The organism is Chryseobacterium subflavum (assembly GCF_055762745.1).
This window is the reverse complement of record NZ_JBVTMR010000002.1, coordinates 634,388-692,058: the sequence shown is the minus strand read 5'-3', so window position 1 is coordinate 692,058 and position 57,671 is coordinate 634,388. Positions and strand designations below refer to the sequence as shown.

At 36.7% G+C, this 57,671-nt stretch carries 52 protein-coding genes (2 of these 52 running past the window's edge); 36 read left to right on the top strand and 16 right to left on the bottom strand.

The genetic code is table 11. The annotated features are described in order from the left end of the window. The 20 genes from AC0INN_RS12470 to AC0INN_RS12375 form a co-directional block, all read left to right on the top strand. Positions 1–272: the 3' portion of a hypothetical protein gene (locus tag AC0INN_RS12470; protein WP_306613424.1), read on the top strand. Its footprint begins 91 nt before the window's first position; the window shows 272 of its 363 coding nt (coding positions 92–363); the start codon falls outside the window, past its left edge; it ends in the stop codon at positions 270–272. Positions 273–449: 177 nt separating this feature from the next. Beyond that, on the top strand, positions 450–731 hold the full coding sequence (locus AC0INN_RS12465; protein ID WP_273650457.1) for a hypothetical protein: 282 nt from the start codon (positions 450–452) through the stop codon (positions 729–731). A gap of 126 nt (positions 732–857) precedes the next feature. Further along, positions 858–2,357: a GH3 auxin-responsive promoter family protein gene (locus AC0INN_RS12460; protein WP_306613422.1), complete on the top strand. Its 1,500-nt coding sequence runs from the start codon at positions 858–860 to the stop codon at positions 2,355–2,357. 69 nt (positions 2,358–2,426) lie between these two features. Beyond that, positions 2,427–2,789: a hypothetical protein gene (locus AC0INN_RS12455; RefSeq protein WP_172282280.1), complete on the top strand. Its 363-nt coding sequence runs from the start codon at positions 2,427–2,429 to the stop codon at positions 2,787–2,789. 92 nt (positions 2,790–2,881) lie between these two features. Further along, a complete protein-coding gene (locus AC0INN_RS12450) occupies positions 2,882–4,117 on the top strand; it encodes an MFS transporter (protein WP_273650456.1) in 1,236 nt (411 codons plus the stop codon). A gap of 89 nt (positions 4,118–4,206) precedes the next feature. Then, the gene (locus AC0INN_RS12445; protein WP_273650455.1) at positions 4,207–4,824 is read left to right on the top strand and encodes a tetratricopeptide repeat protein; all 618 of its coding nucleotides are present in this window, start codon (positions 4,207–4,209) and stop codon (positions 4,822–4,824) included. Between the two features lie 25 nt (positions 4,825–4,849). Then, positions 4,850–6,925, top strand: a complete 2,076-nt coding sequence (locus tag AC0INN_RS12440; protein WP_172282275.1) for a T9SS type B sorting domain-containing protein — start codon at positions 4,850–4,852, stop codon at positions 6,923–6,925. A gap of 113 nt (positions 6,926–7,038) precedes the next feature. Beyond that, complete coding sequence (locus AC0INN_RS12435) at positions 7,039–9,099, top strand: T9SS type B sorting domain-containing protein (RefSeq protein ID WP_273650454.1); 2,061 nt, start codon at positions 7,039–7,041, stop codon at positions 9,097–9,099. 157 nt (positions 9,100–9,256) lie between these two features. After that, positions 9,257–10,843, top strand: a complete 1,587-nt coding sequence (dnaB, locus tag AC0INN_RS12430; protein WP_273650453.1) for a replicative DNA helicase — start codon at positions 9,257–9,259, stop codon at positions 10,841–10,843. A gap of 38 nt (positions 10,844–10,881) precedes the next feature. Beyond that, entirely contained in the window at positions 10,882–11,358 is a 477-nt protein-coding gene (gene rnhA, locus AC0INN_RS12425) for a ribonuclease HI (protein WP_273650452.1), read from the top strand. A 187-nt stretch (positions 11,359–11,545) separates the two neighbouring features. Then, positions 11,546–13,807 (top strand): T9SS type B sorting domain-containing protein, encoded by a 2,262-nt coding sequence (locus AC0INN_RS12420; protein WP_273650451.1) that lies wholly within the window; start codon positions 11,546–11,548, stop codon positions 13,805–13,807. Positions 13,808–13,925: 118 nt separating this feature from the next. Next, a complete protein-coding gene (locus AC0INN_RS12415) occupies positions 13,926–16,187 on the top strand; it encodes a T9SS type B sorting domain-containing protein (protein WP_273650450.1) in 2,262 nt (753 codons plus the stop codon). A gap of 115 nt (positions 16,188–16,302) precedes the next feature. After that, positions 16,303–18,297, top strand: coding sequence for a T9SS type B sorting domain-containing protein (locus AC0INN_RS12410; RefSeq protein WP_273650449.1), 1,995 nt, complete (start codon positions 16,303–16,305; stop codon positions 18,295–18,297). Positions 18,298–18,420: 123 nt separating this feature from the next. After that, positions 18,421–19,047 carry an NAD(P)H-dependent oxidoreductase gene (locus AC0INN_RS12405; RefSeq protein ID WP_273650448.1) on the top strand — a complete coding sequence of 209 codons (627 nt, stop codon included), beginning with the start codon at positions 18,421–18,423 and terminating at the stop codon, positions 19,045–19,047. A 29-nt stretch (positions 19,048–19,076) separates the two neighbouring features. Then, complete coding sequence (gene nadB, locus AC0INN_RS12400) at positions 19,077–20,648, top strand: L-aspartate oxidase (protein WP_306613416.1); 1,572 nt, start codon at positions 19,077–19,079, stop codon at positions 20,646–20,648. A gap of 15 nt (positions 20,649–20,663) precedes the next feature. Continuing rightward, entirely contained in the window at positions 20,664–21,524 is an 861-nt protein-coding gene (gene nadC, locus AC0INN_RS12395) for a carboxylating nicotinate-nucleotide diphosphorylase (RefSeq protein WP_273650446.1), read from the top strand. A 209-nt stretch (positions 21,525–21,733) separates the two neighbouring features. Next, complete coding sequence (locus tag AC0INN_RS12390; protein WP_273650445.1) at positions 21,734–24,349, top strand: TonB-dependent receptor; 2,616 nt, start codon at positions 21,734–21,736, stop codon at positions 24,347–24,349. A gap of 93 nt (positions 24,350–24,442) precedes the next feature. Further along, positions 24,443–24,874: a hypothetical protein gene (locus tag AC0INN_RS12385; protein WP_172282253.1), complete on the top strand. Its 432-nt coding sequence runs from the start codon at positions 24,443–24,445 to the stop codon at positions 24,872–24,874. Positions 24,875–24,904: 30 nt separating this feature from the next. Then, positions 24,905–25,897 carry an aspartate-semialdehyde dehydrogenase gene (locus AC0INN_RS12380; RefSeq protein WP_273650444.1) on the top strand — a complete coding sequence of 331 codons (993 nt, stop codon included), beginning with the start codon at positions 24,905–24,907 and terminating at the stop codon, positions 25,895–25,897. A gap of 69 nt (positions 25,898–25,966) precedes the next feature. Then, positions 25,967–26,947: a cation diffusion facilitator family transporter gene (locus AC0INN_RS12375; RefSeq protein WP_273650443.1), complete on the top strand. Its 981-nt coding sequence runs from the start codon at positions 25,967–25,969 to the stop codon at positions 26,945–26,947. Between the two features lie 10 nt (positions 26,948–26,957). Here AC0INN_RS12375 and AC0INN_RS12370 read toward each other — a convergent pair whose 3' ends face one another. Together AC0INN_RS12370 and xrtF are read right to left on the bottom strand one after the other, a co-directional pair. Next, on the bottom strand, positions 26,958–27,392 hold the full coding sequence (locus tag AC0INN_RS12370; protein WP_273650442.1) for an exosortase F system-associated membrane protein: 435 nt from the start codon (positions 27,390–27,392) through the stop codon (positions 26,958–26,960). Then, positions 27,379–27,909, bottom strand: coding sequence for an exosortase family protein XrtF (xrtF, locus tag AC0INN_RS12365; protein WP_273650441.1), 531 nt, complete (start codon positions 27,907–27,909; stop codon positions 27,379–27,381). Before xrtF ends, AC0INN_RS12370 begins: the two co-directional genes overlap by 14 nt. A gap of 50 nt (positions 27,910–27,959) precedes the next feature. Here xrtF and AC0INN_RS12360 point away from each other — a divergent pair, with 50 nt between their 5' ends. From AC0INN_RS12360 to AC0INN_RS12340, 5 genes are all read left to right on the top strand, one after another. After that, a complete protein-coding gene (locus AC0INN_RS12360) occupies positions 27,960–28,979 on the top strand; it encodes an aminoglycoside phosphotransferase family protein (protein WP_172282236.1) in 1,020 nt (339 codons plus the stop codon). Between the two features lie 53 nt (positions 28,980–29,032). Further along, positions 29,033–29,440, top strand: a complete 408-nt coding sequence (locus tag AC0INN_RS12355) for a RapZ C-terminal domain-containing protein (RefSeq protein WP_172282234.1) — start codon at positions 29,033–29,035, stop codon at positions 29,438–29,440. Between the two features lie 75 nt (positions 29,441–29,515). Then, positions 29,516–30,229: a nucleotidyltransferase family protein gene (locus tag AC0INN_RS12350; protein WP_172282233.1), complete on the top strand. Its 714-nt coding sequence runs from the start codon at positions 29,516–29,518 to the stop codon at positions 30,227–30,229. A 7-nt stretch (positions 30,230–30,236) separates the two neighbouring features. Next, complete coding sequence (locus tag AC0INN_RS12345; RefSeq protein ID WP_373428014.1) at positions 30,237–30,989, top strand: LOG family protein; 753 nt, start codon at positions 30,237–30,239, stop codon at positions 30,987–30,989. 58 nt (positions 30,990–31,047) lie between these two features. Beyond that, positions 31,048–31,518 carry a DUF6702 family protein gene (locus tag AC0INN_RS12340; protein WP_228457017.1) on the top strand — a complete coding sequence of 157 codons (471 nt, stop codon included), beginning with the start codon at positions 31,048–31,050 and terminating at the stop codon, positions 31,516–31,518. A gap of 65 nt (positions 31,519–31,583) precedes the next feature. On the opposite strand, the gene AC0INN_RS12335 is transcribed toward AC0INN_RS12340, so the two are convergent. Beyond that, positions 31,584–32,891: a M949_1556 family lipoprotein gene (locus AC0INN_RS12335; protein ID WP_273650440.1), complete on the bottom strand. Its 1,308-nt coding sequence runs from the start codon at positions 32,889–32,891 to the stop codon at positions 31,584–31,586. Positions 32,892–32,922: 31 nt separating this feature from the next. After that, positions 32,923–35,793, bottom strand: a complete 2,871-nt coding sequence (locus AC0INN_RS12330) for a carboxypeptidase-like regulatory domain-containing protein (RefSeq protein ID WP_273650439.1) — start codon at positions 35,791–35,793, stop codon at positions 32,923–32,925. A 233-nt stretch (positions 35,794–36,026) separates the two neighbouring features. Here AC0INN_RS12330 and AC0INN_RS12325 point away from each other — a divergent pair, with 233 nt between their 5' ends. Continuing rightward, positions 36,027–37,214: an endonuclease/exonuclease/phosphatase family protein gene (locus tag AC0INN_RS12325; RefSeq protein ID WP_273650438.1), complete on the top strand. Its 1,188-nt coding sequence runs from the start codon at positions 36,027–36,029 to the stop codon at positions 37,212–37,214. 30 nt (positions 37,215–37,244) lie between these two features. Beyond that, positions 37,245–37,667, top strand: a complete 423-nt coding sequence (locus AC0INN_RS12320) for a DUF6146 family protein (RefSeq protein WP_273650437.1) — start codon at positions 37,245–37,247, stop codon at positions 37,665–37,667. Positions 37,668–37,724: 57 nt separating this feature from the next. Here the strand turns inward: AC0INN_RS12320 and AC0INN_RS12315 are convergent, their stop codons facing one another. Continuing rightward, the gene (locus AC0INN_RS12315) at positions 37,725–38,321 is read right to left on the bottom strand and encodes a superoxide dismutase (RefSeq protein ID WP_194304258.1); all 597 of its coding nucleotides are present in this window, start codon (positions 38,319–38,321) and stop codon (positions 37,725–37,727) included. 176 nt (positions 38,322–38,497) lie between these two features. After that, positions 38,498–40,309, bottom strand: coding sequence for a transcription termination factor Rho (gene rho, locus AC0INN_RS12310; RefSeq protein ID WP_273650436.1), 1,812 nt, complete (start codon positions 40,307–40,309; stop codon positions 38,498–38,500). A 143-nt stretch (positions 40,310–40,452) separates the two neighbouring features. Here rho and AC0INN_RS12305 point away from each other — a divergent pair, with 143 nt between their 5' ends. The 4 genes from AC0INN_RS12305 to AC0INN_RS12290 all read left to right on the top strand — a co-directional run bounded on the left by AC0INN_RS12305 (position 40,453) and on the right by AC0INN_RS12290 (position 44,201). Then, positions 40,453–40,842, top strand: coding sequence for a DUF4293 family protein (locus AC0INN_RS12305; protein ID WP_273650435.1), 390 nt, complete (start codon positions 40,453–40,455; stop codon positions 40,840–40,842). A gap of 171 nt (positions 40,843–41,013) precedes the next feature. Next, positions 41,014–41,937, top strand: coding sequence for a M28 family peptidase (locus AC0INN_RS12300; RefSeq protein ID WP_273650434.1), 924 nt, complete (start codon positions 41,014–41,016; stop codon positions 41,935–41,937). Positions 41,938–41,989: 52 nt separating this feature from the next. Further along, a complete protein-coding gene (locus AC0INN_RS12295) occupies positions 41,990–43,828 on the top strand; it encodes an ABC transporter ATP-binding protein (RefSeq protein WP_172282215.1) in 1,839 nt (612 codons plus the stop codon). Between the two features lie 22 nt (positions 43,829–43,850). Next, positions 43,851–44,201 (top strand): DUF1801 domain-containing protein, encoded by a 351-nt coding sequence (locus AC0INN_RS12290; RefSeq protein WP_172282213.1) that lies wholly within the window; start codon positions 43,851–43,853, stop codon positions 44,199–44,201. 57 nt (positions 44,202–44,258) lie between these two features. Here AC0INN_RS12290 and AC0INN_RS12285 read toward each other — a convergent pair whose 3' ends face one another. From AC0INN_RS12285 to rsfS, 5 genes are all read right to left on the bottom strand, one after another. Next, positions 44,259–44,912 (bottom strand): phosphatidylserine decarboxylase family protein, encoded by a 654-nt coding sequence (locus AC0INN_RS12285; RefSeq protein ID WP_172282211.1) that lies wholly within the window; start codon positions 44,910–44,912, stop codon positions 44,259–44,261. A gap of 4 nt (positions 44,913–44,916) precedes the next feature. Then, a complete protein-coding gene (locus AC0INN_RS12280) occupies positions 44,917–45,789 on the bottom strand; it encodes a phosphatidate cytidylyltransferase (RefSeq protein WP_273650433.1) in 873 nt (290 codons plus the stop codon). A 24-nt stretch (positions 45,790–45,813) separates the two neighbouring features. Further along, positions 45,814–46,395 (bottom strand): LUD domain-containing protein, encoded by a 582-nt coding sequence (locus AC0INN_RS12275; protein ID WP_306613407.1) that lies wholly within the window; start codon positions 46,393–46,395, stop codon positions 45,814–45,816. A 135-nt stretch (positions 46,396–46,530) separates the two neighbouring features. Next, the gene (ftsH, locus tag AC0INN_RS12270; RefSeq protein ID WP_172282205.1) at positions 46,531–48,519 is read right to left on the bottom strand and encodes an ATP-dependent zinc metalloprotease FtsH; all 1,989 of its coding nucleotides are present in this window, start codon (positions 48,517–48,519) and stop codon (positions 46,531–46,533) included. 15 nt (positions 48,520–48,534) lie between these two features. After that, a complete protein-coding gene (gene rsfS, locus AC0INN_RS12265) occupies positions 48,535–48,903 on the bottom strand; it encodes a ribosome silencing factor (protein WP_172282203.1) in 369 nt (122 codons plus the stop codon). Between the two features lie 87 nt (positions 48,904–48,990). Here rsfS and AC0INN_RS12260 point away from each other — a divergent pair, with 87 nt between their 5' ends. Beyond that, positions 48,991–49,704 (top strand): biotin--[acetyl-CoA-carboxylase] ligase, encoded by a 714-nt coding sequence (locus tag AC0INN_RS12260; protein ID WP_306613405.1) that lies wholly within the window; start codon positions 48,991–48,993, stop codon positions 49,702–49,704. Here the strand turns inward: AC0INN_RS12260 and AC0INN_RS12255 are convergent. Genes AC0INN_RS12255 through AC0INN_RS12240 form a run of 4 tightly spaced genes read right to left on the bottom strand, consistent with a single transcriptional unit; the run spans position 49,698 to position 53,088 of the window. After that, entirely contained in the window at positions 49,698–50,810 is a 1,113-nt protein-coding gene (locus AC0INN_RS12255; RefSeq protein WP_172282189.1) for an LptF/LptG family permease, read from the bottom strand. The genes AC0INN_RS12260 and AC0INN_RS12255 overlap by 7 nt on opposite strands. A gap of 9 nt (positions 50,811–50,819) precedes the next feature. Beyond that, positions 50,820–51,950 (bottom strand): tRNA guanosine(34) transglycosylase Tgt, encoded by a 1,131-nt coding sequence (gene tgt / locus AC0INN_RS12250; protein WP_273650430.1) that lies wholly within the window; start codon positions 51,948–51,950, stop codon positions 50,820–50,822. A 56-nt stretch (positions 51,951–52,006) separates the two neighbouring features. Further along, positions 52,007–52,375: a DUF4296 domain-containing protein gene (locus tag AC0INN_RS12245; RefSeq protein WP_172282185.1), complete on the bottom strand. Its 369-nt coding sequence runs from the start codon at positions 52,373–52,375 to the stop codon at positions 52,007–52,009. Then, a complete protein-coding gene (locus AC0INN_RS12240; protein WP_172282183.1) occupies positions 52,372–53,088 on the bottom strand; it encodes a polyprenol monophosphomannose synthase in 717 nt (238 codons plus the stop codon). Before AC0INN_RS12240 ends, AC0INN_RS12245 begins: the two co-directional genes overlap by 4 nt. On the opposite strand from AC0INN_RS12240, the gene AC0INN_RS12235 reads away from it, so the two are divergent. The 4 genes from AC0INN_RS12235 (at position 53,072) to AC0INN_RS12220 (ending at position 57,156) form a co-directional block, all read left to right on the top strand. Beyond that, positions 53,072–53,833 carry a DUF4271 domain-containing protein gene (locus tag AC0INN_RS12235; protein ID WP_273650429.1) on the top strand — a complete coding sequence of 254 codons (762 nt, stop codon included), beginning with the start codon at positions 53,072–53,074 and terminating at the stop codon, positions 53,831–53,833. The two genes, AC0INN_RS12240 and AC0INN_RS12235, sit on opposite strands and share 17 nt — an antisense overlap. Positions 53,834–53,845: 12 nt before the next feature. Then, positions 53,846–54,586, top strand: coding sequence for a uroporphyrinogen-III synthase (locus tag AC0INN_RS12230; RefSeq protein WP_172282435.1), 741 nt, complete (start codon positions 53,846–53,848; stop codon positions 54,584–54,586). Between the two features lie 175 nt (positions 54,587–54,761). Then, a complete protein-coding gene (locus tag AC0INN_RS12225; protein ID WP_273650428.1) occupies positions 54,762–56,804 on the top strand; it encodes a S9 family peptidase in 2,043 nt (680 codons plus the stop codon). A 10-nt stretch (positions 56,805–56,814) separates the two neighbouring features. Further along, entirely contained in the window at positions 56,815–57,156 is a 342-nt protein-coding gene (locus AC0INN_RS12220; RefSeq protein WP_172282177.1) for a hypothetical protein, read from the top strand. A gap of 88 nt (positions 57,157–57,244) precedes the next feature. On the opposite strand, the gene AC0INN_RS12215 is transcribed toward AC0INN_RS12220, so the two are convergent. Further along, a protein-coding gene (locus AC0INN_RS12215; protein ID WP_172282175.1) for an SRPBCC family protein crosses the window boundary here: on the bottom strand, positions 57,245–57,671 show its 3' portion. It continues 65 nt past the right edge of the window; the window shows 427 of its 492 coding nt (coding positions 66–492); the start codon falls outside the window, past its right edge; it ends in the stop codon at positions 57,245–57,247.

Below are 57,671 nucleotides of genomic sequence, written 5' to 3'. Positions count from 1 at the left end.
GAAGCGTATCTTATAACGACGGTGGTTCAACAAATACAAGCACCAATGACGGTAGTGTATTTGTAACCAAAATCGCCAGCGGTACAAAGTATAATTTTCGATTTTCAAACGGCATTCCCGACCTTAATGGAATAGAGTTTGAGCAAAAAGGTGATAATAGTTTAGTTATGATTGGTTCCAGCGCAACCTCTTATATAAGGATTGATAATAATGAATTAAAGATCCTTTATCTTAAAGACGGCAAAACGTGGACAGCCAATTGTACACGATAATAATTATTTTTTTTAACAGGCCTGTTTCTTTTTAGAAACAGGTTTTTTCTTTTAATATCTGCGATCATTTAATCTTTTTTTAATCTGTAATAAACTTTAGTTAAGTTTCTATATACTAGATCTATCTGTACGATTTTTGCATACCTTTACTCAACAAAACCAAAATAATGTAATTCTATGAAAAAATTATTAACCGCAATGTCATTAATCTTAGGATTAGGTCTTGCAACTGCTCAACAAACAACTCCGGCAACTGCAACTAAAACTGTTCAGCAGGCTCCGAAAACTTTGAAAGCTCAGGAAGCGCCAAAAACATTGAAAGCAACTGAAACTAAATCTGCTGCTACTTCAAATGGAATGAAAATGAAAAAGGACGGAACTCCTGATAAAAGATACAAAGCAAACAAACATTTAAAAAAAGACGGCACACCAGATAAAAGGTATAAAGCCAACAAATAAACTCAACATATAGTTGTTATTTTCATAATCAAATTTCGAAGAACCGATGGGGCTATCATCGGTTTTTTTTATTTCATATTCCATAAAAGTATTCTCAGATTATTTAGTTATTTATAAATTTGAACCATGTTAAGCTTCCTAAAGAAAAATATAGCACTGGCCTGGGCAAAAAAACATGTCCAAAAAGCCGAAGAATTCAAAAAGAATGCAGAAAAGGATCAGGAAAAATTGCTTTTATCACTGATTGATACTGCAAAAAAGACTCTTTTTGGAAGAGAACATCAATTCGAAAATATTCAGTCTGTACAAGACTTCCAGAAAAAAGTACCTGTATCCGATTATGAAGATTTAAAGCCTTACGTCGAACGGGTAAAAAAAGGACAAGCAAATATCCTTTGGCCTGAAACGCCCCAATATTTTGCCAAAACCTCGGGAACAACTTCTGGATCTAAATACATTCCCATTTCAAAAGAAGGGATGCCCTTTCAGGTAGCAGCAGCTCAAAGTGCATTATTCCATTATATTTCCCAGAAAAAAAACGCTGATTTCGTCAATGGAAAAATGATTTTCCTGCAGGGAAGCCCTGTTCTTGAAGAAGTGTACGGAATAAAGACAGGACGTCTCTCAGGCATTGTAGCCCACCACATTCCTAACTATCTGCAAAAAAATCGTCTCCCAAGCTGGGAAACGAATATCATTGAAGATTGGGAAACCAAGGTTGATAAAATTGTAGAAGAAACAGAGAAAGAAAATATGACCCTGATATCGGGAATTCCGCCATGGCTCATCATGTATTTTGAAAAGCTTACTGAAAAGCATGGTAAAAAGATCAAACAACTTTTTCCAAATCTTCAGCTTATTGTTACCGGAGGAGTAAACTATGAGCCGTATCGTGATAAAATGGAGGATCTTCTGGGCGGACCGGTTGATATCATCCAAACCTTTCCTGCTTCAGAAGGCTTTTTTGCGTTTCAGGATAGCTATACCAAAGAAGGACTACTCCTTCTTACCCATCATGGTATTTTTTATGAATTCATTCCGTTAGAGGAATACGGGAAACCGGATGCCCGAAGATTAACACTAAAGGATATTGAACTAAATAAGGATTATGCTTTGATATTAACAACCAATTCCGGACTTTGGGCTTACTCTATCGGGGATGTTGTGCGATTTATCAGCAAAAATCCTCACCGGATCTTAGTAAGTGGGCGAACAAAACATTTTACATCCGCTTTTGGAGAACATGTCATAGCTTACGAAGTAGAGGAAGCCATCAAAGCCACTTTAGAAAAGTTTCCCGCTCAGATTACAGAGTTCCATCTGGCTCCGCAGGTAACTCCCATTGACGGACTCCCATATCATGAATGGTTGATCGAATTCGAAAAAGAACCTGTAAACCTTCAACTTTTCAAGGATGAACTGGATAATCAGCTACGCAAACGTAACACCTACTATGATGATCTTATTTCAGGAAACATCTTGCAAAAGCTGCACATTACGCTTCTGAAAAAAAATGCATTTCAGGAATATGCAAAATCTCAGGGCAAACTGGGAGGACAAAATAAAATACCAAGATTGGCAAATGACAGAAAAATTGCTGATTTATTGGAAATTTACAAATTATAATTACATTTTTTCAATTCCAAAAACAAATATTCAAAAAAAATTATAAATTTGAAAAACTAAATAAAAATAATGAAAGCATCTGTACTTTTAAAATCATCTTTACTTACCTCTTTATTTTTAATCTCTTCATGTGCTACTACAAAGTACAGTGAAGATATTTCAAAAAATAATTATTCTAATCTGGAAGCGGGAAGAATATACATTGTCACTATGAAAGACGGTTCTAAAAAACAAAAAATGTTATTCCGTAATATCCAGGGTGATAATATCGTAGGAACAGCAGGTAAAAAAGACAGTACAGAAGTAATTATTCCAAAATCCAATGTTGCTGCCGTAAAAGACAGATCAAGAGCAAGGGTAACAGGAGGAGCAGTGCTTATCGGTGCAGCCGCGGCTGCGGCCATCGTAGTGAGTGCTTCAAGGGCAGACTAAATAGATTTTATCTTTCAAAATACATTTGATTTATCATTTGAAAAATCAACTTCTCAGTAGCTCTAAATAAATATTTAGAGCTACTTTTGCGTATGATTTCCTTTACTCCCTTAAAAACCTTAGAAAATATTGAATTCAGAAATCTACTTACCGGAAGATTTTTCATTGTTTTAGCCTTCAGAATGCTTGCCACTTTATTGGGGTGGTGGGTGTACCAGTTAACAAAAGATCCTTTCTCAATAGGATTAATTGGTCTTTCGGAAGTAATTCCGGCTGTCAGTTGCGCACTATATGCAGGACACGTAATTGATATGAATGAAAAAAAGCGACTCTTGCTCATTTGCAACTATGCTTATATTTTTCTCATCGGGCTCCTGCTTATTCCAGCTTTTTTCAATGTTGAAATGCATTTTAGCGGGCATCAGATCACCTATTTTATTTATAGTGTGATTTTTTTTACGGGAATTGCAAGAGCGTTTATTGGTCCCATCGTTCCCTCGATGATTCCTAAGATTGTAAAAAAGGAGAATCTTCCTCATGCTGTCACCCTTAATCAAGCTACATTTCTAATATCTTCTGTTTGTGGTCACGCCATAGGAGGTTTCCTTATTGGTTTTTTTGGCGTAAAATGGACTCTTGTGGTTATCATCCTGCTCATTTTTATCGCCTCGTTATTTTTCTGGCAATTGAAAAAACAATTTTCTGAATATAAAAAAGGGAATATTAATGTTGTGGAAAGTATGAGGGAAGGTATTTCGTATATTTTCAAAACTAAAGAAATCTTAGGAGCATTATGTCTGGATATGTTCGCCGTACTGTTTGGAGGTGCCGTAGCCATGATCCCGGTTTATGCTACCGACATATTAAAGGTGGGAGCTGAAGGTTTCGGGCTTCTTAATGCAGCCTCAGATATTGGCTCCATGTGCATCATCACCATTCTCTCCATTGTTCCACTGAGAAAAAATCAGGGAAAAATATTACTTGGTGTGGTTACCGGATTCGGGCTTTGTATTATAGGATTCGGACTCTCTCATATATACTGGTTATCATTTATGTTTTTAGTGATGAGTGGAATGCTGGATGGTATTTCCGTTGTAATTCGTGGAACCATTGTACAATTGAAAACACCTGATCATATAAGGGGACGTGTACTCAGTGTTAATTCAATTTTTATCATGTCCAGCAATGAAATGGGACAATTTGAAAGTGGGTTATCTGCAAAACTACTGGGCGTGGTCCGTTCGGTAGTATTCGGAGGAAGTATGACGGTTCTTATTGCCTTACTTGTCGGAAGTACGAATCCTAAGCTACGAAAAATGCAATATTAAACACATATTCCACGTTATATTAAATAAAACTTAAAAACATTAATTAAAATTTAATAATTTTTTATATTTGTCGTATAAAATCCCCCCTTATGAAAAAATTTCTACTAATTTCAGGCTTCTTCTTGGCTGGCTTTTGGGTAAACGCCCAAACCTACTCAGAAAAAGACTTCCAACAATCTATATCACAAGTAAATACAGCTAAAACAAAAGCCGACTACGACAACCTTTTCCAAAAATTTTCCAAATTCACAGGATACAAAAAGAATGACAGATGGCAAGCTTATTATTATGCCGCAGTTTCTATGTATCTTAAAACAGAGATTCAGCTAAATCAAACCATGCATGAAGATCTTCCGGGCGCTAACGCTCTCGCCAGAAAATTTGCAAAAGGGGCATTTAATGCTCAGCAGGACAATGCCGAAGCTAATATTCTGTTAGGATTGCTATATTTCCAGAAAATGCAGGTGAGTCCATCAGGTGACACACAAAAGGATATGGAAATTGTTTCTCAGGCAGTCGCAAAAGCTGAGGCTACCTCTCCAAACAATCCAAGGCTTGCCATTCTAAAGGCAAGAATAAAAGAAAAATCAGGAAATCAAGCTGACGCTGATGTACTACTGCAAAAAGCAAAAAACGGATTTGACAGTAAAACTTCTATGGGCAGTGCTGCACCAACATGGGGCAGACAGTTAATTTCAAATAAATAAGAATTAAAATTTTAAACTGATCAAAATGAAAAAAGTTCTACTTATTTTTCTGATAATTATATCTCAGATAAGTTTTGCCCAATCCAGCTCTGACTGTGGTGGAAATGTGCAGGTTTGCGGAAACACACCTATTTCTTTCACCCCTACAGGACCTGGAGACATCCACGAAGTACTGGGAGACTGTCTAAGCATGGAACATTATTCCATCTGGTATACTTTTACGGTTGCCACATCAGGAACATTGACATTTAATATCGATCCAAACGTTTTCGCTGACGATTACGACTGGGCTGTGTATGGCCCGAATGTTACTTGTGCAAATCTTGGGTTTCCCATAAGATGTAACTATTCCGGCGCCGATGGCCCTACCGGTTTAAATATGACCGCAACCGGAACATCAGAAAATGGAGGAGGCCCGCCATTCTGTTCTTACATGAATGTTGTAGCTGGCCAGACCTATTATATGGTTGTTGATAATTTCTTATCCACTGCAAATGGTTTCGTATTAACATGGGGAGGAACTGCAACTTTGGTTTCCCCTTTCAACAATGCTTTCCAACCTTATCCTTTTATGGAGCCAGGAAGCGCAGGGCCAACACCTAATGATCCGAGAGAGGTTATTATCTGTTCAAATCCGGCAGTTTTTAATTTTAATTCATTATCTGCAGGAATTATAAACAATAACCCAAACTTCATAGTAACTTATTATACTAACGCAAACGATGCAATTACAGGTAATAATCCGATAACAACGCCTATAACCGTCAACACTACTGATATTTATTATTACGCCATTAGTTATTCCGATCCAAATGCCCCTTCAGGTGCTATCAACAGGTGTAGGATTCCGGGTAAATTCAAATTTATACAAAGAGCTATCACAGCGACTGATGTCACATTAACAGAATGTAATAACAACAATACGGGTACTGCTATATTCGACCTGACTACTGCTGCTGTAATTGCCGACCCAACCGTGACAAAAAAATACTATCCTACCCTTACAGATCTTAATGCAGGAACCAATGAGATCACGAATCCATATCAGTATAATTCTGCAGGAGGTAATGTTTTCGTTCTGGTAACTTCACAATTCGGATGTACCACTACTGCAAAAATCACCTTAGCATTCCATCCTGTAGTCGTGGTAAATGAGGCTACCCTTAGATCTTGTTTCATTGAATCGAATCCTTCAACGGCTTCTTTCAATCTTACAGCTGCTTCAGTAACAACACAGCCGGGTATTACTAAAAAGTATTACCCATCCATGACAGACGCTGTTAACGGAACCAACGAAATCACTACGCCATCTCCGTACATTGCACCGAATGGTGTGGTTTATATCAAAGTGACCAATGCAAATAATTGTTATACTGTTGCAAAAGTAAATCTGATCGTATTACCTCCAGTAAAATCTACAGTCCTTGCAGATAAAATAATCTGTATGGAAGATACAACTACACTAGATGCAGGACCTGGATTTGACGGGTATTTATGGAGCACAGGTGCTACGACACAAACCATCAGTAATGTAACTGTTGGTACTTATTCAGTACAATTGAAAACCGGGGAATGTACTACCAACCAAACTGTAACAGTTTATGCATCTGAGCAACCTGTTATATCCAATGTTGATATAGCAACAAATACGATTACTGTAAATGTAATCGGAGGTACTCCGCCATATAAATATTCATTGGATAACATCAACTGGCAAGATTCTAATGTATTCAATAATATACCAAGAGGAGATAATCATATTTATGTTAAAGATTCTTATGATTGTGAACCGATTGACATCAATGTGGTTGTTCCTAATTTAGTCAATGTGATCACTCCTAATAATGATGGTGTGAATGATGTGATTGATTATTCTGCACTGGCAGGAAAGCAAAACCTGATATTAAGTATTTATGACAGATACGGTGCAAAAATATTCCAGGCTGACAAAACGAATGGTTACAAATGGGATGGTACTACCAACGGAAGCAAAAAAGTTTCAACAGGAACTTACTGGTATTCTGTGACATGGAACGAAAATGATAAGAAAAATACACCTATCAAATTCTCCAGTTGGATTATGGTAAAAAACAGAGAATAGTCATATTTTTTGATAAAAACCGCTTAAAAAAGCGGTTTTTATTAATTCGAGCGAACTATAATCCAATTATCTTGTTATTTTCGCTATTTTTGTTACATTAAATTCATTTTAAAATGAGAAAATTCTTACTTCTTTTTATTTTATTTACTTATCAAATATATTTTTCACAGTCGGACTGTATCACTGCAATTCCCGTATGTGGAAATTCTGATATTTCCTACACCCCTAGTGGTCATGGTAATATTCAGGAAGACTTAATGGGATGTTTGGCCACTGACGAGCATTATAGTGTTTGGTATTCTTTTACCATAGCCACTTCAGGAACTTTAACATTCCTTATTACTCCTAATCAGTATTCTGATGACTATGACTTTGGTGTTTATGGTCCTAATCAAACATGTGGCGCTTTAAGCCCACCAATCAGATGTAATTATTCTCCTGCAGACGGACCAACTGGTTTAAGTCTCACACTTACCGGCACAAACACTGATGAGGCTATGAGTGCATATATGGACGTAGTTGCCGGAGAAACTTATTATTTGATTGTTGATAATTACTCACACACAGCACATGGTTTTTCCATGACATGGGGTGGAACAGCTACTTTAACTTCAGCATTTAATGATCCGGCAGTAACACCGAATCCATTTATTACACCTGGGGTACCTGGTCCTACTCCGGATTCTCCAAATGAAATCCTGAAGTGTGCTTTGCCAACTTCATTTGACTTCAACTCATTAACAACAGGGATTCTAAATGGAAATGCAAATTTTACCGTTACTTATCATGATAATGTAAATGATGCGATAACGGGATCAAACCCATTACCAAGCCCTACGATGGTAGATGCTACAACGATCTACTACTACCGATTAAAATATACAGATCCGAATAACCCTAACAATCCGATTAACGGCTGTTTCCAGACAGGGAAATTTAAATTCAGGCAGGGAAATATTGTAGCAAGTGACGATACCATTTATGCTTGTAATAATAATGGTGCGGGGACAGGAACATTCAACCTGACGTTGGCCAATACATATTCTGGCACCGCGACAAAAAAATATTATCCTACATTGAACGATTTAAATGCAGGAACCAACCAGATTATGAATCCTGCCGCTTACGTTTCAGGAGAAAAAACAGTATATGTAAAAGTAACAACGCCTGAAAACTGTTCAGACGACTCGGCAATCACCTTGAAATTCTTTCCGGTAGTAGTGGTTAATGATGCAGAAATTGAATCCTGCTATATTGACACCAATATTACAACAGCAAAATTTGACTTAACAACAGCTAACGTATCAAGCCAGACACCCATCACGAAGAAATTTTATGCAACCATGGCCGATGCAGTAAGCGGAACCAATCCAATTGCTAATCCTACGGCTTATGTTTCTGCCAATGGAAATGTTTATGTAAGGGTATTCAGCGCAAATATGTGTTATGCTATTGCTAAAATCACCCTTAAAGTTCTTCCTCCGGTAAAATCGGCGGTTTTAAAAGACGTTACTATTTGCCCTGAAGATACTACAACATTGGATGCGGGGCCTGGTTTTGACGGATATGAGTGGAGTACAGGAGCAACAACACAATCTATCCAAAACGTTGCGATAGGAAGTTATTGGGTAAAACTTAAAACAGGAATTTGCTATACAGTACAGCAAGTAAGTGTAAAGGCTTCCCAACAACCAGTGATCAGCAGTGTAGACATTACAAACAATACAATTACTGTAAATGTTTCAGGAGGAACACCACCATACAAATATTCACTGGATGGTACCAACTGGCAGGATTCTAACGTATTTACCGGACTTCCTAGAGGGGAAAACAAAATATATGTAGTGGATTCTTTTGATTGTACTCCGATTGATATTCAAGTGACAGTTCCTAATTTAATTAATGCCATCACACCTAACGGAGATAATGTAAATGATTACGTAGATTACTCTGAGCTTGGATACAAGAAAAATTTAGTATTCATCGTTTATGACCGATATGGAAATAAATTGTACGAAGCTGACAAACTGAGAGGCTACAAATGGGATGGAACTACCGGCGGTAAAAAAGTGATTACCGGAACATATTGGTACACCATTTCTTGGAATGAAAATGATAAAAACAATACTCAAACGAATTATAGCGGATGGATATTGGTAAAAAATAGAGAATAATTGAAATTATAAATAGAATTTAAAAAATCACCTCAAAATTGAGGTGATTTTTTTATTAACATTGCTTATCTTTTATTGGTGGTATTTTAATAACCCTTAAGAATAATTTGTTGATTACTATTTTTTAATTTTTTTTTAAATAAACTATCTTTGCACAATGGCGCAGAAAGAAACATTATCATCTCTTACGCATGGAAATTTTGCGAAAGAATTGTCAATTGCAGATGGAAAAATGCCTCCTAATGCAGTGGATTTTGAAAGATTGATTATAGGAACTTTTTTAATTGATAAAAAAGGTCTTGACCATTCCATCGACCTTCTTACCCCGGAGGTATTTTATGATCCCAGACATCAGGTGATATTTGCTACCATTTTGAAATTATATGAAGCCAACCATCCGGTTGACTTAATGACTATTATACAAGACTTAAAAAAGGAAGACAAATTAAATTCAGCAGGAGGGGATCATTATATTATTGATCTCACCATGGGAGTAAGCTCCTCAGCTCACATAGAATATCACGTTCGTGTTATCCTAGAAAAATATATTTTGAGAAGTCTGATTAATGTTTCAGCAAACGTTATAGACTCTTCATATAAAGAATCCACGGATGTTTTTGAGCTGCTGGATAAAGCAGAACAATCTTTTTTTGAAATCACCAACGGGACCATCAAAAAAGGCTTTGATACTGCAAATTCTTTAGTAAAGCAGGCTATCGATACAATTAAATCCCTGAAAGACAAAGAAGGACTTTCCGGAGTACCCTCAGGATTTAGGGATGTGGATAAAGAAACCGGAGGCTGGCAAAATTCCGACCTTATTATTATCGCGGCTCGTCCTGCGATGGGAAAAACAGCATTCCTTCTCTCCATGGCTCGAAATATTGCGGTAGGATATAAAATCCCAATGGTGCTGTTCTCTCTCGAGATGGCATCTGTTCAGCTTATTACAAGGATGATTGCTTCTGAAACCAGAATTTCTTCTGAAAAATTAAGAAAGGGAACCTTAGATGATGAAGAATGGCAAAGATTGTTTTCCAATGTATCCGAACTGGAAAACGCTCCGCTTTTCATTGACGAAACTCCATCACTTTCTATATTCGATTTCCGGGCAAAATGCCGGAGACTTGTAATGCAGCATGGTGTAAAGCTTATCATGGTCGACTACCTTCAGCTTATGACCGCAGGAGGAGGTGGAAAAGGGACAGGAAACCGTGAACAGGAAATCTCTATGATCTCGCGTTCATTAAAAGCAATTGCAAAAGAACTCAATGTTCCTGTTATTGCACTTTCCCAGCTTTCAAGAAGTGTGGAAACACGTCCGGGGAAAAGACCTCAGCTCTCAGATCTTAGAGAATCGGGAGCGATTGAGCAAGATGCTGATATCGTATCTTTCATCTTCAGACCTGAATATTATAAGATCACGGTTTGGGATAATGATGAAGAAGGCCAGGAAACTTCGACTGAAAATCAGGCTGAGCTTATTATTGCAAAACACAGGAACGGTGCTACTGCCGATGTACGATTATCTTTCCTTAAACATTTTGCAAAATTCGGAGATATCGAAGCAGCAACGGGTGGAAACCCAGGTTATCCCTCAGGTTTTAATTCGAATGAACCTAGTGGTTTTGATAAGATAAAAACAACCATTCAGCCGGGGGCAGCATTTGATCTTCCGGACAACTCCCAGTTGTCAGGATCTTCGATGAATGATTTTGATGATGATGACGACTTCCCTTTTTAATGATGTTGAACTGATAAGAAAAGACAATTTCTGAAATTTTGAGAATTGAGATTTATACAGACGGAGCATGCAGTGGAAATCCCGGAAAAGGAGGTTATGGAATTCTCATGCGTGTTCCGGAAAAGAATTATCAAAAAACATTTTCTAAAGGATTCCGTAAAACAACGAATAACAGGATGGAGCTTCTGGCAGTAATTACGGCTCTGGAAAAGCTAAAGTCAACAGAAAACGATATCCATATTTTTACAGACAGCAAATATGTAGCAGACGCGATCAACCAAAACTGGATTTCCGGATGGATAAAAAGAGGGTGGAAAAATGTGAAGAATCCCGATCTCTGGAAAAGGTTTGTTATTCTTTACAATCAATATACTCCTAAAATGCATTGGATCAAAGGGCATGCCGGTCATTTTGAAAATGAGCTGTGTGATAAGCTGGCGGTTGCAGCTGCAGCTTCTTCTGATTTAGAAATAGACACCTATTTTGAGAATATTGAAAACAATTCTCTATTTTAACGAATAAGAATCAAAAAGCACCCCATTATCAAATTCAATTATTCTGTTAAATAATTTAGTTATTTTACTATCCAAATTAACTTTTATTAAAAAATCATTAATATTTTCTGCAAAATTAACACTGAACACATATTTATTACTTAGGATTTAATATATTTACATGTCCAATTTTTAAACATCCTAATTAATGAATAAAAATCTACTATTTTATTTCACTATACTTTTATCCTGTTTATCCGGAAATCTTTTTTCCCAAACCTATCAGCTCACCGGAAATCCTGTGAATACGACAGGGTGGACAGTTGTTCCTTCTGCCGTAGTTAACACAGATTTTGTTATGCTGACTGATGATCTCACCAACAAATCAGGAGCAATCAAACTTAACGATCCTATCAACCTGAAGTACTGTGATAAATGGAGAATCGAGTTTGATTTCAGACTTGACGGTAACGGAACGTCGTCGGGAAGAGGAGACGGTTTTGCATTTTGGTATCTACAGAATCCTCCAGTAACCAGCCAGTTAGGCTCAGGTCTGGGAATTCCGCAAAATGCAATCGGCCTTATGATCGGCTTTGACCTCTACAATAATACTACAGGGGGACAGATGAATAAAGTTCATCTTGCCTATGGTGTGGTTCAAAATACTACTGACACAAATAATATCGAGTATTTCAATACTGTCGGAAGCTCCTTTCACTCACCCGATCTTACGTCTACCATTCCTTTGGTGGGAGCTACTTACAAACATGTGGAAGTAACCGGACAGGTGGATCCTGCTACTCCGGCCAATTGGATTATCAACCTGAAAATTGACGGAACATCAGTCATTAATCAATCATTTGCACCTGCAGGTGCTGCAGCTTCAATGGGAGTGGGATACTTTGGATTCTCAGCCTCTACGGGAGCGGCTTCAGTGAGGAGTTCCATAAAAAATGTAAAAATCTATACAGACAAAGTATCTATTTTACAGAACTCAGTTACCCAATCCTTATGCCCGAATCCTTCAACAGGAAATGGCACGGTCAATCTTACAACCTTTAATTCACAGTTTGTGAATACCCCGGCCAATTACACATTTACATACTATGTAATAGGGAGTTCAACGCCTATTGCTAACCCCACCAACTATCAATTCAATACCAATACAACAATCTCTGTTGTTATTAAAGACAATGCAGGTGTCCTTTGTGATAATCCCGACGGAAAGATTCAGTTGGTTCTGGCGCCTTTTACAGCAAATAATGTAACTATTTCCGCTTGTAACAACAATAAAGCCGGGACAGCAACATTTAACCTAAGTACTGCAGCTGTAACGGGAGTACCGGGAGCCGTTAAGAAATATTACAAAACACTGTCTGATCTCAACGCAGGAACCAATGAAATCACTAACTTTTCAAACTACATATCTGCTCCGGGAGTCGTATATGTAAAAGTGACAACACCACAAGGTTGTACAGGAACAGCTCAGATAACGCTGGCATTTCTTCCTGAAGTAGTCGCTAATGATGATACTATTCGCTCCTGTTTCATTGACACCAATACAACATCCGCTTTATTTAACCTGACCACTGCCAATGTAACACCACTGGCCGGAGCAATAAAAAAATACTACACAACTTTAGCAGACGCAATGGGCGGAACGAATGAAATTGTAAATCCGCAAGCATATGTATCTACAAATGCTGTAGTCTATGTAAAAGTAATTGATGGAAATAATTGTTACACCATTGTGAAAATTACCCTTGTTGTTTTACCTCCTGTTCCATCAACTGTTCTTAAAGATCAGACAATATGTATAGACGAAACTGCAACATTAGATGCAGGCCCAGGTTTTGACGGTTATCTATGGAGCACCGGTGCAACCACTCAATCCATACAAAATGTTCCGGTGGGAATCTATTCGGTTCTGCTTAAAACAGGAAGTTGCTTCACCAGTCAGATTGTAAAAGTACAAGCTGCACCTCAACCGGTGATTTCAAGCATTGATATTACCAATAACACGATTACAATTAATGTAAATGGAGGTACCCCCCCATATCAGTTCTCATTAAACGGTACAACATGGCAAAGCTCTAATGTATTCTCCGGTTTATCCAGAGGAGAGCATAAAATATTTGTTAAAGATTCATATAACTGTGATCCTATTGATGTACAAATCACTGTACCGAACCTGATTAATGCAATTACTCCAAATGGGGATAATGTAAACGATTATATTGACTATTCTGCTTTAGCCTATAAAAAGAATCTGATATTCATCGTTTACGACAGATATGGAAATAAGCTTTACGAAGCTGACAAATTAAGAAACTACAAGTGGGATGGTACCGCAAGTGGTAAAAAAGTACCTACTGCAACATATTGGTACACCATCTCCTGGAACGAAAATGACAAAAACAATACTCAAACAAACTATAACGGCTGGGTATTGGTTAAAAATAGGGACTAACAAAAAAAGACCACTCCAGCATTGGCAGTGGTCTTTTCAATACAAATCACTATTTTAAAGAAAGCATCCGAAATTAAATAAATGAATAAATAACAACTCCTTATTTCACCCACTCCAAATGAAAAAACTTTTACTCTTCTGCCTTTTTGTTCTTTTAACCAATCTACCCGGAAATCTTCTATCCCAGACTTATCAACTTTCAGGAAATCCCGTCAATACTACGGGATGGGATCTTGTTTCAAGTGCAAACGTAAATACTGATTTCATACAACTTACTGCTGATCAGGGAAACTTATATGGAGCTATAAAATTAGCCAGTCCTATTAATTTAAGATATTGTGATAAATGGAAAGTAGAATTTGACTTCAGAATTGATGGAAACGGAACCGCACAGTTTGGAAGAGGAGATGGATTTACCTTCTGGTATTTAGCTAATCCTCCTACAGGATTCGTTTCAGGAGGCGGCCTTGGAATTCCGGCTAATGCATCGGGCTTAATGGTAGGATTTGATATTTTCAACAATACTACAGAAGGACAAATGAGTAAAGTTCATATTTTATATGGAACCAACAACTCCCTTAACAATAACATTGAATATAACAACACTCCGGGAAGCACTTTTCATTCCCCGGATCTTAATCCTACACAGCCATTTGTTGGCTCAACCTATAAACATGTAGAGGTAAATGGTGAAACAGACCTTGCCAATCCCACCAGCTGGATTATAAAGGTAAGAATTGACGGAGTCTTAATTGTGGATCAGTCATTTGCCCCCTCAGGAGGAGCAATTGGTATGACTCAAGGATATTTTGGATTTTCAGCAGCCACAGGGGGAGCCAGTGCAAGACATTCAATAAAAAATGCTAAAATATTTGTGGATAAGGTTCCCATTTTACAAAGCACCGTTACACCGTTTGTTTGTGTTAATCCTGCGACAGGAAACGGGACAGTGGATTTAACCTCATATAATTCGCAATTTGTAAATATTCCGGCTAATTATATTTTCACTTATTATGTTTTAGGAAACTCTACTCCAATTGCCAATCCTACAAATTTCCAATATTCCGGACCCACAACAATTACGGTAGTAGTAAGAGACCCTTCTTCCACTTTATGTGATAATGGCGATGGGGTTATTCAGCTAAATCCTACTCCTTTTGCTGCGGATGACGTAACATTAACAGGCTGCAACAATAATAATGCAGGAACCGCAATATTTGACCTGACAACAGCTGCCGTTACTACTGTTCCAGGCGTTACTAAACAATATTACCCGTCTTTGACAGACCTAAATGCGGGAACTAACGAAATAGTAAACCCTACAGCCTATGCATCACCTGCCGGTTCAGTATATGTAAGAGTTACAACTCCACAAGGCTGTGTAGATGTGGCAAAAATTACACTCACCATCAACCCTGTTGTGGTTGTCAATGATGCTACATTAAGATCCTGTTTTATAGAAACAAGTCCGGCAACAGCTTCATTTAATCTTACAGCTGCTTCAGTAACGACACAAGCTGGCGTCAGCAAAAAGTACTACCCATCATTAACCGATGCTTTAAACGGAACAAATGAAATTACCACACCTGCAGCTTATATCGCCCCTAACGGTGTCGCTTATATTAGAGTTACCAATAATGCAAACGGATGTTATTCCGTTGCTAAGGTTACATTAGTTGTACTAGCACCTGTACTGTCTGCAGTTTTAAAAGATAAAACAATATGTATTGAGGACAAAACAACTCTTGATGCCGGCCCAGGTTTCGCTTCTTACCTGTGGAGCACGGGAGCGACTACCCAGGCTATCACAAATGTAGGTGTTGGTGTCTATTGGGTACAGCTCAAAACCGGTGAATGCACCACTACTCAGAGTGTGACTGTCCACCCTTCCGAACAACCTGTTATTACTAATGTAGACATATCTGGCACCACAATGACGGTCAATGTTATTGGCGGAACACCAGCATACCAATACTCATTAGACAATATCAACTGGCAGGATTCTAATGTATTCACTAATCTTCCGAGGGGAGAAAGCCACATATATGTAAAAGACGCTTACGACTGTGAGCCTATAGATATTAGCGTAACTGTTCCGAACATAATCAATGTGATTACGCCAAACGGAGATGGAGTAAATGACGTTATAGATTATTCTGCATTAGCTCACAAACAAAACCTTGTCTTTAATATTTATGACCGGTATGGAGCTAAGATTCACCAGGGTGACAAATCCAATAAATATAAATGGGACGGAACAATAGCAGGCAGAAAAGTCTCTACGGGCAGCTACTGGTATTCAGTTTCATGGAATGAAAACGATAAAAAGAATACAGCGATTAAATATTCCGGCTGGATTCTGGTAAAAAACAGAGATTAATAAAAATAACCAACCATATAAAAAAATAAAGAATCACTTCTATTTCCGGAGTGATTCTTTTTACCAAAAAATAGAAGATTTATAAAACCATAAAAAACTAATACCCTTTATAACAATGAAAAAAACTATACCCTTTTATACTCTCCTTTTTCTGCTCTGTTTCCCGGTAATGATTTTCTCACAAACCTATCAATTAACAGGAAACCCTGTGAATACTACAGGATGGACAATGGTTGCACCAACGGTTGTAAATACCGATTTTGTGCAGTTAACTCCGGATATCAATGACAGATCAGGTTCCATAAGATTAAACGAACCCATCAATCTGAAATATTGTGACAAATGGAGAGTAGAGTTTGATTTCAGAATGGATTCCAATCAGACTTATACAGGTGACGGAATTGCCTTTTGGTATCTCGCCAACCCTCCTGTTGCAAGTATTCTGGGCTCCGGACTGGGAGTATCCCAAAATGCGATCGGTTTTATTACCGGATTTGACACATATAACAATGCAACCGGAACCTCCGGAATGAGTAAAGTACATGTTGCATATGGCCAGGTTGCAAATACTACAGATACCAACAATGTTGAGTTTTTTAATGTTCCCGGAAGCTCTTTTCACTCTCCTGATCTGAATGCCACACAACCCTTCCAAGGTACAACCTACAAACATGTAGAGGTAAGCGGAGAAGTAGATCCTGCAGCTCCGGCCAACTGGATCGTAAAAATAACCATTGACGGAAACTTAATCGTTAATCAATCTTTCGCACCTTCAGGAGCTGCTGCTGCCATGACAGTAGGTTATTTTGGGTTTTCAGCTTCTACAGGTGGAGCAAGATCGAGACACTCTATAAAAAACGTAAAAGTCTATGTAGACAAAATTCCTCTGCTACAAACAGCTATAACAAAATTCATATGTCCTGACCTTGCCGGAATGGCAAATATAGACTTAACAACATTTAATCCTCAACTTACAGCAACTCCTAGCAATTATACATTTACTTACTATATTACAGGAAGCGGAACCCCGATTCCAAATCCTACAAATTTCCAGTATACCACAGATACCAATATTTCTGTAGTTATAAAAGACCCATCGTCGGTATTATGCGATAACAATGATGCAACAATAGCCTTAAAAGTAGCCCCCATTGTCACTGTAAATGATGCTACCCTAAGGTCCTGTTTTATTGAATCGAGCCCTGCAACAGCATCTTTCAACCTGACGGCCGCTTCGGTTACTACACAATTAGGGGTAACTAAAAAATATTATCCATCGCTAACGGATGCAATGAACGGAACCAATGAAATCACCACACCGGCAAATTATATTGCCCCTAATGGTGTTGTATATATCAGAGTTACGAACTCAAACGGATGCTATGCGATAGCAAAAGTCACCCTGGTGGTGATCGCTCCTGTTCTTTCGACGATTTTAAAAGACAAAATAATCTGTATTGAAGACAAAACTACTCTGGACGCAGGTCCGGGTTTCGCATCCTACCTTTGGAGTACCGGAGCAACAACCCAGAGCATTACTGATGTGGGAGTAGGTGTTTACTGGGTAAAATTAAAAACCGGCGAGTGTACTGCTACTCAGAATGTAACCGTATACCCTTCTGAACAACCGGTCATCAACAATGTTGATATTTCCAGCAATACCATAACCGTAAATGCAATAGGAGGAACACCTCCTTATCAATACTCGTTGGACAATATCAACTGGCAAAATTCCAATGTCTTTTCTAATTTACCACGAGGTGAAGCCAATATATTTGTAAAAGACGCCTATGACTGTGAGCCAATAGATATTACCGTTACCGTTCCAAATCTGGTCAATGTGATCACTCCAAACGGCGACGGAGTGAACGATGTTATCGATTACTCCGCACTGTCCGGTAAACAAAATTTAGTTTTCAGTATTTTCGACCGGTACGGGGCGAAACTCCATCAGGGTGATAAATCCAATAAATACAAATGGGATGGAACGATAGCTGGCAGAAAAGTTTCTACAGGCAGCTACTGGTTTTCCGTAACATGGAATGAAAACGACAAGAAAAATACCGCTATCAAATATTCCGGATGGATATTGGTAAAGAATAGAGAATAATATCCGTATTCACATAAAAAAAGGATTGTTTCATTTTTTGAAGCAATCCTTTTTCATATTATTTATAAACAGATATTTCCTGATAACTCCATTTTATTCATATTCAATTCTTAAATTTGTCTTATGAATTATTTGGAAGCTTTAAGCAGAAGATATTCTGTAAAAAAATTCAACAAAGAGATTATTCCTCAGGAAACCCTTCATAACATTCTTGAGTCGGGGAAATTGTCTGCCAGCTCTTTGGGACTTCAGCCGTACAAGATCTTAGTTGTTGAAAGCGAAGAAATGAAACAAAAGCTTATTCCGGCTTTCTATAATCCATCTCAAATTTCTACATGTTCTCACCTTATTGTAATTGTTTCTAAAAAAACAATTGATGAAAGTTATATAAGAGGTTATTTTAACCACATTTCTGAAGTGAGAAATATTCCACTGGAAACACTTGATCCTTTCAAAAAGAGCATTAACCAGCATATTGTTCAAAAAAAGGACGACGAAATTTTCAATTGGGCTGAAAAACAATCCTATATCGTCTTAGCCAACCTAATGTATGCTGCCGCTATTGAAAATGTAGATACTTGCCCCATGGAGGGGTTTCGCGAAGATCTTATCGAAAACATTTTAAATCTGGATCCGAAAACAGAAAAAGTAACGGTTACACTGGCAATGGGCTACAGATCTGAAGAGGATCATTTTCAGCACATGAAAAAAGTACGGAAACCAAACGAAAAATTGTTTAAATTTATTTAATGATTAGACCATTGTCTTAAAGCAAGCATATGATAAAAGCGGATGTATTAATAATTGGTTCCGGAATCTCGGGACTTTCTTATGCAATTAAAGTTTCTGAACAACTTCCTGATGCCAATATAATAATAGTAACAAAATCTGATGAAGATGAAAGCAATACAAAATATGCTCAGGGCGGCTTAGCTGTCGTTACGGATTTCAAGAAAGACAATTTCGAAAAACACATTGAAGACACCATGCGTGCCGGAGATGGAGAAAGTAAACGCGATGTGGTAGAAATGGTGGTAAAAGAAGCTCCCGCAAGGTTTAATGAAATTGTAGAATGGGGTGCTCAATTCGACATGAAAAATGGAGAATTTGCATTAGGCAGAGAAGGAGGACATACAGAAAACAGAATTGTTCATCATAAGGATATAACGGGATTTGAGATTGAAAGGGCTCTTTTACAGACAGTCAAAAACAGTCCAAACATCGAAATTCTCGATCACCATTACGTTATTGACATTATCACTCAGCACCATGTTCCCGGAAAAGAATTAAATGAAGGAGACATCCACTGTTATGGTGCATATATTTTGGATGAAAAATCCAAAACCATAAAAAAAATAACTTCAAAAATAACACTCGTTGCAACCGGAGGTGCTGGCCATGTTTATAAAAACACAACCAATCCCACTATCGCGACAGGTGACGGAATTGCATTTGTAGCCCGCGCAAAAGGAAATGTTTCCAACATGCAATATTACCAGTTCCACCCTACAGCCCTGTATAGCAAAATTGACGGAATGTTATTTCTGATTTCAGAGGCAGTACGTGGTGATGGTGCAAAACTCAGAACAAAAAGAGGAGAAAAGTTCATGCATAAATATGATGAACGTGAGGAACTTGCCTCCAGAGATATAGTAGCAAGAGCTATAGACAACGAAATGAAAATTTCCGGAGATGAATATGTAGGTCTGGATTGCCGGGAAATGAATCAGGAAAAATTTTTAGACCATTTCCCTAATATTTATAAAAAATGCAAAGAAGAAGCCATTGATCCTTTCACTCAATTAATTCCTGTAGTTCCCGCCTGCCATTATCTGATGGGAGGAATTGAAGTGGACAGAGACGGGCAATCTTCTATCAAAAATTTATTTGCCGTGGGCGAATGCACCAACTCCGGCTTACACGGAGCTAACAGACTTGCTTCCAACTCTTTACTAGAAGGACTTGTGTTTGGGCATAATGCAGCGATGAAGACCGTAGAGCTATTAAAGGATAACAACTTTAATTTTGATGATCTAAAAGCTGTTCCGGAGTGGAACGAGGAAGGAATGAAAATTATTGATGAAATGGTTATCGTAAGCTACCTCAGAAAACAACTTCAGGAAATGATGAGTGACCTGGTAGGTATCGTACGAAGCAACAGACGTTTAAAAATGGCTCTTCAAAAGCATCATGAAATTGCCGCGGCTGTAGATGAAATCTATCGCTACTCTATTCTTTCCCCTCAATTATCCGAACTAAGAAACTTAACAACCGTTGCTCATCTCATCATTACCCAATCTATGGAAATGACTGAAAATAAGGGGGCATTTTATAATAAAGATTTAGCTTAACCAAGTATAAAGAACATGAAAAAGCCAAACTACGTAACAGATAAAGCACTTAAAACATTTATAAAATCTGCTCTGGAAGAAGATATCCAGGATGGTGATCATTCTACCTTATCAACAATTCCAAAAGATCTTAAACAAAGTGCTCAACTTCTGGTTAAGCAAAATTGTATCCTTGCAGGAGTTGAATTAGCTGAAATTATCTGTACAACTTTCGATAAAAACCTAAAAGTTGAAACCTTTATTAAAGACGGTGAGGCAGCCAAAGTAGGAGATATTGCCTTCATAGTTACAGGACCTGCTCAATCAATTCTTTCAACAGAAAGGCTGATCCTGAACTGCATGCAAAGGATGAGCGGTATAGCAACTCTTACACATGAATGGGATTCAAGATTAGTGGGGACAAAAACCAAATTATTAGATACAAGAAAAACCACTCCTAATTTCAGGATATGTGAAAAATGGGCGGTTGCTATAGGAGGCGGAACCAACCACAGATACGGGCTTTATGACATGATCATGCTGAAAGATAATCATATTGATTATAATGGCAGTATTACCAATGCGGTAAAAATGGCAAAAGATTATATTAAAAAGAACAAGAAAAAACTGAAAATAGAGGTTGAAACAAGGAATCTTGAAGAAGTTGAAGAAGCTATTAAAGCAAAGGTAGACAGAATCATGCTCGATAATATGGATGTCAAAACAATGAGACAGGCAGTTGAAATGATTAACGGTAAATGTGAATCCGAAGCTTCAGGCGGAATTACCCGTGATGAGCTAAAAGATATTGCCTCTACAGGGGTTACTTACATTTCTGCAGGAGCCCTTACACACTCGGCTAAAAACATAGATCTAAGCCTCAAAGCCGTGAAATAGCATTGTATTTTTAATAAAAATAATATTACTTTTTTATGTATTATGCAATGCATTTTTTTAACATAAAAACAAGTAAAAAAGCTAAAATACTATAAATCAACAAATTAATAATTCTTAATATTCGTTAAAAATTAACATTGGGTTAATATTGGTTAAAATTTAAATACCGACTTTTGCATAAAATTTAAATCTAACTATTACTAACGATTATGAAATTAATCAACAAATCGATACTGACTGTAGTAATTACATTGTCTACAGCTAGTGTTTATTACGCTCAAGAAACACAGGACACGATTAAGAGGTCTAAAGACATTGAGGAGGTAATTTTACAAGGTGTAACAGATATCGCTAAAGATAGAAAGACACCGGTTGCTGCATCTACTATTAAAGCAGCACAAATTATCGAAAGATTAGGAAACCAAGAACTTACCGAGATTTTAAACACTACACCTTCAGTGTACGCTACTAAATCCGGAGGTGGTTACGGTGACGGAGGTATTACCATGAGAGGTTTCGAGTCCCGAAACATCGCAGTAATGGTAAACGGTATGCCTGTAAATGATATGGAAGGAGGTACTGTATACTACTCTAACTGGACAGGTTTAGCTGACGTTACTAGTTTTGTTCAAGCACAGAGAGGTTTAGGTTCTTCTAAATTAGGGATAGCTTCTGTAGGGGGAACTATTAACTACATTACTCGTTCTGCGGACATGAAAAAAGGAGGTGTGATAAGATTAGGAGTTGGTAATAATGACTACTTAAAAACATCATTTGCATATAATACTGGAAAACTTGATAAAGGATGGTCTTCATCTTTTCTAATGAGTAGAACTGCAGGAGGAACTTATATCGAAAACACAGACTTTGAAGCTTATGCTTACTATTTCGCATTAGGTTGGGAGCCGAACAAAAAGCATAACTTCCAATTCACTATAACTTCATCTCCACAGTGGCATGATCAGAGAACCTTCTCTCCTACTATTGCAAACTATATAAAATATAATCCGGACCAAGATGGTACTCCATACAGACAATACAATTCTGATTATGGTTACTATACCGATGCAAATGGAAATAAAGTGGCTTTAGCAAACAGATCTAATTATTACGCTAAGCCCGTAATGATGTTGAACTGGGATTGGAATATGAATGAAAAATCCAAATTAAGTACTGTTCTATATATGTCTAATGGTAGAGGTGGTGGAACTGGTGATTTGGGTAGAGTTGGCGGAAAAGGAGCTACTGGTTACTATGACAATATGGGGCATTTCAATTATGATGCTATTTTTGCAGCTAACCAGGCTGTTGACCTAAATAATCCGGCTACTCCAGCAGGAAGTACATTAATCCGTAGAGCAAGTATTAACTCCCACAACTGGTATGGGATTTTAGCAAATTTCCAACATAAAATCAATGATAACTGGAATTTCTCAGTAGGTACAGACGACAGATATTACTATGGTTATCATTATCAAGTAGTTTCAGATCTTTACGGAGCTGCAGGGTATAAAGAAGCCGGAAACAAAAATGTGGCGCCATACATTGTTAATAAAGTGTATGATTACAAGAGCCTTTCATGGAATCCGTTTGGAGGGAAAACTGCTCCAATAGGAGATCAAATAGGCTACAGTAATGATGGTGAAGTACTTTGGTACAGTGGATTCGCTCAAGTAGAATATTCTAAGGATAATTTATCAGCATTCTTACAAGGTTCCGTTTCAAATCAGGCATATCAAAGAATTGATAACTTTGTAAAAGATGGTGTAACCAGACAACCTAATGCAGTTACTGGACAGATAGTAAATACAAAAACTGGTTTCAAGAATCTTTTCGGATACAACATTAAAGGGGGGGCAAATTATAATATTAATGATAACCATAATGTTTTTGCTAATATCGGATATTACAGCAAGCAGCCTTTCATGAACTCTGTATATCCAAGTAACTTTCAGGTTCTTAACCCTACTTTGACTAATGAGAAAATCTTCTCAGCTGAAGTTGGTTATGGATTCAGATCATCTAAATTAAACGCAAATGTTAACCTTTACAGAACTGAGTGGAAAGACAGATGGTTCAGAAGAGGAGGAATGACATTTGAAGTAGTAGATCCTTCTTCTCCAACAGGAACGTCAACATTAACCGGTTACGCAGAAATCAGTGGAATTACACAGGTACATATGGGAATTGAAATAGATGCAACCTATAAGCCAATCCCCATGCTAGAATTCCAAGGAATGTTATCTATTGGAGACTACAAATATAAAGGTAATGCTAGTGGGGCTACATTTGATGATAACAACAATCCAGTAGTAACTTCTGGAAACGCTTCTAACAATACTACTCTTTACCTAGATGGTGTAAAAGTAGGGGGAAGTAGCAGTAACAGTATTCCTCAGATGACTGCTTCATTGGGAGCTACCATAAGACCTGTAAAAGATTTAAGTATCTATGGTACTTGGAGATACGTGGGTGAAATTTACTCATCTATTGATCCAGGATCATTCTCCAAACCTGAAAACCAGGCAAGAGGATCACTTAAATTACCAGATTTTAATCTGTTTGATGTAGGATTTTCTTATAAAATAAGATTAAATAACACGTCACAATACTTCACTGTAGGTGCTAACGTTTACAACTTATTAGATACTACTTATATTTCAGATGGAGCAACTAACATCTTTGCTAAAGGAGAGGGAGATTTCTCAACGCCTCAGCAATATGCTGCATATCAAGCTACTTTATACAAAGGGCTTGACCCATCGAACAGAGTTTATTTCGGTTTCGGAAGAACTTGGTCTGCTAATTTATCTTTCAACTTCTAATAATATAAATTTAGATTTTATAAATATCAATCCCGGCTTTGGCCGGGATTTTTTGTTATCTTTGTCTACTAGAAAAATAGAAAAAAAAAGGATATGGATTTTTACAAGATTTTACTTAGTGCCCACAAAGGATTTGGGTATCTTGAGCTTCTTTTGGTAGCACTATTTATTATTGCACTTTTAGGGACCATGTTTGGCTTCAGTGGAAAAGTGAACAAATTTTTAAAGAAGACCACTCTTTTCACCATGATCTTCTTCCACGTTCAATTTTTGATTGGAATCATTATGCTGATAACCAACTTTACAAAAGGATTGGATATGGGAGCAGTAATGAAAAATGCAGACCTAAGATTTCAATATGTGGAACATCCATTTTCTATGCTGATTGCAGCCGTATTGATGACGATCATCAATAAAAAAGTAAAATCCAATGATACTATTTCGTTAGGAATTGTAATCATGGGACTTATTGCGGTTGGCTTATTTGCATTCGCGTTCCCGTGGACAAGGGTCTTCGGGGCATAATATATTAACTTAAACATTGTAATCATTAAGATGAAAGTAGCTGTAGTAGGTTCAACAGGAATGGTTGGACAAGTTATGCTTAAAGTTTTGGAGGAGAGAAACTTCCCTGTCACAGAATTAATTCCGGTAGCTTCGGAAAAATCTATTGGTAAGAAGGTGAAGTATAAACAGGAAGAGTATACGATTGTAAGCATTAATGACGCTATAGCTGCCAAACCTGATATTGCTATTTTTTCAGCCGGAGGTTCTACATCTTTGGAATTTGCTCCCAAATTTGCTGAAGCAGGAATTACTGTAATCGACAATTCTTCTGCGTGGAGAATGGATCCTACCAAAAAACTGGTGGTTCCTGAGATCAATTCGAATGTTTTAACGGCCGAAGATAAAATTATTGCTAACCCGAACTGCTCTACCATTCAGTTGGTTATGGTTCTGGGACCACTTAATAAGAAATATGACCTTAAAAGAGTGGTTGTTTCAACCTATCAGTCTGTGACAGGAACTGGGAAAGCAGCCGTAGATCAGTTAAATTCTGAAATTAAAGGTGATGATTCCGTATCAAAGGTATATCCTTATCAGATCTTTAAAAATGCTTTACCACACTGTGACGTTTTCAGTGATGACGATTACACGAAGGAAGAGATTAAATTAATGAAAGAGCCTAAGAAAATCTTAGGGGATGATACTTTTAATTTAACGGCAACGGCAGTAAGGGTTCCGGTTCAGGGCGGACATTCGGAAAGTGTGAATATCGAATTTGAAAATGATTTCGACCTCGATGAAGTAAGAAAGATCTTATCTGAAACCCCGGGAGTTATAGTAATAGATGATGTGAAAAACAACCGATATCCGATGCCACTAGACTCAGAAGGAAAAGATGAAGTCTTTGTAGGAAGGATAAGACGGGATCTGTCACAACCCAAAACGCTCAATTTGTGGATCGTGGCGGATAATCTGAGAAAAGGCGCTGCAACGAACGCAGTACAAATTGCAGAATACCTAGTATCAAAAAACTTAGTTTAAACTAACAAAATAAAAAAGAGTCTCAAAATTGAGATTCTTTTTTTTATCAAACTAGTAAGATTAAAGAATATGAATAAAAATAAGATAGGCTTTCAAAGATTAATTGCCGTTTTTGGAGTTATTTTGTTCATCGGTAAAATTATCGCCTGGAAACTCACTAATTCCGATGCTGTTTTTTCAGACGCTATGGAAAGTGTCGTGAACGTTATCAGCGCGTTTATGGGACTCTATTCACTCCATCTAGCCGCAAAACCTAAAGATGAGGGACACCCTTACGGACATGGAAAAGTTGAATTCGTAACTTCCGGAATAGAGGGAGCGCTAATCGCCATAGCAGGTATTATGATCATCTACGAAGGTACCCATAGTTTAATCGTCGGTAAGACGCTTAATAAAATGGACTGGGGAATTGCAATCATTGCTGCCACTGCAGTAGTCAATTATCTGCTGGGTTATATTTCCATTAAAAAAGGGAAAGCGGATAACTCATTGGTTCTCATCTCTTCAGGAAAACACCTCCAATCTGATACCATTACCACTCTTGGAGTTGTTCTTAGTTTAATTGTTGTTTACTTTACAAAGATCTATTGGCTAGATTCTGTCGTTGCCTTGGTATTTGGAGCCTATATTATATTTGTAGGATATAAGATCATCCGCAAGTCTTTAAGCGGAATTATGGATGAACAGGATCCCGAGATACTGATCCAGATTGTTCAAGTTCTTGAAAACAACAGAAAAGCAGAATGGATTGATGTACATAATATGAAAATCCAGCAATTCGGAGCTTCGCTCCATATCGATGCACATATTACGCTACCATGGTATTATAGCCTTCGTGACGCCCATAAAGAAATGGAAAATGTGATTATCCTCCTGGCAAAAAATATCAACCGTACCATTGAATTTAATTTTCATATGGATGACTGCAAAACGATTTCATGCCCGGTCTGCCAGATCATGGATTGCCCAGTCCGCGAAAGGGATTTCGTAAAAAGAGTGGAATGGACTACAGAGAATATAACACTGGAGGTTAAACATACTGCAACATAGACTGATATATCTAAGCTCTTTTTAATAATTGTTGCCTGTAATAAAACATAGGAACAACAAGAAGTATAATCAAAGGCTGGATCACAAACCTTCTCATATAGAAAGAAAAAAGATATCCCACTTCAAACCTGTCGTGAATACAGTAAAGATAGATGGGAAAAGTAATAAGAAAAATTATAGTAATCAATACTCCACCCTGTAGGGTCCAGGTCTTATTTTTAAATAAAAAATGAATAATAAGGCAGGAAAAAAATAAATTCAGAAAAAATCTTAGGAAATGCCCAAGAATCAGCTTTCCCCAATCAAAAGCAGGAAAAGCAATAGTCTTATCGGCTTTATGAAAATACTCAAGAAAAGGATCATAAAAGATCTTATTTTCAAATACCCGTACACTCATAAGTCCCGCAACTCCAAGTATCACTAAAACCCAGTTAAGTATTTTCATTCTTTAAAGCAAAAAATTTAATCCAAACAAGCCACAGGATAACTACCGTTCCATAGATCACAGCAGGAAAAAGAAAATCATGGGCCATCTTTTCATACTGCTTGTAATCACTGACCAAAAGATTAATTCCTACGATCCTAAGAACATTGATCACATAAAGTATCATAAGGCCGATCAAAACAAAAATAAATGTTTTAGCTCCTTTATAGAATGCAAAAACAAAAGATACGAAAAGAATTATTACGGAAATTGCATTACATCCTTCAACCATTCGTGTAACGTAAACATTCTTTACATAAAACCAGACCTGTTCTTTTTCAACGTCATTATACAGCTGTGTAGGATATTTCAAAATATTCTGAATATAGCTCACCTGTTCAGCAATCATCCTTGAAAAAGGATCCAGCCCCGTTTCCTTGTAGCTGTTCAGATAAAACTGATAAGCCAACAGCAACACCACATAAATGATGATGAACCTCAACAGAATACTTAAAACCGGCTTAAAATCCTTTAGCATAATACAAAGATAAAAATTAGACTCTAATTTAGTATATTTGTTTCCATATTATGACTTCTGAAAACGCACAACGATTTTTTGAAAACCATATAGGTAAAAAATCTTCTGAGTTCGTCACATTGGCTCAAAGCGGATCCGCGAGAGTGAATTTTCTGGCGCAGGCAGATAACAAAAAGTATATTATTACCTATAATGAAAATATTCAGGAAAATGAAAGTTTTTTTTATTATTCAAATATTTTCTCTCACTTACACCTCAACACTCCTGCTATTCTTATTATTTCCGAAGACCGGAAAACATATGTTCAGGAATTTTTAGGAGAACACACCCTCTCCGAAATTATTGCAAAAGAGGGTCTTTCCGTGAAAGTAAAAGCCATGGTCAGGCAGACTTTAGAAAAGCTTTTTCAGTTACAAATACGGACAAGTGGGGAAATAGATTTTACCAAAACATTTGAATATGAGAATTATGACGAACTTCCGGTCATCCACGATTTGTATTATTTTAAGAATTTCATTGCCGATGTCCTGGAGCTGGAATATCATAAGTCAACCCTACTAAAAGAATTCAAAGCCATAGCCTCTCTTATTGAAAGTCTTGAGCCAAAAGGAATAATGATACGGGATTTTCAGGCAAGAAATATCATGGTTAACGAAAATAACGATGTTTCCTTCATTGATTATCAATCTGCAATGAAAGGCCCTCTTATCTATGATGTTATTTCCTTTCTTTTTCAGGCTAAGGCAAACTTTCCCGAAGATTTCAAAAATGAAATGTTAGAATTTTATATTCAGCAATTTGAAAGTGAGCAGACACAACATCAACTAAGAAACTCGGTAAAACCTATTCAAATGATGAGATTTCTCCAGGTTCTTGGTGCATACGGTTTTAGAGGTCTTATTCAAAGAAAGCCACATTTTATATCAAGCATCAATCAGGGGATTGAAAACGTGATACGTTTCGCGGAAACTTGGGAAGGTATAAATGAATATCCTGAGCTCAAAAAATTAATACAACAATTAGATCACGAGAAAGTACATTTAAAAATAAACACAATTTTAAACCCGTAAAGCCTTAAGAAAACACATCTAAATCTTAAAGGGTAAATAAAAAATATATACTTATGTTACACATAGACATCCACAGTTTTTCATACAAGAAAGGAGGAATTCCCAAAGACGAAACCGGTAATGGTGGAGGTTTTACTTTTGATTGCAGAGGAATTCTTAATCCCGGAAGAATTGAGGAATATAAAAGTCAGACAGGAAGCGACAAAGGAGTCCAGGAGTTCCTTGAAAATGAAACCGAGATGCCACGATTTCTGGAATTGGTAAAAGGAATCATATCCATCAATATTGATAATTATCTTTCCCGGGGATTTGAAAATCTGCAAATTAATTTTGGGTGTACCGGAGGACAGCACAGATCAGTATATTCAGCAATAAAAATAGCCGAATTTATCAAAGAAAAATATCCTCAGGGAACTGAAATAAGCTTACATCATGATGAGCAACATCATCTTAATTCATAATTGATAAACGATCAATTATATAAATAATTAATGTACTCCGTGTATGTTTTAATAATCATCTACCCATTATAACAAATGAAAGCTCTAATCTTCGCTGCCGGTAAAGGAACACGCCTCAAGCCTTTTACAGACCATCATCCGAAAGCCTTGGCAAAAGTAAATGGAGTTCCACTACTGGAACGGAATATCAAATATCTTAAAAGTTTTGGAATTAATGATTTTGTCATTAATATCCATCATTTTGGAAATCAGATCATTGATTTTTTAAAGGAAAATAACAACTTTAATTGCAATATTGAAATATCTGATGAGCGTGAAGAATTGCTTGAAACCGGAGGTGGTTTAATTTTTGCTAGAAGATTCCTTGATCATGGAGAAGATTTCTTAATCATGAATGCGGATATTCTTACCGATATTAATATTAATGATCTTGTAAGTTATCACAAAAAGATAAAAGATTTTGCTACTTTAGCCGTCTCGGACAGGGAAAGCTCGAGAAAATTACTTTTCAATGATGAAATGGTTTTAAGAGGCTGGCTAAACGTACAAACCGGAGAACAAAGGCTTGCAGAATTCAATAAAGGATTTAAAGCATTGGCTTTTAGCGGTGTACATTGCATTAACCCTTCTATCTTTGAAAAAATAAAAAGAACAGGCAAATTTTCTGTTATGGAAGAATATCTGGATTTAATGCAAACCGAACATATTCATGGATTTGTACACAATAATCTGCTGATAGATGTTGGAAGACCAGAATCTGTAAAAGAAGCCGAAAAACATTTTAAATAATTTTGCAATGGAAATGGATGGTACCAGAGACGAAAGTTTAATAAATCCGGAATTTGATGTTAATGAAACAAAACTACAAAACAGTTTAAGACAAAAAACCTGGGACGAAATCATTACTAAGGATAGCTGGATGGTTTTCAAAGTAATGGCTGAATTCGTAGACGGTTATGAAAAATTAGCTAAAATAGGCCCTTGTGTTTCCATTTTCGGGTCTGCAAGATTAAAGCCCGAAAGCAAATACTACGAAATGGCCGTAGAAATTGCAGAAAAAATAACGAAAATAGGTTTTGGTATCATTACAGGAGGAGGTCCAGGAATTATGGAAGCAGGAAATAAAGGAGCCTTTAATGCTAAGGGTAAATCTATCGGCTTAAATATAGACCTTCCTTTTGAACAGCATTTCAACCCTTATATCAACAAATCCTATTCGATGAATTTTGACTACTTCTTTGTAAGGAAGGTCATGTTTGTAAAATACTCCCAGGGATTTGTTGTAATGCCAGGAGGATTTGGTACCCTGGATGAACTTACTGAAGCTATCACGCTGATCCAGACGAACAAAATCGGAAAGTTCCCTATTGTTCTGGTTGGGTCTGAGTTTTGGAGTGGACTGTTAGATTGGTTTAAGGCAACTTTACTAAAAGAAGGGATGATTGCTGAAGACGATCTTGATCTTTACAGAGTGGTAGATACTGCGGATGAGGCTGTAGCACACATTAAAGCATTTTACGACAAGTATGCGGTAAACGTGAACTTCTAGTTGGCATATTATTTGTCACTTATAACGAACAATTATGATTGTAAATTTATTAATTAAGATGAAAAAACTTTTATATATATCAGGAATTTTAACATGTTTTATGTTAATGAGTTTTATGTATGTAGACTTTTTCTCTTCAATGACTAAGGTTGATTATATAGATGGAAGCAAAACATTGAAGTTCACCACGAAAATGAATACGAGTCATATTTCCGATGCTATTAAGATAAATCCGAACACAGCAGGTTTTGAGGCAGAAGTAAAAAAATATGTCAATAATAATTTTGATGTGTACGTCAACGGCTCTCCAAAAACAATAACATTTACAGGAAGTCAGGTAAGCGGAGAAACTGTATGGGTATATTTTGAAACCGGAGGTGTTTCAGATATCAATACCTTGAAAATAAAAAACACGATCCTTCTAAGCGCCTTTCCAAAACAGAGTAACATTGTTACTATCTCGTATAAAGGAAGTCAGAAAGTAATGAATTTCCAACGAGGGAAAGAAGTGAACGAAGTATCTTTTTAAAGAGTTAATTTAAATTATGAAAGCCACTACAGATGTAGTGGCTTTTTTATGGAAATTGTAGTTTTTTAATTACCCACTACTCTAACATTGTCTAACTCCCAGGTGGCAGCTGCCGATGTTGTGGAGGTATATTTAAATGCAATTGAAATACTCTTATTAACATAGGCATTAAGATTAATATCTCCGGAATAAGTCCAGGTATTAAACGCAGCCGCATTTGTATCCAGTATTGCAGATAAAGGCACCCAGTTTGTTGTCGATGGATTTCCGGTGTAGTTTTCAGTAACAAAAACTTCAAGTGGGTTACCATTATATCTTGCGTCAGTTTCAAAAGATAAAGCTGCCGAAGTAAAGCCCTGCAAAGAAATTGGTTTAGAAATCAGCCAGTCCTCATTAACATTATTACCTCCGGAAAAACCATTCATCACTACACATGGTTTTGGATTTCCAAACTGTTGAATGTTCCATACCTGCGCTCCTGTGATACTAACAGCAAACCAATTATCATCCAGACTTCCATCAAAACCTTCAAAGAAAAACCTTTTCCCCGTAAATTGTACATCGTTCAAACTTCTGATCAGCATTTGCCATGAAGAATTGTAGCGGCTTACTACAAATGTCAGTTCCCCTTTTCCTTCAGGAATCAAAGCAGAGCCAGAAGTAAAAAACCCTGAATTTCTAATATTCGTTGCATTTCCAAAGACATCCACGATACTTCTATCAGTATCTACTCCTGCACCACCTACATAATCTATGTATTTCTTACCCATCTCAGAAGCAGAAAACTGAACATTCGGAACCTTCACCAGCATATTCAGATAATTAGCATCCTGGGCCAACTTCAGATTCGCCAATTCAAGAGGCTTTAACGTAGCAATATCAAGTCCGTTTCCATTACATACCCCAGACATATATCTGCTCAGTAAAGGTCCCGGGATTCTTCCTATAGCATAAGTATTATCCACGGAGCCTATCTTCACAACTCCTCTGTCAAGTCCAAGTCTTAATCCTTTTGCATTAATTCTGATATGGGCTCCCACAGGGAAATCAGCATAATTATTTGCTCTATCTACTTCAATTTGTAATCCCACGGTAGGATTTTCAGGTTTATCCTGAAAAGAAATCGTTTTATAGAAATTGCCGTTTTCATCTGAAGATACCACATAACCATCGAAAATCTGGTCCGTATTGATGAGAATATAACCACTCGACGGAGCCTGGGCTTTAAAATCAGCCATAGTCATCGTAACCGCTGGAAATTTATTCGTGCACTTAACGGGTGGAGTTTCCCAATCATCTTTTTGCACGCAAGATGTAACAGAAGCTGCCAAAACCACTCCCATTACTATACTAAAGTATTTTTTTATATTCATTGTTGTTGTTTTTAATAATGGATGATAGAAATTAAAATCTAAGCTGAAGATTAATGAAATAAGATCTTCCCTGTGTATACCAGTATTTTGGGCCAAATAAAGTAAACTCCCTGTCTGTATCCTGAACAAAATCCGGGAATTTGGCATTTCTTGTTTGCTCAAAGCCTCCGGTGATATACCTCTTATTGTTCAAAATATTATTAACCGAAGCTGAAAGCAAAACGTAATATTTACCAATGACCCAGGATTTTCCTGCATTAGCATTGATAAAAAATGAAGAAGGCAGCTTATTGGGTTGCAACACTCTTCTCAGTTCAGATTCGCTAAGATTAATATAAGGAGTTGAAGAAACATTATTCTGAACAAATGATTCTGTCCTTATCAGAGCGGATGGATCCAAATAATTATCATCAAAATAATTCCAGTTGGCACCGAACCACCAGTATTTGGGAGAATTATATCTGAACCCCAAAGAGTAAGCCTGCTGTGGAGTCCCTCCCTGACGATAATTTTTAATGTAAGCCTTTCCTAAATTTATATAAGAAAGTCCATTAGAAAAAATACCTGAAGCGTCGGAAGCAAAATAGGTAACAGGATCATTCTCATAGGTAAACTGTCCAAGGCTTACTAACCCCTGTAGTGATAATGTAGGAATAATCTTTACGTCTAACCCCAGCTCTGCCCCCATATTTCTTCTTTTAACGTCGGTCATTACCTGCGTTACAAATGCACTTTGTACAATAGTTTCATTTCCCTGGTCATCAGAATTACTTAACTGAATACCATCAGCAAAAAACCTTTGCACGGTGGTTTCATTGCTTGTGTTCACCAAGTATCCCGTTAACCTCAACTTAAGAAACGGTGAAGAAATAACATAGCTGATATCATTGGCACTGATTACCATATTCTGAATATTAGGTGCTACAGATCCGTTTACTCTGGGATTGATAAAGAGATCTTCCAGATAAGGAGCCTGCGAATAATATGCTCCATTGTATACCAAAAAGTTCCTGCCATTCAGTTTGTAAACTACCTGACCTTTCAGTCCATAATTCCAGTAATTGTAGTCCTGTCCTTTCCCTTTAGAGTCTTTATACAAATAATGATTGAATAATCCTTCCCTGCTGGATGTTGAGTAGCCTGCAAGAGCAGAAACAAATACATCAAATTTTCCGGTTGCAAATTTTAGTCCCGGATTCACCTTAACTTCCTGTCTTCTGAAAATATAATCGTAAGTCATTCTGTCTCCGACCTTTTTCGTTACATTCTCTTCCCCATCATTAAACAATCCTGATTTTCCCGGTTGATTGGTTGCCGCAAACGGATCCCGGTTTAAAACAAAATCAGCACCTAAAAGATCCTTGACTTCCCTATATTGTTCTGATTTATAATTTTGATATGATACATTCAATAGGAACTTATTTGTATCATTAAAATTGTGGATAAAGTGTGTTGCTGCATTAAAAATCTTATCATTATTTACATCATCAACCAGATAATATAAAGCCCTTCGTCCCGTCTGCCCGTAATACGTTCCTGCCGCCTGTTGCCCATTCCTTTTGTAAAGAGCATCCCAATTAAGCTGAGTACTTCCCGGATCTCCGGAAGTCCAGGCTGCCAGAGATGTCTGATATGCGTCCTGGGCAGTCGTCATCGTTCCACCAGGTCCTACAGCGACCGATGCATTAGGGTCTAAGGAATCATAATAACTTGGCAAATTCCTGTAGTATGTAGGTGACGGATTTTGTACTTTCTGCCAGTCTAAGCGCGAGCCTCTATCCTTTCCAAACTGATACGAGACAGAAGTCCAGAGACTTGATTTCTTGTCAATTTTCCAAAAATCCTGGATTTGGAATATCGGCTGAAAACCCTTTCTAACTCTTTCACTTCTTTGTTTACCGTCCTGATATCCCCAATAGGAATTATAATGTACTCCTCTGTAATCATATACTTCCTGAGTACTTGGGCTTGCTGTCGATCTTCTATAAGGAGCTCCAATAAAATTGAAGGTCATACTATGCTTGTCATTGAATTTCTTTTCAATACCCAAATAAGCTCCATATGCATCGTAAAATGTTCCTTCCTGAATTCCCTCTTCCGCCCATCTCCTTGCTCCCATTACTGTAAATGCCCACCCGTTTTTATTCATCCCGGAGCTATAGCGTAGGGAGGTCCTGTTTCTGTAGTTTCTATTGGTAAGAGATTGCGTAAACTGAAACCCTTTCCTGTATTCACTAGCCTTGGTACTTTTGTAAATGACCGAACTATTTCCCCCAAACGCGTATTCTGATGGGGAATGGTTCGCAGAAATTTCAGGGTATCTCGTCACTTCATTAAGTCCTCCCCAATTTCCAAAATCTACGTTTCCGTTATCAGACTTGATCATAGAAACTCCGTTTAACATAGTTTCTCCCATTCGTCCGTCAATTCCTCTGGGCCGAAACCAGTAAAAACCTAAATCAAACGCTGCAATTCTGCTGAATACATCCTGGGATGATTGAAGAAGTCCAACCGTGGAGGTCTGGCTGCCGCTACCGTCGTCGTCATTATCACTGTCTATGATAGCCAATCCCTGATCAACATTAGTTAAATTAGAATACAGGGTAATAATGCCCAAATCTTTCCTCTTTTCATCATGAGTCACATCGAACTCCATAACTTTGGTTTCGTAATTCGATTTTGTAATAACAATCTGGTAATGTCCGGGCTGCAAATCGACAAATTGAAAGTAGCCAATCTTGTCTGCCGTAACATCATTTTCATTCCCTTTTAAATCTACTTCTGCCCTTTCAATAGGTTTTCCATCTGCATCTTTTAAATAAGCAAACACAGTTGTCTGCGCGAAATAATAAGAAGCCGGAAGTAAAGTAAACAAAGAGACTAATGATAATTTTTTAATCATAAGCAAATGTATTTTTAATAGTTTTCCCTTAGTTTTCAACGCGTTAAAAAAGTAGGGAAATATAAATTTAACAAATTTTTATAATCTGAAATACTTTTAAAATTATGTTATCTTAATATTACGGCTTTGTAATGCATCCGGCTAAACGCTCCGTTCAATTATTTTAAATTTACTTATATTTAAAGATGAAATGAGTTATAAATCAATTGTCTACTTATTAATCTTGACGCAAAATGAGAAAAAATTTAAGCCTTTTTATGTTCCTTTTTTCAATGTTTACCTTTGCCCAGCAAGGCCAGCTAAGAAAGGTAGCGGCAGTAGGTTTTTTGAATGTGGAAAATTTATTTGATACTATACCTTCAGCTGATTATATTGATGGCACTAAAGCAATAAACAATCCTGCATTTCATCGGAGTATCCCATTAGATTCAATCAGATTCCTGGAGGCTGAAAAGTATGATGGTACATGGAGTGATGGCTTGTTAAAAGGGAAAAAAACAGTGAGATATCAAAGCGGATATGAAGAATTCACCCCCAAAAGCTCTAAAAACTATAATACTAAAGTTTATAAAACCAAACTTGCCAATGAAGCAAAGGTCATTTCTGAGCTTGGGTCTCAGTATACAAAAACAGCTCCCGCAGTTGTTGGTCTTATAGAAGTGGAAAACAGGCAGGTAATTCAGGACCTTATCAAAGAACCCGCTTTAGCTAAATATGATTATGGGATCATTCATTATAATTCTTACGATTACAGGGGAATTGATGTTGCATTGATCTATCAGAAGAGAAGATTTACGGTTACGAACTCTTTAAAAAAGGAATTAAAAATTTTCAATGAGACCGGAAAAAGAGAATATACAAGAGACATCCTGGTGGTAACAGGTTTTTTAGACAATGAAAAAGTAGCTTTCTTTATGAATCACTGGCCTTCCCGAAGAGGAGGAGAAGCGGTCTCATTACCTAAGAGAAATGCCGCAGCAGTACTTCTGAAACAACAAATGGACAGTGTACGGGCAGCAGATCCTTCTACTAAGCTATTTGCAATGGGAGATTTTAATGACGACCCGGTAAGTTCCAGTTTAAAGAATCACTTAAAAGCTGTAGGCAATTCAAAAGATCTTAATGACAACACCCCCTATCTGAATCTGATGTATCCTCTATACAAAAAAGGAGTTGCTTCTCTGGCGTATCAGGATGCACCTAACCTATTCGATCAGATCATTGTCTCCAAAAACCTTATTTCCGATCAGGTAACAAAAGAGTACTCTGTTTACAGGGCTGAAATTTATGCTCCCGCATATCTCGTCAATAAAGAAGGAAACTATAAAGGTTATCCTTTCAGGTCCTGGAATGGGGATCAGTTTACCGGAGGATATAGCGACCATTTTCCAGCATTTGTCATTCTTCAGAAGGAACCCTAACTAAAGTACTTTTTGCGTAACTTTATAAGTATGAAAAATCTGATTTTAATAGTATGCATGTTTTGTCTGCCTTTTAGCTGTTTGTCTCAGGACAAACCTAAATCGGACAAAGAGAAATCTGAGATAAAACCGGCCAAAAATGACGATGGAGAGTGGGATATCACTGTATTGGATACTCAATATGATTATTTTTTAAATGCGGTTGCAAAACCGATGAACCAATACACAGAGTCTTACTTAAAATCAAGAAATATAATTCTGGTCAGTGAATGGAATTCCTATTATAATACAGGAAGATATAGGAATGTAATCGAATCGTCGATCAGCTATGATCCAAAAGAAAATTACGGATTAAAGTTTGAATACAAACTTTACCAGGTTTTCGCTTACGTCAATTGGAAATACGGTTTACGAATGAACGGTTTGAGCGGTAGTGATGTCACAAGATATTAATAAAAAAAGGATCAGAAATTTCTGATCCTTTTTTTTATTTTTATTGGAAACGATAAACTATTTGTTGAATAATTCCTCTACTTTATCCCAGTTTACTACATCGAAAAACGCTGTAACGTAGTCAGGTCTTCTGTTTTGATAGTTTAGGTAATAAGCATGTTCCCAAACGTCTAATCCTAAAACCGGAGTTCCCTTAACATCTGCCACAGGCATTAATGGATTGTCCTGATTAGGAGTAGAAGATACGGAAACTGAACCGTCTGCATTTTTAATCAGCCATGCCCATCCTGAACCAAATCTTGTTTTAGCAGCCTCAGAGAAATCTGTTTTAAATTTATCAAAACCACCATAGTTTTCAATAGCAGCCTTTACATTTCCTACAGGTTCTTTGCTTCCTCCCGGAGTTAAAATTTCCCAGAATAAAGAATGGTTAAAGTGTCCTCCTCCGTTATTTCTTACTGCAGGCTTATCTGTTCCTGTTTTGCAGATTTCTTCTATTGTTTTTCCAGCCAGGTCCGTACCCTCGATTGCTTTATTCAAATTATCTATATAAGCCTGGTGATGCTTTGTATAGTGAATTTCCATTGTTTTCGCATCAATAGTTGGTTCTAATGCATCGTACGCGTATCCTAGTTTTGGTAATTCAAATGACATAATTTTATTTTTTAATGTTATATTTCAAAGTTAGCCAATAATTGACCGATTATCAAAAATAGCGTATTATTTTAATAAATCTTTAACATTGATATATTATATTCCACATCCTGTTTAAAAGTAAAAAGCACAGATTATGAAAACCTGTGCTTTTTATTTAACAATATTAAATTAATCTATCTATTCATAGACATCAGGAATTCTTCGTTATTAAGAGTTCCTTTGATATTTTTATTAACAAATTCCATGGCTTCCACAGGATTCATTTCAGAAAGATATTTTCTAAAGATCCACATTCTCTGAGAAGTTACTTCATCCAGAAGAAGATCGTCCCGTCTTGTACTGGAAGAAACAAGGTCAATAGCAGGATAAATTCTTCTGTTGGCAATTTTTCTATCCAACTGAAGCTCCATATTACCTGTACCTTTGAATTCTTCAAAGATAACCTCGTCCATTTTAGAACCTGTGTCAATCAATGCTGTAGCGATAATTGTCAGGGAACCACCGCCTTCAATTTTTCTGGCTGCTCCGAAGAATCTCTTCGGCTTATGCAAAGCATTAGCATCAACCCCTCCGGAAAGAACCTTTCCAGAAGCCGGCGTTACCGTATTGTATGCTCTTGCCAATCTGGTAATGGAATCTAATAAAATAACAACATCATGGCCGCACTCAACCATTCTCTGAGCCTTTGCCAATACAAGATTAGCAACCTTAACGTGCTTTTCTGCTGCTTCATCAAATGTAGAAGCAATTACCTCTGCATTTACACTTCTTTCCATATCTGTAACTTCCTCAGGACGTTCATCGATAAGAAGAACCATCATATAAACTTCAGGATGATTAGCTGCGATAGAATTCGCAATGTCCTTAAGCAACATGGTCTTACCTGTTTTAGGCTGCGCAACGATCATTGCTCTTTGCCCCTTTCCGATTGGAGCAAACAGATCTACGATTCTCGTAGAAATGGTTGAATTGTTTCCTGTAAGGTTAAATTTTTCTTCCGGGAAAAGAGGTGTAAGGTATTCAAATGCTACCCGATCTTTGATAAATGCCAGATCACGGCCATTCACCTCCGTAGGTTTTAATAAGGAAAAGTATTTCTCACCTTCTTTTGGAAGCCTTACGATACCTTTTACTGTATCTCCGGTTTTTAATCCGAAATTTCTGATCTGTGCAGTAGATACATATACATCATCCGGAGAAGAAATATAACTAAAATCTGAAGAACGTAAAAACCCATAATTATCAGGTAAAATTTCTAACACACCTTCTATACTTACCATTCCATCAAAATGGAATTCTTTTTTAGATTCGTGTTGCTCTTCCTGCTTATCAGAATGTCTGTTTTGATTCTGATTATGGTTATTTTGGTTCTGGTTCTGATTTTTGTGAGAGTTTCCACCGTTTTGTGGATGGTTCTGGCCTTTCTGAGGTCTGGCCTGAGCTTGGGGATTACTTTGCTTTTCTTCTGCCGGAGCAGATTCCTGAGTATCTGTGTTTTTTTGTACTTCCGTCCTTTCCTGAGCAGAAGCTTCAGTGGTATTGGTATTTGGAGTAACTCTTTTCCTTTTTTTCTTTGCTTGTGGCTGCTGTGAAGCAGTATTTTCTTCTGTAGTTGAAGTAACTTCTTCCTGCTTTGGAGTTTCAGTGACAGTTTCTTTTTCTTCTGTTTTTTCTTCAACCTTTGTTGCTGTCTCTGATGGCGTTGGAACCTTTGCCTCCGTTTTAGGTTTTGCCGTCCTCTTTGGGGCGGCTTTCTTGGCAGGAGCTTTAGTTTCTTTTTCCACCGTTTTGTCTTCAGTATTCATACTGTTCTCTGTGGTGTTGAAATAATCTTTTGTAACTTTAGGGTTAGAAGCTTGAAAATCAAGAACAGCAAAAATTTTATCGTTTTCAGAGCTGTTTCTTGCAACCTTAACGCCTAAATCCTTTAAGATTTTAGTCAATTCCGTTACGGATTTTGACCTTAACGTTTCAATGTTAAACATATGTATGTAAAAATGTAATTAATTGTGAGTAAGAAAAGTAAGTCCGGTGACTTTTGTTTTCAAGTACATTGTATAATGCAAATCTACACTTATTTTTGAATTGTGCAAAATTTATGTTATTTTTGCCAAGAATTTAATATTCAATGCTACAAAGAATACAAACTATATGGATTTTTCTGGCAGTTTTAGCTGCTGTTTTTCTTTTCATCACAGGACAAGATGTTGCTGTTTTTGGTAACATTCCTGTAGTAGACAGTGCATGTATTGTACTTGTTTTAGTTGGATTACTAAGTGTATTCAGCTTTAAAAACAGAAAAAGACAAATTTTGCTGAATACAATCAGCATCATTATAAACGCTTTGTTGATTGGTGTATTGGCTTATTGGCTACTAAATTTATCCGGAGGAATTCAATTTCCTGAGAAGGGTATTGAGCCTGTTTTTCCATTAATCGCGATTATCTGTTTGTTTATTGCAAACATATATATCCGTAAAGATGAGAGGCTCGTAAAATCTGTAGACAGACTTCGATAACCTTACAACGATTTTTTGAGTAAGAACAGCTTCTTTTGAAGCTGTTTTTTTCTTTTAGACCAAGATTAAGTTTTCAATTTCTGTATTTCCTTCTTACCTCTCCATATTTTTTTAAAATCAATGCAACATTTTCTATGTTTCAACGACACATACTTATATAACAGGACTCCAATGAAAAAATTAACTTATCTCGCATTCTCGTTTTTCTCAGTAATTACCTTTGCCCAGGAAGTTCAGAAAAGTACAGTAACAACTGTTCTTTCCACACTGGCATCTGATGAAATGAAGGGCCGGGAAATTGGGACCCCGGAAAACGACAATGCCGCCCAATATATTGCCAAACTTTTTAAAGAAAACAACTTAGAATACTGCACCGGGAACTCTTACCTTGTCCCTTTTGATTATAAAGGGAAAACCGCTTATAACGTTTGTGGTATCAAAAAAGGAAAAAGCGACAAGTATTTAGGCTTTTCAGGACATTTCGATCATATCGGCACCAGTAAAAAAAGTGGTGATAACATCTACAATGGGGCAGACGACGATGCAAGCGGAATTACCACTCTTGTAGGAATCGCAGATTATTTCAAAAATAAAACTCCTGAATTTTCAATGGCATTTATTGCTTTTAACGGAGAAGAGAAAGGAATGTTAGGTTCAAGGGCGATTTCAACTAACAAGGATCTTGATCCTATTTATAATAACATGTCTGCTCTCTTTAATTTTGAAATGGTAGCTACGGAATCACAATTCGGGAAAAATGCCCTCTTCATGACAGGTGATGAATTTTCTGATCTTGATGAATTGTTTAATCAACATGCAGCAAACGGCTTGAAAATATATCCTGATCCATATGCCACACAACAGTTATTCTACAGATCCGATAACGTAAGCTTTGTTAAAAAGAAAATCATTGCACACTCGTTCTCTACAGTTGACATGACCAAAGCAACACATTATCACAATGAAAGCGACGATGTATCCGTTGTAGATTTCAATAACCTGACCCAAATCATCAATAACCTTGGGAAAACTTTTGAGAAATTAGGACCAAAGAATTTTACACCAAAATATAACGATAAAGTAAAATTCAATTAAGATCGTCTACTCTTTTAAAAATACCTAATTTTGCCTTTCCAATTTTTCATTAATGAACGAATATAAAAAAATATTAAAATTCGCACGGCCTCACCAGAAATACATATACGGAAGTTTGTTTTTCAATATCCTGTATTCTGTGTTTCAGATAGCTTCCTTAGGAACTATCCTTCCGGTCCTGGGAATGCTTTTCGGAACAATAAAACCGCAGAAATATGAATCTGCACCTGTGTATTCAGGAGATGTTATTGATTTCTTTTCCTACATAAAAGACTATTCCAATTATTATGTACAAAGCCTTGTTACTGAGTATGGTTCGCTAAAAGTACTTGCATGGCTTTGCGTTGTCACTGCTTTTATGTTTCTCTTAAGAAATGCGTTCCGTTATTTCGGATCTTTTCTTTTAATTAATTACCGGGTGGGAGTTACCAAGGATCTCCGTGGTGCGATGTACCGCAAAATACTTTCATTGCCTGTGTCATTCTTTACCGAAAGCAGAAAAGGTGATCTGATGTCCCGTATGTCCAATGATGTCGGTGAAGTGGAAGGTAATATCTTAGGTAGTTTAATTGACCTGATCAATGCACCGTTTATGCTGATCAGTACTTTGATCACCCTTTTCTTTTTAAGCCCTGAAATGACACTTTTTTCACTACTTATTTTACCGGTAATGGGAACGATGATCGCTTTAATCGGAAAAAGCCTTAAAAAAGACTCTCATGAGGCTCAGCATGAATTAGGAAATATATTCTCTATCGTGGATGAGACCCTTAAATCATCAAAGGTTATTAAAATCTTTAATGCTGAAAAAATAATGGATAACCGATTTATGCAATCGATGCACAAATGGATTTCCAGCTCTATAAGTTTAGGACGAAAAAAAGAATTGGCTTCGCCAATGAGTGAATTCCTGGGCTCTATTACATTTTTGATCATTGCTTGGTATGGAGGAAAGCAAATCATCGTTGATCAAAGTATTTCCCCTGCAGATTTCCTTGTATTTTTAGGGATGTTTTTCCAGATTTTACCTCCGGCAAAAAGTTTATCTACTTCGATTTCCAATGTTCAGAAGGGAGAAGCTTCTCTGAAAAGGGTATTGGAAATTCTGGATGCAGATGTTAAAATCGAAGAAATTGCGGCACCGGTTTCTATTACAACACTTGAAAACAATATTGAATTCAGGAATATCGGATTCTATTATGATAAGGATAATGTAATTCTTAAAAACTTTAATTTAACGATTCCAAAGGGAAAAACAGTAGCGTTAGTTGGCCAGAGCGGAAGCGGGAAGACAACAATAGCCAACCTGCTTGCCCGTTTCTATGATGTTTCCGAAGGTGAAATTTTAATTGACAATGTTGATATCAAACACCTGAAGCTACAGGAGTACAGAAAGCTATTAGGAATGGTAACCCAGGAATCCGTTCTTTTCAATGATTCTGTTTATAACAACATCTTAATGGGTAAACCTGATGCTACCAAAGAAGAGGTTATCGCAGCTGCTAAAGTGGCCAATGCAGATACTTTTATTACACAGCTTCCAAAAGGTTATGACACCAATATCGGAGATGATGGTGGTAAATTATCCGGAGGGCAGAAACAAAGGGTTTCTATTGCAAGAGCAGTTCTTAAGAACCCACCGATTATGATCCTTGATGAAGCAACTTCAGCATTAGATACAGAATCTGAAAAGTTTGTACAGGATGCTCTCGAGAAAATGATGGAAAACAGGACCTCTTTGGTTATTGCCCACAGGCTTTCGACAATACAAAAAGCAGACTGGATCGTAGTGATGGAAAAAGGGGATATCGTAGAACAGGGAAGCCACCACGACCTGATCGCGAAAAGAGGTGTTTACCACAAATTGGTTGAACTCCAGAATTTTGATTAAACCTTTTTAAATTAAATTTAAAATGAACCCCATACAAGAGTATTTCTACAGAATTGAAGAACCTGATAGAAGTACTCTTTTGTTTTTGCGGAAAAAGATCCTGGAATCTGATCCGGATAACATAACAGAGACACTAAGCTTTGGATTGCCCTTTTTTAAATACAAAAAGAAGATGCTTTGCTATTTGTATTACAGCAAAAAATATAAGAAACATTATGTAAGCTTTTATCATGGAGACAGACTGAATGCTCCGGAATTGCTCCAGGAAGGCAGAAAGAAGTTTAAAATCCTTTTAATTGACATGGATAAGGATTTACCCATACAGCTTATTTTAGAGCTTGTAAACGAGGTGAAAAAATTTATTAAGGTTTAACCTTAAACAAAAAAAGCAGCTTCTCCTGAAACTGCTTTTATATTTTTCTGATTGAAATTACTCTTTCATTTTAGCAATGATATCCAACCCTCCTTTTGTGATATCTCCGATTTTACAAATAATCTCCGTGTCCAATGGTAAGAAAACATCCATTCTTGAACCGAATTTTATAAATCCAAATTCGTGCCCTGCTTTTGCCTGATCTCCTTCATTACAATAGAAAACAATCCTTCTGGCTACATAACCCGCAATCTGCCTGAAAACAACTTTGTGATTCGTTAAACTTTCTATCGCCACAGTTGTTCTTTCATTTTCAGTAGAAGACTTTTCGTGCCATGCTACCAAATATTTTCCAGGATGGTATTTTTTATAGATCACCTCTCCGGAAACGGGATATCTGCAAATATGCACATTCAGGGGTGACATGAAGATAGAAACCTGTATTGCCTTCCCTTTCAAAAATTCCGTTTCTTCAACTTCTTTAATCATAACCACTTTCCCATCTACCGGTGCAATCACATTCTCTTTATGATCAAGAATTTCCCGGTTGGGAACTCTGAAAAACCAAAATATAAGGCTGTACACAACCAATAAAGGCATAATGATCAAAAGCGACCACATTTTAAGAAAATAAATTGCTGCAACACCAATAATGATGAAAAGGATGGTTGCTACAGTGATCGTTCCTTTCGATTCTCTATGTAATTTCATGAGTTTAAATAAATTTTTCTAAAATAAAGTACAAATATACAACAGGAACGCAGATTATAAAACTATCCAGTCTATCTAATACACCTCCGTGCCCCGGAATAATGTTTCCGCTGTCCTTAACGCCAAAACTTCTTTTAAGCTGGCTTTCTACCAGATCCCCAAGCGGAGCAAATGAAGCGACGAGAAAACCTACAACGATCCAGTTTCCACGCAGATCGTGTTGATATTTTTCAATAAAGTAAGACAATACTAATGTGAGAATAACACCTCCCGCATAACCTTCCCAGGTTTTTTTAGGAGATATCTTGGGTGCCATTTTATGTTTTCCAAAAAATTTTCCCGTAAGATAGGCAAATGTATCACTGCTCCAGATCAGAATAAACAGGAACAACACTTCTAAAGAAAACGAATTATCAAAATTAGAATATTTTGGAAGTCCCAGAGCAAAGCTAAAAGGCAGTGCAACATAAATGACCGTAAAAATCAGTTTCCCGCTATCGTAGTATAATTCTGTAGGATACTTAAATAGAGTAACTACAGCTATCCCTATTAATGATAATGCCAATATTTCGCTTAGCCTGAAATCAAAAAAGAAATCATGATAGAAGTATCTTTTGGAAAACATGTAAAAGATAACCGCAATAACGGGAAAAACAACCCACTTTTCATATCCTTTTCCAAACTTCATGATCTTCACACACTCCCATGAACCCACCAGCATTAAAAATGTTATTAAACCGTAGTACAGGTATTGCTGTTTAACGAGGTCCGGAGATATGGTATTGATCAGTTGGGCTCCGAGTGGAGTTGCACAAAGGATAATAACCGCAACGTACACAATCCCTGAAATGGTTCTTTGAATGAGATTTTTGTCCAAAATGTATAATTTAGAAATTGATGCTTAATCTTCAAGCAGCAATAAAAACAGTTTTGTATTGGAATTAGAGGATGTATCTAATTTTGACTGGCTTCCGCTGATTGAAGTCAGGTTTTTAATATTCCCATTACGCTTTATTTTTCCCATGGCATCATTCAGGTTATTAACGATCTGAGATACGTTAGCCATGATAATAATCTTACTGGGTAGTCTCGACGAATGATAATGGAGAATGTTATTGTGAGACAGCATAATTCTTCCGTCGTAAGCAATAAGATATTCACAGGTTATAAATGCAGCATCGTTGGAATGTTCCAGCTCTGAAGTAAAGGGAGTTTTTACAACATTCAAAAAATTCTGCAGTTCCTTATCCCAACAAAATATATTGTGAATGCCCTCTATTTTAATGATTTGATTCAAAGTTTGTAGAGCCTCCGCTTCATCTGCACAATAATTAAAAAATCCCCCCGAATGCGTAAATAATTGCGCAAACTTATAATCGAGATCTGCATTTTTCAGCGAATCCCCTAGCTTTTCCAAACTTTGGTTGTCATCTTCCTCGGGTTGGTTAGTTAGTTTGCTTACAATTTTTTTAAATAAACTCAACTTAATGTTTTTTAGTCAACTTTATACAAAAATAGAAAATAAATTATAATAGATTCCAAAAATGTACGTTTAAATATGAAAAAACCTGGCAATTTTGAAATTACCAGGTTTTATTTCTTTTATTTTTTAAGAATTTTAAAGTTGAGTCGGGCTTTCCGGAGCCTGAATTTCACTTTCTTCTTCTTTATCCTTGATTAGAGGAATTGTATTCGTTACCGGTCTTTCCGTCAATTCAGGATCCCAGGCTCTTTTACCGAATATTTCTTCTAAATCCTCACGGAAGATTACCTCTTTTTCCAGAAGCTTACCAGCCAGCGCATCCAGCTTATCTTTGTTTTCTGTAAGGATCTGTACTGCACGTGCATATTGATTTTCGATAATCGATTTGATCTCTACGTCAATCTTATTCGCAGTTTCCTCAGAGTAAGGTTTTCCAAAATTGTATTCCGACTGTCCTGAGCTATCATAGTACGAAATGTTACCGATATTTGGACTCAATCCGTAGATTGTAACCATAGCCTGAGCTCTTTTCGTTACTGTTTCAAGGTCAGATAATGCACCGGTAGAAATATTATTGAATATTACTTGCTCTGCTGCTCTACCTCCCAGAGTTGCACACATTTCATCCAGCATCTGCTCAGTAGTAGTAAGCTGCCTTTCTTCCGGAAGATACCATGCTGCTCCCAGGGAACGTCCTCTTGGAACGATCGTTACCTTTAAAAGTGGAGAAGCGTGTTCTACCAACCATGAAATGGTTGCGTGACCGGCTTCATGATAAGCAACTCTTTTCTTTTCAGAAGGTTTTATTGCTTTATTTTTCTTCTCAAGACCACCAATAATTCTGTCTACCGCATCAAGGAAATCCTGTTTTGTTACCGAAGTATGGTTATTTCTTGCTGCAATCAGTGCTGCCTCGTTACAAACATTGGCAATATCGGCTCCACTGAAACCAGGAGTCTGTTTTGCTAAAAACTCTCTGTCCACATTATCATCCAGTTTGATTTTCTTTAAGTGAACATCAAAAATCTGTCTTCTTTCGTGTAATTCCGGAAGGTCTACAAAGATTGAACGGTCAAAACGCCCTGCCCTCATTAAGGCTTTATCTAAAATATCAGCCCTGTTGGTAGCAGCCATTACAATAACATTGGTATCAGTCCCGAAGCCGTCCATTTCTGTAAGAAGTTGATTGAGGGTATTTTCTCTTTCGTCATTTCCTCCTGAGAAATTATTTTTTCCTCTCGCACGTCCAATAGCATCGATCTCATCAATAAAGATAATGGCAGGAGATTTAGCTTTCGCCTGAGCAAAAAGGTCTCTTACTCTTGACGCCCCAACTCCTACAAACATTTCAACAAAGTCTGAACCCGAAAGCGAAAAGAAAGGTACTTTTGCTTCTCCGGCTACTGCTTTCGCCAATAATGTTTTACCAGTTCCCGGAGGACCTACCAAAAGAACTCCTTTTGGAATTTTACCACCCAGTTTTGTATATTTTTCAGAGTTTTTAAGAAAATCTACAACTTCTTGTACCTCTTCTTTTGCTCCCTCTAATCCTGCTACATCTTTAAATGTTACCTGAATTCTTTCTTTTTCGTCAAAAAGTTTTGCCTTAGATTTACCGATAGAGAAGATTTGTCCTCCAGGACCTCCACCTCCACCCATCTTTCTGAAAAGAAGGAAGTAAAATAATCCTAAAATAGCAATCCATATCAATGCAGAGAATAAAATATCCATGAAAGGATTTTTACCCGCTCCATAATCTTTAGTTGTTTTAATAGCCGCATTTTCTGCTTTTATCTGATCAAATTTTTGAAGGAAAAGCTGAAGATCTCCGTATTTCACTGTGTAATCAGCTTTAGGAGCCATATCGAATGCTGACAAAGGATTGTTTTCTTTGGTGTTTTTATTCACCATTGCTGTTTTAGCAGCCTGAGTTAAAAATACATCAGCCTTTTCAGTGTCTTTATATATAATAATATTCTGAACTTTTCCCGATTGCATTTCTCTGAAGAAACCGTCTTCATCAATAGCTTTTGCGCTGTTGTCTCCTAAAAAGTTGGATCCAAAAAATAACAAAAGAGCTATGATCGCAATTGGAAAAAACCAGTTAAATCCTTTATTGTTCATTTATACTTTTTAAAATTAAATTTCATTTTCAATTTTGGTGATTTTCGCATCACCCCACAATTCCTCAATATCATAGTACTCACGCACCTGCTTTTGGAATATGTGAACGACCACTGTTACATAGTCTACCAAAACCCACATTGCATTATCCGTTCCTTCTACGTGCCAAGGTCTGTCATGAAGTTCGTTTCTAACTTTCTTCTCTACACTCCCCGCCAATGCAGAAACCTGTGTATTAGAGTTTCCACTGCATATTACAAACGTTTCTGCTACTGAGTTTTCGATGTTGGAAAGATCAAAGATCATAATGTCTTCTCCTTTTACATCCTGGATAGCTTCAACGATTTTATCTATTAATTCTTGCTTTTCTACTGTCTTATTCATTAAAAAAATACTATAATCTGCAAATTTATTGTTTTTTCTTTACTTTAACCTTACTTTTACCCTTTTAAAGTCTTAAAGTTTTCTTAAATGGCCCAACTGTTCTATCTAAAAGAGTGCCCTTCTACTAATGACGAAATTTCAAAGTTTTTACTTTACGAAAATTCAGATTTTATTGCTTTACATACATTTAATCAAACCAAAGGTCGCGGGCAATATGGAAATACATGGTCTTCCACTGCTGAAAAGAATGTAGCTTACACATTAGCTGTGAGCACTCATCATTTCACGCTTTCGGATTTTATGTTCAATTATTATACCGCAATTATTATCAGGGATTTCCTTGCCAATATGACTGAATGTGATGTAAAGATAAAATGGCCTAATGATATTATTCTTAAAAGTAAGAAAATAGTTGGAATATTGATTGAAAAGAAAAAAATTAATCAAAAAAATTATTTCATCATTGGCGCAGGATTCAATGTTCTACAGGAGAATTTTGATGAAATTTCGAACGCAAGCTCGCTTTCTGTTCTTACAGGTAAGAGATTCCGCCTTGAAGAATTTACTGTAAGTCTTCATGATTTCCTGATTGAAAAACTGAGCAATATTCCGACTGATGGAGAAATCCTGAAACGATTCAATGATCTTTTATTCCGTAAAGATGAGATCTCTGTTTTTGAAATCGATAAAAAGAGACAAAATGGCATTATAAAGTTTTGCGACGAAAAGGGAGAAATCTGGATTGAACTGGAAGAAGGCCTTCGTTCTTTTTACCATAAAGAGATTAAACTTCTTTACTGATTTGCTCTTTTCAGATAAAGATATAATGCAATCGGAAAGAAAATAAGGTTGGGAAACCACATGGCCAGAGCCGGAGACATGCTCTTATTTTCGGAAACTACTTTTAAAGCCTCAAATGAGAATACAAAGATAAACGCAAGAGAAATACCTATCGCCAGGTTAATTCCCAAACCTCCCCTCTTCTTTTGTGAGGAAAGTGAAAGAGCCAGAAATGTCAGGATAACAATAGAAACAGGCATGGAAGTCCTTTGGTACAACTCATTTAAATGGGTATTCAGGTTACTGTTTCCTTTTTCTTTCTCCCTTTGGATAAACTTTAAAAGCTCCGGAGTGGTTTTATTCTGCCCCAAAAGCTCATTAGGGAAAAGTTCTTCAGGTGCATGCCCATAGCTTTTCCTTAGTTCAGTTCCGTTTTTCAGCTTTTCAGAATCATCTTTATTAACATTTTTCTCAGTATAATTATTGAGAACAAATTGTTTTTTATCCTGGTCCCAATACACATCAGAAGCTTTCAGTTCATAAAGCATCTTTCTGTTGTTATCAAATTTCTGGAATATAAAACCGGAACCCCTTCGCTCCCTCTTGTTCCAGGAGTTGATAAAAATATATTCTGTTCTGCTGAGCTGTGCCGTTACCGGTGCTGTTCCCAAAACTTTTTCTTTATTGGCTGCATTATAAGTATAAGCTTCCAGCTCATTTTTTTTGATATTTGCCCATGGGAGCACAAAATGATTGACAACCAAAGATATAGACGCAATAAACAAAGAAGTAATTAAATAGGGCTTTGCAAAGCGATGAAAACTCGCTCCACTACTGATCACAGCAACAATTTCTGTATTATTTGCCATTCTGGAGGTAAAATAAATTACCGATATAAATACCAGAATAGACAAGAATGTCATGACCAAATTAATGATCCAGAACGGGTAAAAATGAACGAGAAAATAAGATAGATTTAATTTTGCATCAATTGCTGTTGCATTTTCTATCCTTGGAATTTTCTGCTGAACATCGATCACCAAAACAACTATAGACAATAATATAAGCATGAAACCAAAAGTTCCAAGATATTTTTTGATGATATACCGGTCTATAATTGTAAACATAATTTCCTTTTATAATCTTTGTCTGAGAACAGGAATAACAGATTGTTTCCATTCATAGAAATCACCTGCCAAAATATGCTCCCTTGCAACTTTTACCAAATCCAAATAAAAAGCCAGATTGTGGATAGATGCAATCTGCTTGCCTAAATATTCTTTAGAAACAAATAAATGGCGAACGTATGCTTTTGAATACTCTTTGTCTACAAAACTTGTCCCAAACTCATCCAAAGGCGAAAAATCACGTTTCCACTTCTCATTCTTCAGGTTCATAACCCCTTGCCAAGTAAAGAGCATGGCATTTCTGGCGTTTCTGGTTGGCATTACGCAATCCATCATATCGATACCTAAGCCGATAGATTCCAAAATATTCCAGGGAGTTCCTACCCCCATAAGATACCTTGGCTTTTCTTTAGGAAGAATATCTGTTACCTCATCTGTAATTCTGTACATTTCTTCTTCAGGTTCTCCTACAGAAAGTCCACCAATTGCGTTTCCTTCAGCACCGGCCTCAGAAATCACCTCTGCGGATATCTTTCTCAAATCGGAATAAGTAGAACCCTGAACAATAGGAAACAATCTCTGTTTATAACCATAGAGCTCCTGGTTTTCTTCAGTCCAGTCAATACATCTTTTCAACCAACGGTGCGTAAGTTCCATTGATAATTTTGCCTGATTATATTCGCATGGATAAGGAGTACATTCATCAAATGCCATAAAAATATCTGCCCCGATCTGTCTTTGGATTTCCATAGATTTCTCCGGAGTAAAAAGATGATAACTTCCATCGATATGCGACTTGAATTTCACACCTTCTTCAGACATCTTTCGGCTTCCTGAAAGCGAAAAAACCTGAAAACCTCCGGAATCCGTAAGAATAGGAAGATCCCAGTTCATGAATTTATGTAATCCTCCGGCTTCCTGCATAACATCCATTCCCGGACGTAAATAAAGATGGTAGGTATTCCCTAATATGATCTGCGCCTTAATGTCTTCTTTTAATTCTCTCTGGTGAACTGTTTTTACACTCGCAACAGTTCCTACGGGCATAAATATAGGCGTCTGAACCTTACCGTGATCGGTTATAAGTTCACCTGCCCTAGCTTTCCCTTCAGAGGTTTTTTCTATATTAAAAAATTTCATTTGTATATTTTATTAATTCATCATCATTGGTTGATCTCCAACGAATACATTCTACATTAGTTTGATAAAACAGGAGGACTTAAATTCTTCTTGATTTTATCTTTGACATATTGATCTGCTTTCGGATCTTTTTTTAATAATATTTTTTGAGCATCATCAGCAATCCCACTCATCTTTTGCTCTACCACATAATACTTAAAACTTGCAACAAAGTCATCCGGCTTTACATTATGAGTTTTAAGAACAAAGCGGGTTCCGCTTTCCAGATTGGTATTCTGAAACATAAAAGTAGCCTGATCATTGATTGCCAAATCAGCAAGAATCTCTGACATTGTACCCTCAGAAACAAGATTCTTAGGCTTATCAATGTACTTCTTACAGGAAAATACAAGCATCAAAACAAAAAGAAAAATTAATTTTTTCATAATCTGTTAATTAATGATTTCCATTTTAAATTTAAAACCCCAAAAACCGCTTCATGGATAATTCCGCCATTCATTTTACTTTCTCCTAAAATACGGTTCGTAAAAATAATAGGAACTTCTACAATTTTGAAGCCTTTCTTAAATGCTCTGAATTTCATTTCAATCTGAAAACCATATCCTTTTAATCTTACATTATCCAGATCTATATTTTCCAGAACCTTTCTTGAAAAACACACAAAGCCTGCCGTTGTATCATGAATAGGCAATCCCAGGATGAACCTCACATACTTTGAGGCAAAATAAGATAGCAAAACCCTGCCCATAGGCCAGTTAACCACATTTACTCCTTTGGAATAACGGGAACCAATAGCCATATCAGCCTGTAAGCAAGCCTCATACAATCTTGGAAGATCATCCGGATTATGGGAGAAATCGGCATCCATTTCAAAAATATAATCATAATTATTTTGAAGAGCCCATTTAAATCCATGGATGTAAGCTTTTCCTAAACCATCTTTCACGTGCCTTACGGATAAATGTAAAGAATGGGGAAACCTTCTTTGAAGCTCCTTTACAATGGTGGCTGTTCCATCCGGTGAAGAGTCGTCCACCACAAGAATATGAAAGTCATCTTCCAATGCAAAAACCGCGGAAATAATATTTTCAATATTTTCCTTTTCGTTATAAGTTGGAATAATGACAAGTTTTTTCATTTCAGTTTGCAAAGATAGTTTATTTAACCTTTTTATTTTATACAAAATATTCTATAATTTTGCAAAAAACAATCGATTGCTATTATCACAAAACTTCGTAAACCATGTAAGGATTCCTGAAAACAATGATTGGGTAATCTTTATATTGCTGGGCTGCATATTTTTGTACCTTTTTATGATGAATATTGTAGAAAGAGGAGCCAATCTAAAAGATTTCCTTCTTCAAAAATATTTTGATGCCAGTAATAATTTAGCAAGCTGGATAATAACTTCCTGTGTGGCCACCCTCACCCTGGCTGTACTTCTATCTCAATACATTCCAATTGTTCCTAAATATATTGCCGACCTACAGATTTTAGGATATCAGATGAACAAATTTGGATATTGTCTATTTGCAATCAGTATTTTTTATTTAATAAAATCAACTTTAGGATTTTTATTTTACCAAAGTATAGGTGACACTAAAAAATGGCTTATTTTTTATTTTACCTCCACTAAATTTTATTTCATTTTGTCTTTTTTACTAATAATTCTGTGTATAACCCACTATTATTTCCCAGTCGACAGAAATAAAATATTTTCTTACTATTTGATATTCTTTTCTTTTGTGTTTATTTTTAAAGTTTTTTTCTATTTATTTCACAAGAACAAGGTCTTACCTGAAAAATGGTATTATAAATTTTTGTATATTTGCACCCTCCAAATCGCACCATTATTGTTGCTTTGGAAATTGTTATTTTTTTAATAAAAGTCAATGATGAGAATAAAGTCTATATTGGTTTCTCAACCAGCGCCTAGTGAGTCTTCTCCATATTTGGATATAGCGAAGAAGGAAAAAATAAAGATCGATTTCCGTCCGTTCATCCATGTAGAGGGGGTTGACAATAAAGAACTTAGGACACAAAAAATAGATCTTACGCAATATACTGGCATCATCTTTACCAGTAAAAATGCTATAGACCATTACTTCAGATTAGCAGAGGAACTGCGTTTTGCAGTCCCGGATACCATGAGATATATCTGCCAGTCCGAAGCAATTGCGAACTACCTTCAAAAGCACATTGTCTACAGAAAGAGAAAAATCAGCTTTGGGGAGAAAAACTTCTCAGACTTGCTGCCTCTTTTCAAAAAGTTTCCTACAGAAAAATATTTATTGCCTTCTTCAGATGTTTTAAGTCCTGATATCGTTAAAACATTAGATGCGGCAAATATTGACTGGACAAGAGCTATCATGTACAGAACGGTATGCAGTGATCTGAGTGATATCAACATTAAAGATTATGATATGCTGATATTCTTCAGTCCGCAAGGAATTAAGTCGCTTCAAATGAACTTTGAGGATTTTAAACAAGATGAAACCAAAATTGCCGTTTTTGGAAACACGACTTTAAATGCAGCCGAAGAAGCAGGATTGAGAGTAGATGTAATGGCTCCTACCAAGGAAACACCATCTATGACAATGGCACTTGAAAAATATATTAAAAGCCTTCATAAATAGGTTTTAATATTTTACATAAAACAGCCGTCTTTTCGATTAAAGGAAAGATGGCTTTTTTTTAATTACATTTGAACAAGAATTAATATTGAATGAAATGCCTTATTCATATTTCTATAGTGAAAAATTGATATGGCATTCCACATGATTCACAGACCTATAAAAATCAAACTACCGGATGAAAGCTCCCCAGCCAAAAAAAATAGAAAAAATACTCGAAATACACGGAGACAAAAGAACTGATAATTATTTCTGGCTCAATGAAAGAGAAAATCCCGAAGTCATAGAATACATCGAACAGGAAAATGCTTACGCAGATTTCATGATGAAGGAAACGGAAGATTTTCAGGAAGAGCTTTATGAGGAGATGAAGTCCCGCTATAAAAAAGATGATGAATCACTTCCTTATTTTTTTAATGAATACTGGTACATGGTTCGTTATGAGGAGGGAAAGGAATATCCTATTTTTTGCAGAAAATATAAAACCCTTGATAACCCTGAGGAAATTGTACTCGATGTAAATATCCTTGCTGAAGGAGAAAGCTTTTTCGAAGTTGGAAGTGTTGCAGTAAGCCCGAGTAATAAGATCGCCTCTTTTTCATCTGACAATGTCGGAAGAAGAATATATTCCATCAATTTCAAAAATCTGGAAACAGGAGAAATCCTTTCGGATAAAATAGAAAATACAACAGGAAAGGCTGTCTGGGGAAATGATAACCAACATGTTTTCTACATCAGAAAAGATGAGAGCTTACGTGCGTTCCAGGTATACAGACATCAACTGGGAACTGAGTCATCGGAAGATGTTTTGATCTTCCATGAAAAGGATGATACCTTTGATGTAAATGTCTTTAAAACAAAATCTTTGCAATATATATTCATTGCAAGTTCAAGCACTATCTCTGATGAACACCGGTTCATTCCATCTGATGATGTCTTCGCTGAATGGAAAATTATACAGCCCAGAATAGATGATCTTGAGTACTCCGTTGAGCATTATGAAGACGAATTCTATATCATCACCAATGCTGATGATGCGTTCAATTTTAAGCTTGTAAAAACTAAAATTGACAACTGCGGGATGGAAAACTGGGTAGATGTAATTCCCCACCGTGCTGAAGTCCTGCTTGAAGGGTTCGAAATATTTAAAGACTACCTTGTCCTTGAAGAAAGAGAGCAAGGTTTGTTACAGATAAAAATCATAGACGAAAAAACTCAGGAAGCCTATTATCTTCCTTTCTCAGATCCTACTTACACAGCCTATATTGGAATCAATCTGGAGTTCGATACGGAAATTTTACGATACGGTTATACATCTTTAACCCAACCAAGTTCCACTTACGAATACAACATGAAAAACAAAACCACCGTACTTCTCAAGCAGCAGGAGGTTTTAGGAGGCAAATTTTTCCCTGAAAATTATATCTCGGAGAGAATATGGGCGGATTCAAGAGATGGAAAAACAAAAATTCCTATTTCACTGGTTTACCATAAAGACACAGAAAAATCAGAAAATACTCCCCTACTGCTTTATGGATACGGAAGCTATGGACATACCGTAGATGCCAGCTTTTCAAATGTCAGGTTATCTATTTTGGACAGAGGCTTTATCTATGCAATTGCTCATGTCCGCGGTGGTGAATACCTGGGAAGAGAATGGTATGAAGATGGTAAAATGTTATTTAAAAAGAATACCTTCTTTGATTTTATAGATGCCGGAAAATACCTGATCAAAGAAAATTACACTTCATCCAGGCATCTTTATGCAATGGGAGGAAGTGCCGGAGGATTATTGGTAGGGGCTGTAGTTAACTATGAACCTAACCTGTTTAACGGTATTGTTGCGCAAGTCCCTTTTGTAGATGTGGTAACCACAATGCTGGATGAAACCATCCCATTGACCACGGGAGAATATGACGAATGGGGAAATCCTAATGATGAAGAATATTATCATTATATGAAGGAATATTCCCCGTATGATAACGTAGAAGCTAAAGATTACCCGAATATGCTCATCACCACAGGACTGCATGATTCCCAGGTACAATATTGGGAACCTGCAAAATGGACTGCCAAGCTGAGAGAACTGAAAACAGACCAGAATCTTTTACTTTTCAAAACCGATATGAGTGCAGGACATGGAGGAGCAAGTGGAAGATTTGAATCATTAAAAGAAGATGCATTAGAATATGCGTTCCTGTTGATGATTGATAAAAGATAATGTATAAATTATGATTAACGAATCTGAATACTGGAAAAAAATAGAACAGTTTTTTGAAGATAACTTTCAGACTGAAAAAAATCCTCCCATTGAAACTTTATTGTTTCTGATTGGACTTCAGGAACTTGGAAGTGGTCATCAAAAATATTCAAAAGATGACAAACTCAATATTCTTCATATTGCAGTTTGCAGATTACTGGAGCCCTTTGGCTACTATAAGTTTACGCATTATGAAGATGGATGGCCCCAATTTGACAAATTAGAGGACCTTCCTGAACTTAGGGCTAATGAGCAAACCTTATTAATGAAAAAGGCCATCATCCAATATTTTCAGGATGAGGAGCTTCTTTAAAATTGAAATGTGGCAGTTAATCATTTTAAACTGCCATATTTTCGTTTTTAATATAATTTCTTAATTGTTGAACATATGTCATTCAATATTAATGAACGGCCAAAACTTCGTGAAGTTGACTCAAGCCCATTTTAAATCCTTCTTCAAAGCCCATTTCAAGATGTTTCTTTAAAGCCTCCTGGGATTCGAAATGGATGTTGATTGTTACTTTCGTTCCCTCTTCAATTCCAGTGAATCCGATCAGCCATTGGGCTTGCGGAAAATCATTATTAATATTTCCGTTTTCATCACAAAAAGCATCTATCCCATCGAAGCTTCTGTGTTCCATAATTTCCCCATATTTAAGCTGTCCATACATTTTTTCCCCTTCGGGACCTATCATTGCATAATGCCAGATTCCATTCTCTTTAAAATCCATTTTTACCGTTTCACATTTCCAGGGTTTTGGAGCCCACCATTGGTCTAATAATTCGGATTTGGTAAAATAATCCCACACTTTTGAAACATCAGCTTTG

Bases quoted from the DNA above. Each gene is read 5' to 3' on its own strand.
- AC0INN_RS12465 (WP_273650457.1), top strand. From the start codon at position 450: ATGAAAAAATTATTAACCGCAATGTCATTAATCTTAGGATTAGGTCTT.
- AC0INN_RS12460 (WP_306613422.1), top strand. From the start codon at position 858: ATGTTAAGCTTCCTAAAGAAAAATATAGCACTGGCCTGGGCAAAAAAA.
- AC0INN_RS12455 (WP_172282280.1), top strand. From the start codon at position 2,427: ATGAAAGCATCTGTACTTTTAAAATCATCTTTACTTACCTCTTTATTT.
- AC0INN_RS12450 (WP_273650456.1), top strand. From the start codon at position 2,882: ATGATTTCCTTTACTCCCTTAAAAACCTTAGAAAATATTGAATTCAGA.
- AC0INN_RS12445 (WP_273650455.1), top strand. From the start codon at position 4,207: ATGAAAAAATTTCTACTAATTTCAGGCTTCTTCTTGGCTGGCTTTTGG.
- AC0INN_RS12440 (WP_172282275.1), top strand. From the start codon at position 4,850: ATGAAAAAAGTTCTACTTATTTTTCTGATAATTATATCTCAGATAAGT.
- AC0INN_RS12435 (WP_273650454.1), top strand. From the start codon at position 7,039: ATGAGAAAATTCTTACTTCTTTTTATTTTATTTACTTATCAAATATAT.
- dnaB (WP_273650453.1), top strand. From the start codon at position 9,257: ATGGCGCAGAAAGAAACATTATCATCTCTTACGCATGGAAATTTTGCG.
- AC0INN_RS12420 (WP_273650451.1), top strand. From the start codon at position 11,546: ATGAATAAAAATCTACTATTTTATTTCACTATACTTTTATCCTGTTTA.
- AC0INN_RS12415 (WP_273650450.1), top strand. From the start codon at position 13,926: ATGAAAAAACTTTTACTCTTCTGCCTTTTTGTTCTTTTAACCAATCTA.
- AC0INN_RS12410 (WP_273650449.1), top strand. From the start codon at position 16,303: ATGAAAAAAACTATACCCTTTTATACTCTCCTTTTTCTGCTCTGTTTC.
- AC0INN_RS12405 (WP_273650448.1), top strand. From the start codon at position 18,421: ATGAATTATTTGGAAGCTTTAAGCAGAAGATATTCTGTAAAAAAATTC.
- nadB (WP_306613416.1), top strand. From the start codon at position 19,077: ATGATAAAAGCGGATGTATTAATAATTGGTTCCGGAATCTCGGGACTT.
- nadC (WP_273650446.1), top strand. From the start codon at position 20,664: ATGAAAAAGCCAAACTACGTAACAGATAAAGCACTTAAAACATTTATA.
- AC0INN_RS12390 (WP_273650445.1), top strand. From the start codon at position 21,734: ATGAAATTAATCAACAAATCGATACTGACTGTAGTAATTACATTGTCT.
- AC0INN_RS12385 (WP_172282253.1), top strand. From the start codon at position 24,443: ATGGATTTTTACAAGATTTTACTTAGTGCCCACAAAGGATTTGGGTAT.
- AC0INN_RS12380 (WP_273650444.1), top strand. From the start codon at position 24,905: ATGAAAGTAGCTGTAGTAGGTTCAACAGGAATGGTTGGACAAGTTATG.
- AC0INN_RS12375 (WP_273650443.1), top strand. From the start codon at position 25,967: ATGAATAAAAATAAGATAGGCTTTCAAAGATTAATTGCCGTTTTTGGA.
- AC0INN_RS12370 (WP_273650442.1), bottom strand. From the start codon at position 27,392: ATGAAAATACTTAACTGGGTTTTAGTGATACTTGGAGTTGCGGGACTT.
- xrtF (WP_273650441.1), bottom strand. From the start codon at position 27,909: ATGCTAAAGGATTTTAAGCCGGTTTTAAGTATTCTGTTGAGGTTCATC.
- AC0INN_RS12360 (WP_172282236.1), top strand. From the start codon at position 27,960: ATGACTTCTGAAAACGCACAACGATTTTTTGAAAACCATATAGGTAAA.
- AC0INN_RS12355 (WP_172282234.1), top strand. From the start codon at position 29,033: ATGTTACACATAGACATCCACAGTTTTTCATACAAGAAAGGAGGAATT.
- AC0INN_RS12350 (WP_172282233.1), top strand. From the start codon at position 29,516: ATGAAAGCTCTAATCTTCGCTGCCGGTAAAGGAACACGCCTCAAGCCT.
- AC0INN_RS12345 (WP_373428014.1), top strand. From the start codon at position 30,237: ATGGAAATGGATGGTACCAGAGACGAAAGTTTAATAAATCCGGAATTT.
- AC0INN_RS12340 (WP_228457017.1), top strand. From the start codon at position 31,048: ATGAAAAAACTTTTATATATATCAGGAATTTTAACATGTTTTATGTTA.
- AC0INN_RS12335 (WP_273650440.1), bottom strand. From the start codon at position 32,891: ATGAATATAAAAAAATACTTTAGTATAGTAATGGGAGTGGTTTTGGCA.
- AC0INN_RS12330 (WP_273650439.1), bottom strand. From the start codon at position 35,793: ATGATTAAAAAATTATCATTAGTCTCTTTGTTTACTTTACTTCCGGCT.
- AC0INN_RS12325 (WP_273650438.1), top strand. From the start codon at position 36,027: ATGAGAAAAAATTTAAGCCTTTTTATGTTCCTTTTTTCAATGTTTACC.
- AC0INN_RS12320 (WP_273650437.1), top strand. From the start codon at position 37,245: ATGAAAAATCTGATTTTAATAGTATGCATGTTTTGTCTGCCTTTTAGC.
- AC0INN_RS12315 (WP_194304258.1), bottom strand. From the start codon at position 38,321: ATGTCATTTGAATTACCAAAACTAGGATACGCGTACGATGCATTAGAA.
- rho (WP_273650436.1), bottom strand. From the start codon at position 40,309: ATGTTTAACATTGAAACGTTAAGGTCAAAATCCGTAACGGAATTGACT.
- AC0INN_RS12305 (WP_273650435.1), top strand. From the start codon at position 40,453: ATGCTACAAAGAATACAAACTATATGGATTTTTCTGGCAGTTTTAGCT.
- AC0INN_RS12300 (WP_273650434.1), top strand. From the start codon at position 41,014: ATGAAAAAATTAACTTATCTCGCATTCTCGTTTTTCTCAGTAATTACC.
- AC0INN_RS12295 (WP_172282215.1), top strand. From the start codon at position 41,990: ATGAACGAATATAAAAAAATATTAAAATTCGCACGGCCTCACCAGAAA.
- AC0INN_RS12290 (WP_172282213.1), top strand. From the start codon at position 43,851: ATGAACCCCATACAAGAGTATTTCTACAGAATTGAAGAACCTGATAGA.
- AC0INN_RS12285 (WP_172282211.1), bottom strand. From the start codon at position 44,912: ATGAAATTACATAGAGAATCGAAAGGAACGATCACTGTAGCAACCATC.
- ftsH (WP_172282205.1), bottom strand. From the start codon at position 48,519: ATGAACAATAAAGGATTTAACTGGTTTTTTCCAATTGCGATCATAGCT.
- rsfS (WP_172282203.1), bottom strand. From the start codon at position 48,903: ATGAATAAGACAGTAGAAAAGCAAGAATTAATAGATAAAATCGTTGAA.
- AC0INN_RS12260 (WP_306613405.1), top strand. From the start codon at position 48,991: ATGGCCCAACTGTTCTATCTAAAAGAGTGCCCTTCTACTAATGACGAA.
- AC0INN_RS12255 (WP_172282189.1), bottom strand. From the start codon at position 50,810: ATGTTTACAATTATAGACCGGTATATCATCAAAAAATATCTTGGAACT.
- tgt (WP_273650430.1), bottom strand. From the start codon at position 51,950: ATGAAATTTTTTAATATAGAAAAAACCTCTGAAGGGAAAGCTAGGGCA.
- AC0INN_RS12245 (WP_172282185.1), bottom strand. From the start codon at position 52,375: ATGAAAAAATTAATTTTTCTTTTTGTTTTGATGCTTGTATTTTCCTGT.
- AC0INN_RS12235 (WP_273650429.1), top strand. From the start codon at position 53,072: ATGACAAGTTTTTTCATTTCAGTTTGCAAAGATAGTTTATTTAACCTT.
- AC0INN_RS12240 (WP_172282183.1), bottom strand. From the start codon at position 53,088: ATGAAAAAACTTGTCATTATTCCAACTTATAACGAAAAGGAAAATATT.
- AC0INN_RS12230 (WP_172282435.1), top strand. From the start codon at position 53,846: ATGAGAATAAAGTCTATATTGGTTTCTCAACCAGCGCCTAGTGAGTCT.
- AC0INN_RS12225 (WP_273650428.1), top strand. From the start codon at position 54,762: ATGAAAGCTCCCCAGCCAAAAAAAATAGAAAAAATACTCGAAATACAC.
- AC0INN_RS12220 (WP_172282177.1), top strand. From the start codon at position 56,815: ATGATTAACGAATCTGAATACTGGAAAAAAATAGAACAGTTTTTTGAA.